65 protein-coding genes (2 of these 65 only partly in view) are annotated in these 56,755 nt (G+C 42.0%); 31 read left to right on the forward strand and 34 right to left on the reverse strand.

The window, feature by feature from the left end; genetic code table 11:
• From NF543_RS18855 to NF543_RS18870, 4 genes are all read left to right on the forward strand, one after another.
• On the forward strand, positions 1–63 hold the end of the coding sequence (locus NF543_RS18855; protein ID WP_257669741.1) for a winged helix-turn-helix transcriptional regulator. Its footprint begins 279 nt before the window's first position; only the last 63 of its 342 coding nucleotides appear in the window; its start codon lies off the left edge, out of view; it ends in the stop codon at positions 61–63.
• A 94-nt stretch (positions 64–157) separates the two neighbouring features.
• Positions 158–1,060, forward strand: coding sequence for an arginase family protein (locus tag NF543_RS18860; protein WP_257669742.1), 903 nt, complete (start codon positions 158–160; stop codon positions 1,058–1,060).
• Between the two features lie 548 nt (positions 1,061–1,608).
• Positions 1,609–1,881, forward strand: coding sequence for a hypothetical protein (locus NF543_RS18865; RefSeq protein WP_257669743.1), 273 nt, complete (start codon positions 1,609–1,611; stop codon positions 1,879–1,881).
• A 52-nt stretch (positions 1,882–1,933) separates the two neighbouring features.
• Positions 1,934–2,764: a nuclear transport factor 2 family protein gene (locus tag NF543_RS18870; RefSeq protein WP_257957531.1), complete on the forward strand. Its 831-nt coding sequence runs from the start codon at positions 1,934–1,936 to the stop codon at positions 2,762–2,764.
• Positions 2,765–2,772: 8 nt separating this feature from the next.
• Here NF543_RS18870 and NF543_RS18875 read toward each other — a convergent pair whose 3' ends face one another.
• Positions 2,773–3,006, reverse strand: a complete 234-nt coding sequence (locus tag NF543_RS18875) for a LysR family transcriptional regulator (RefSeq protein ID WP_257669745.1) — start codon at positions 3,004–3,006, stop codon at positions 2,773–2,775.
• Between the two features lie 102 nt (positions 3,007–3,108).
• Positions 3,109–3,282, reverse strand: a complete 174-nt coding sequence (locus NF543_RS18880; protein WP_257669746.1) for a hypothetical protein — start codon at positions 3,280–3,282, stop codon at positions 3,109–3,111.
• An 81-nt stretch (positions 3,283–3,363) separates the two neighbouring features.
• On the opposite strand from NF543_RS18880, the gene NF543_RS18885 reads away from it, so the two are divergent.
• From NF543_RS18885 to bla, 19 genes are all read left to right on the forward strand, one after another.
• Entirely contained in the window at positions 3,364–3,504 is a 141-nt protein-coding gene (locus tag NF543_RS18885; RefSeq protein WP_257669747.1) for a hypothetical protein, read from the forward strand.
• 223 nt (positions 3,505–3,727) lie between these two features.
• Positions 3,728–4,486 carry an IS1595 family transposase gene (locus NF543_RS18890; protein WP_257669748.1) on the forward strand — a complete coding sequence of 253 codons (759 nt, stop codon included), beginning with the start codon at positions 3,728–3,730 and terminating at the stop codon, positions 4,484–4,486.
• A gap of 52 nt (positions 4,487–4,538) precedes the next feature.
• Positions 4,539–4,967 carry an EthD family reductase gene (locus NF543_RS18895; protein ID WP_257669749.1) on the forward strand — a complete coding sequence of 143 codons (429 nt, stop codon included), beginning with the start codon at positions 4,539–4,541 and terminating at the stop codon, positions 4,965–4,967.
• Positions 4,968–5,218: 251 nt separating this feature from the next.
• Positions 5,219–5,800 (forward strand): LOG family protein, encoded by a 582-nt coding sequence (locus NF543_RS18900; RefSeq protein WP_257669750.1) that lies wholly within the window; start codon positions 5,219–5,221, stop codon positions 5,798–5,800.
• A gap of 96 nt (positions 5,801–5,896) precedes the next feature.
• The gene (locus NF543_RS18905) at positions 5,897–6,211 is read left to right on the forward strand and encodes a hypothetical protein (protein ID WP_257669751.1); all 315 of its coding nucleotides are present in this window, start codon (positions 5,897–5,899) and stop codon (positions 6,209–6,211) included.
• 73 nt (positions 6,212–6,284) lie between these two features.
• On the forward strand, positions 6,285–7,028 hold the full coding sequence (locus NF543_RS18910) for a helix-turn-helix domain-containing protein (RefSeq protein WP_257669752.1): 744 nt from the start codon (positions 6,285–6,287) through the stop codon (positions 7,026–7,028).
• A gap of 29 nt (positions 7,029–7,057) precedes the next feature.
• Positions 7,058–7,480, forward strand: a complete 423-nt coding sequence (locus NF543_RS18915; RefSeq protein WP_257669753.1) for a VOC family protein — start codon at positions 7,058–7,060, stop codon at positions 7,478–7,480.
• Between the two features lie 454 nt (positions 7,481–7,934).
• Positions 7,935–8,699: a helix-turn-helix domain-containing protein gene (locus NF543_RS18920; RefSeq protein ID WP_257669754.1), complete on the forward strand. Its 765-nt coding sequence runs from the start codon at positions 7,935–7,937 to the stop codon at positions 8,697–8,699.
• Between the two features lie 71 nt (positions 8,700–8,770).
• Positions 8,771–9,262: a DUF1398 domain-containing protein gene (locus tag NF543_RS18925; RefSeq protein ID WP_257669755.1), complete on the forward strand. Its 492-nt coding sequence runs from the start codon at positions 8,771–8,773 to the stop codon at positions 9,260–9,262.
• A 328-nt stretch (positions 9,263–9,590) separates the two neighbouring features.
• On the forward strand, positions 9,591–10,604 hold the full coding sequence (locus tag NF543_RS18930) for a helix-turn-helix transcriptional regulator (RefSeq protein ID WP_257669756.1): 1,014 nt from the start codon (positions 9,591–9,593) through the stop codon (positions 10,602–10,604).
• 195 nt (positions 10,605–10,799) lie between these two features.
• Positions 10,800–11,333: a hypothetical protein gene (locus tag NF543_RS18935; protein WP_257669757.1), complete on the forward strand. Its 534-nt coding sequence runs from the start codon at positions 10,800–10,802 to the stop codon at positions 11,331–11,333.
• An 11-nt stretch (positions 11,334–11,344) separates the two neighbouring features.
• Complete coding sequence (locus NF543_RS18940; protein ID WP_257669758.1) at positions 11,345–11,965, forward strand: hypothetical protein; 621 nt, start codon at positions 11,345–11,347, stop codon at positions 11,963–11,965.
• Between the two features lie 384 nt (positions 11,966–12,349).
• Positions 12,350–12,676, forward strand: a complete 327-nt coding sequence (locus NF543_RS18945; RefSeq protein ID WP_257669759.1) for an ArsR/SmtB family transcription factor — start codon at positions 12,350–12,352, stop codon at positions 12,674–12,676.
• A gap of 4 nt (positions 12,677–12,680) precedes the next feature.
• The gene (locus NF543_RS18950; RefSeq protein WP_257669760.1) at positions 12,681–13,157 is read left to right on the forward strand and encodes an SRPBCC domain-containing protein; all 477 of its coding nucleotides are present in this window, start codon (positions 12,681–12,683) and stop codon (positions 13,155–13,157) included.
• Positions 13,158–13,198: 41 nt separating this feature from the next.
• Positions 13,199–13,573 (forward strand): DoxX family protein, encoded by a 375-nt coding sequence (locus NF543_RS18955; protein ID WP_257669761.1) that lies wholly within the window; start codon positions 13,199–13,201, stop codon positions 13,571–13,573.
• A 92-nt stretch (positions 13,574–13,665) separates the two neighbouring features.
• The gene (locus NF543_RS18960) at positions 13,666–14,241 is read left to right on the forward strand and encodes a dihydrofolate reductase family protein (protein WP_257669762.1); all 576 of its coding nucleotides are present in this window, start codon (positions 13,666–13,668) and stop codon (positions 14,239–14,241) included.
• 276 nt (positions 14,242–14,517) lie between these two features.
• Positions 14,518–14,886: a nuclear transport factor 2 family protein gene (locus NF543_RS18965; protein WP_257669763.1), complete on the forward strand. Its 369-nt coding sequence runs from the start codon at positions 14,518–14,520 to the stop codon at positions 14,884–14,886.
• A gap of 27 nt (positions 14,887–14,913) precedes the next feature.
• Positions 14,914–15,201 (forward strand): RNA polymerase alpha subunit C-terminal domain-containing protein, encoded by a 288-nt coding sequence (locus tag NF543_RS18970; RefSeq protein WP_257669764.1) that lies wholly within the window; start codon positions 14,914–14,916, stop codon positions 15,199–15,201.
• 114 nt (positions 15,202–15,315) lie between these two features.
• On the forward strand, positions 15,316–16,074 hold the full coding sequence (bla, locus tag NF543_RS18975) for a subclass B1 metallo-beta-lactamase (RefSeq protein ID WP_257669765.1): 759 nt from the start codon (positions 15,316–15,318) through the stop codon (positions 16,072–16,074).
• A gap of 159 nt (positions 16,075–16,233) precedes the next feature.
• Here the strand turns inward: bla and tnpC are convergent, their stop codons facing one another.
• The 3 genes from tnpC to tnpA are packed head-to-tail and all read right to left on the reverse strand — an operon-like array spanning position 16,234 to position 18,415.
• The gene (gene tnpC / locus NF543_RS18980; RefSeq protein ID WP_257669766.1) at positions 16,234–17,739 is read right to left on the reverse strand and encodes an IS66 family transposase; all 1,506 of its coding nucleotides are present in this window, start codon (positions 17,737–17,739) and stop codon (positions 16,234–16,236) included.
• Between the two features lie 50 nt (positions 17,740–17,789).
• A complete protein-coding gene (gene tnpB, locus NF543_RS18985) occupies positions 17,790–18,128 on the reverse strand; it encodes an IS66 family insertion sequence element accessory protein TnpB (RefSeq protein ID WP_257669767.1) in 339 nt (112 codons plus the stop codon).
• Between the two features lie 2 nt (positions 18,129–18,130).
• Positions 18,131–18,415, reverse strand: a complete 285-nt coding sequence (gene tnpA / locus NF543_RS18990; protein WP_257669768.1) for an IS66 family insertion sequence element accessory protein TnpA — start codon at positions 18,413–18,415, stop codon at positions 18,131–18,133.
• 37 nt (positions 18,416–18,452) lie between these two features.
• On the opposite strand from tnpA, the gene estT reads away from it, so the two are divergent.
• Positions 18,453–19,298, forward strand: coding sequence for a macrolide hydrolase EstT (gene estT, locus NF543_RS18995; RefSeq protein ID WP_257669769.1), 846 nt, complete (start codon positions 18,453–18,455; stop codon positions 19,296–19,298).
• A gap of 58 nt (positions 19,299–19,356) precedes the next feature.
• On the opposite strand, the gene NF543_RS19000 is transcribed toward estT, so the two are convergent.
• A complete protein-coding gene (locus tag NF543_RS19000; protein ID WP_257669832.1) occupies positions 19,357–19,554 on the reverse strand; it encodes a type II toxin-antitoxin system RelE/ParE family toxin in 198 nt (65 codons plus the stop codon).
• A gap of 112 nt (positions 19,555–19,666) precedes the next feature.
• A complete protein-coding gene (locus tag NF543_RS19005; protein WP_257669770.1) occupies positions 19,667–19,879 on the reverse strand; it encodes a hypothetical protein in 213 nt (70 codons plus the stop codon).
• 216 nt (positions 19,880–20,095) lie between these two features.
• Between NF543_RS19005 and NF543_RS19010 the strand changes: the two genes are divergently transcribed.
• The gene (locus NF543_RS19010; protein WP_257669771.1) at positions 20,096–22,363 is read left to right on the forward strand and encodes an alpha/beta hydrolase family protein; all 2,268 of its coding nucleotides are present in this window, start codon (positions 20,096–20,098) and stop codon (positions 22,361–22,363) included.
• 174 nt (positions 22,364–22,537) lie between these two features.
• The gene (locus NF543_RS19015; protein WP_257669772.1) at positions 22,538–23,014 is read left to right on the forward strand and encodes a hypothetical protein; all 477 of its coding nucleotides are present in this window, start codon (positions 22,538–22,540) and stop codon (positions 23,012–23,014) included.
• A 103-nt stretch (positions 23,015–23,117) separates the two neighbouring features.
• On the opposite strand, the gene NF543_RS19020 is transcribed toward NF543_RS19015, so the two are convergent.
• Genes NF543_RS19020 through NF543_RS19040 form a run of 5 tightly spaced genes read right to left on the reverse strand, consistent with a single transcriptional unit; the run spans position 23,118 to position 31,723 of the window.
• Entirely contained in the window at positions 23,118–25,187 is a 2,070-nt protein-coding gene (locus NF543_RS19020; RefSeq protein WP_257669773.1) for a hypothetical protein, read from the reverse strand.
• Positions 25,188–25,245: 58 nt separating this feature from the next.
• Positions 25,246–26,874, reverse strand: a complete 1,629-nt coding sequence (locus NF543_RS19025) for a RagB/SusD family nutrient uptake outer membrane protein (protein ID WP_257669774.1) — start codon at positions 26,872–26,874, stop codon at positions 25,246–25,248.
• 10 nt (positions 26,875–26,884) lie between these two features.
• Positions 26,885–30,034, reverse strand: a complete 3,150-nt coding sequence (locus tag NF543_RS19030) for a SusC/RagA family TonB-linked outer membrane protein (protein WP_257669775.1) — start codon at positions 30,032–30,034, stop codon at positions 26,885–26,887.
• A gap of 34 nt (positions 30,035–30,068) precedes the next feature.
• Positions 30,069–30,908 carry an IolE/MocC family protein gene (locus NF543_RS19035; protein ID WP_257669776.1) on the reverse strand — a complete coding sequence of 280 codons (840 nt, stop codon included), beginning with the start codon at positions 30,906–30,908 and terminating at the stop codon, positions 30,069–30,071.
• A complete protein-coding gene (locus NF543_RS19040) occupies positions 30,905–31,723 on the reverse strand; it encodes a phytanoyl-CoA dioxygenase family protein (RefSeq protein WP_257669777.1) in 819 nt (272 codons plus the stop codon). Before NF543_RS19040 ends, NF543_RS19035 begins: the two co-directional genes overlap by 4 nt.
• A 138-nt stretch (positions 31,724–31,861) precedes the next feature.
• Here NF543_RS19040 and NF543_RS19045 point away from each other — a divergent pair, with 138 nt between their 5' ends.
• The gene (locus tag NF543_RS19045; protein WP_257669778.1) at positions 31,862–32,737 is read left to right on the forward strand and encodes a helix-turn-helix domain-containing protein; all 876 of its coding nucleotides are present in this window, start codon (positions 31,862–31,864) and stop codon (positions 32,735–32,737) included.
• Between the two features lies 1 nt (position 32,738).
• On the opposite strand, the gene NF543_RS19050 is transcribed toward NF543_RS19045, so the two are convergent.
• From NF543_RS19050 to NF543_RS19065, 4 genes are all read right to left on the reverse strand, one after another.
• Positions 32,739–33,191, reverse strand: coding sequence for a GreA/GreB family elongation factor (locus NF543_RS19050; protein WP_257957532.1), 453 nt, complete (start codon positions 33,189–33,191; stop codon positions 32,739–32,741).
• Between the two features lie 74 nt (positions 33,192–33,265).
• On the reverse strand, positions 33,266–33,754 hold the full coding sequence (locus tag NF543_RS19055) for an ecotin family protein (RefSeq protein WP_257669780.1): 489 nt from the start codon (positions 33,752–33,754) through the stop codon (positions 33,266–33,268).
• A 66-nt stretch (positions 33,755–33,820) separates the two neighbouring features.
• On the reverse strand, positions 33,821–35,596 hold the full coding sequence (locus tag NF543_RS19060; protein WP_257669781.1) for an ABC transporter ATP-binding protein: 1,776 nt from the start codon (positions 35,594–35,596) through the stop codon (positions 33,821–33,823).
• Positions 35,597–35,940: 344 nt separating this feature from the next.
• Complete coding sequence (locus tag NF543_RS19065) at positions 35,941–37,968, reverse strand: copper-translocating P-type ATPase (RefSeq protein ID WP_257669782.1); 2,028 nt, start codon at positions 37,966–37,968, stop codon at positions 35,941–35,943.
• A 344-nt stretch (positions 37,969–38,312) separates the two neighbouring features.
• Between NF543_RS19065 and murQ the strand changes: the two genes are divergently transcribed.
• The 4 genes from murQ (at position 38,313) to NF543_RS19085 (ending at position 43,521) form a co-directional block, all read left to right on the forward strand.
• The gene (gene murQ / locus NF543_RS19070) at positions 38,313–39,128 is read left to right on the forward strand and encodes an N-acetylmuramic acid 6-phosphate etherase (RefSeq protein ID WP_257669783.1); all 816 of its coding nucleotides are present in this window, start codon (positions 38,313–38,315) and stop codon (positions 39,126–39,128) included.
• Between the two features lie 66 nt (positions 39,129–39,194).
• Positions 39,195–39,860, forward strand: coding sequence for an RNA polymerase sigma-70 factor (locus tag NF543_RS19075; RefSeq protein ID WP_257669784.1), 666 nt, complete (start codon positions 39,195–39,197; stop codon positions 39,858–39,860).
• A 3-nt stretch (positions 39,861–39,863) separates the two neighbouring features.
• A complete protein-coding gene (locus tag NF543_RS19080; protein WP_257669785.1) occupies positions 39,864–40,877 on the forward strand; it encodes a FecR family protein in 1,014 nt (337 codons plus the stop codon).
• 4 nt (positions 40,878–40,881) lie between these two features.
• Positions 40,882–43,521 (forward strand): outer membrane beta-barrel protein, encoded by a 2,640-nt coding sequence (locus tag NF543_RS19085; RefSeq protein WP_257669786.1) that lies wholly within the window; start codon positions 40,882–40,884, stop codon positions 43,519–43,521.
• Between the two features lie 30 nt (positions 43,522–43,551).
• On the opposite strand, the gene NF543_RS19090 is transcribed toward NF543_RS19085, so the two are convergent.
• The 18 genes from NF543_RS19090 to NF543_RS19175 form a co-directional block, all read right to left on the reverse strand.
• Positions 43,552–44,871 carry a serine hydrolase domain-containing protein gene (locus NF543_RS19090; RefSeq protein WP_257669787.1) on the reverse strand — a complete coding sequence of 440 codons (1,320 nt, stop codon included), beginning with the start codon at positions 44,869–44,871 and terminating at the stop codon, positions 43,552–43,554.
• A gap of 60 nt (positions 44,872–44,931) precedes the next feature.
• A complete protein-coding gene (locus NF543_RS19095; RefSeq protein WP_257669788.1) occupies positions 44,932–45,798 on the reverse strand; it encodes an alpha/beta hydrolase in 867 nt (288 codons plus the stop codon).
• A 466-nt stretch (positions 45,799–46,264) separates the two neighbouring features.
• The gene (locus NF543_RS19100; RefSeq protein WP_257669789.1) at positions 46,265–46,738 is read right to left on the reverse strand and encodes a DUF6265 family protein; all 474 of its coding nucleotides are present in this window, start codon (positions 46,736–46,738) and stop codon (positions 46,265–46,267) included.
• 74 nt (positions 46,739–46,812) lie between these two features.
• The gene (locus NF543_RS19105) at positions 46,813–47,649 is read right to left on the reverse strand and encodes a DUF6597 domain-containing transcriptional factor (RefSeq protein WP_308379193.1); all 837 of its coding nucleotides are present in this window, start codon (positions 47,647–47,649) and stop codon (positions 46,813–46,815) included.
• A gap of 110 nt (positions 47,650–47,759) precedes the next feature.
• Entirely contained in the window at positions 47,760–48,224 is a 465-nt protein-coding gene (locus NF543_RS19110) for a carboxymuconolactone decarboxylase family protein (protein ID WP_257669791.1), read from the reverse strand.
• A complete protein-coding gene (locus tag NF543_RS19115; protein WP_257669792.1) occupies positions 48,221–48,670 on the reverse strand; it encodes a DoxX family protein in 450 nt (149 codons plus the stop codon). The genes NF543_RS19110 and NF543_RS19115 overlap by 4 nt, the downstream gene beginning before the upstream one ends.
• Positions 48,671–48,746: 76 nt before the next feature.
• Positions 48,747–49,313: a Crp/Fnr family transcriptional regulator gene (locus tag NF543_RS19120; protein ID WP_257669793.1), complete on the reverse strand. Its 567-nt coding sequence runs from the start codon at positions 49,311–49,313 to the stop codon at positions 48,747–48,749.
• Between the two features lie 231 nt (positions 49,314–49,544).
• Positions 49,545–50,135 (reverse strand): hypothetical protein, encoded by a 591-nt coding sequence (locus NF543_RS19125; RefSeq protein WP_257669794.1) that lies wholly within the window; start codon positions 50,133–50,135, stop codon positions 49,545–49,547.
• Between the two features lie 427 nt (positions 50,136–50,562).
• Positions 50,563–51,129 carry a Crp/Fnr family transcriptional regulator gene (locus NF543_RS19130; RefSeq protein WP_257669795.1) on the reverse strand — a complete coding sequence of 189 codons (567 nt, stop codon included), beginning with the start codon at positions 51,127–51,129 and terminating at the stop codon, positions 50,563–50,565.
• Between the two features lie 54 nt (positions 51,130–51,183).
• Positions 51,184–51,750, reverse strand: coding sequence for a DUF4256 domain-containing protein (locus NF543_RS19135; RefSeq protein WP_257669796.1), 567 nt, complete (start codon positions 51,748–51,750; stop codon positions 51,184–51,186).
• Positions 51,751–51,789: 39 nt separating this feature from the next.
• Complete coding sequence (locus tag NF543_RS19140; protein ID WP_257669797.1) at positions 51,790–52,374, reverse strand: YdeI/OmpD-associated family protein; 585 nt, start codon at positions 52,372–52,374, stop codon at positions 51,790–51,792.
• A 133-nt stretch (positions 52,375–52,507) separates the two neighbouring features.
• On the reverse strand, positions 52,508–52,891 hold the full coding sequence (locus tag NF543_RS19145; protein WP_257669798.1) for a DoxX family protein: 384 nt from the start codon (positions 52,889–52,891) through the stop codon (positions 52,508–52,510).
• A gap of 158 nt (positions 52,892–53,049) precedes the next feature.
• On the reverse strand, positions 53,050–53,517 hold the full coding sequence (locus NF543_RS19150) for an SRPBCC family protein (RefSeq protein WP_257669799.1): 468 nt from the start codon (positions 53,515–53,517) through the stop codon (positions 53,050–53,052).
• 6 nt (positions 53,518–53,523) lie between these two features.
• Positions 53,524–53,847, reverse strand: coding sequence for an ArsR/SmtB family transcription factor (locus NF543_RS19155; protein ID WP_257669800.1), 324 nt, complete (start codon positions 53,845–53,847; stop codon positions 53,524–53,526).
• Positions 53,848–53,977: 130 nt separating this feature from the next.
• Positions 53,978–54,523 carry a hypothetical protein gene (locus NF543_RS19160; protein ID WP_257669801.1) on the reverse strand — a complete coding sequence of 182 codons (546 nt, stop codon included), beginning with the start codon at positions 54,521–54,523 and terminating at the stop codon, positions 53,978–53,980.
• 3 nt (positions 54,524–54,526) lie between these two features.
• Complete coding sequence (locus tag NF543_RS19165; RefSeq protein ID WP_257669802.1) at positions 54,527–54,997, reverse strand: RNA polymerase sigma factor; 471 nt, start codon at positions 54,995–54,997, stop codon at positions 54,527–54,529.
• A 2-nt stretch (positions 54,998–54,999) separates the two neighbouring features.
• On the reverse strand, positions 55,000–56,337 hold the full coding sequence (locus NF543_RS19170) for a serine hydrolase domain-containing protein (protein WP_257669803.1): 1,338 nt from the start codon (positions 56,335–56,337) through the stop codon (positions 55,000–55,002).
• A gap of 146 nt (positions 56,338–56,483) precedes the next feature.
• Positions 56,484–56,755: the 3' portion of a GDYXXLXY domain-containing protein gene (locus tag NF543_RS19175; RefSeq protein WP_257669804.1), read on the reverse strand. 220 nt of this gene lie beyond the right edge of the window; 272 of the gene's 492 nt are visible here — the last part of the coding sequence; the start codon falls outside the window, past its right edge — the gene reads right to left on this strand; it ends in the stop codon at positions 56,484–56,486.

Below are 56,755 nucleotides of genomic sequence, written 5' to 3' on the forward strand. Positions count from 1 at the left end.
CCAATCATTGAACTCATGGTTTATTGGGGTAAAGACCATAGAAAAGTAATTGCAGGAAAGTAATTTTTGTCAAGCTAACAAAGAAATTGGAAAATGTACATAGATAAATAACCGAAAAAACAAGCAACGACCCGCTAACATCGTATTGGCAATTACCATGAAGCAGAAAATTCAAATTATTTCAGCACCATCCATATTGGGATTAAAACCGACCGGGGTTGAACAATTAGCTAACGTCTTACTTAATACTGGTCGCCTGCACAAACTGAAGTATGTTGAGCCCCTGATTGAAGTTCCTACATTAAATGCTGGTTATAATAAACATAGAGACCATAAAACAAAATGCCTTAATCCGACAGCAATACACGATTTCTCGAGGATATTAATGAGCTACATTGCAGAACAGATTGATAAATCTAATTTTCCGCTTGTCTTAGGTGGTGACTGTAGTATCCTCATCGGAATCATGCCCGGTTTAAGATCAAAAGGGAACTTTGGTTTGATTTTCCTGGATGCACATGCAGACTTCTATGAACCCGCCAAATCAACCACAGGCGAGCTTGCAGACATGGATTTAGCAATTGTTACTGGTCGTGGTCCTGATATTTTAACTGACATTGATAATTTGAAGCCTTACGTTGAAGACAAAAATGTTATTCAGATTGGGCAAAGAGATGCGGAACAAACAAAGGAATACGGTTCGCAGGATATTAGAAAGACAGGCATAAATGTTTTTGACTTTGCCACTATAAAATCAGCAGGGTTAGACAAAGTGATTGACGATGTTATTAAATACATGGACGAGTTGAATCTTGATGGTTTTTGGATTCATTTTGATACCGATGTAATTAGTGACGATGAAAACCCTGCGGTAGACTATCGTCTTCCCGGTGGATTAACTTTTAAAGAGGCTGAACATTTACTGAACCAATTAGTGCAGACGGGAAAAATAACAGGCATAAGCGTGACAATTTTCAATCCCAATTTAGACAAGAGTGGCGAAATAGCAATAAAAATATCAGACTGCTTAGTTTTTGGTTTAAGTAAAAATAGCTGCTAACATAGGCTTGGCGCAAGCGGGGCTGACGAACAGGGGCTGAACATTTGTATTTCAATTTGGCTTCAGTGCAAAGGTTGGGCTGACATTCCCTGATTTCCCCGCCTGCGCCAAGCCCGGAACGTTAGCGGTAATTGTAAAACAGAAGGAGTAACACAAAACGAAATGAAACCATCATGATTTTTCAGATCACACAGTGGGATGAATAAACCGAGCTTGCGAGCTCTTGAACACCCATTTAGTAAACAGTTGTGAAAAATCTGATAGCTTCATCGCCTTTTAAAAACAAATTATATACAGATGAAAAAAATAGATAAGAATAATTTTAAAAGACTTATTGGAGCTTGGAAAACTCGAGGTGATATAAAGTCTGGTCAGGACAACCTGAAATTAATTGGTANATAGATAAGAATAATTTTAAAAGACTTATTGGAGCTTGGAAAACTCGAGGTGATATAAAGTCTGGTCAGGACAACCTGAAATTAATTGGTATTGACAGTTACGAATTGATACTTGACGGAAACTATATATTGCATAAGGCAGACGTTCAGATGGGTAATGAAAGAAGTGAAACTTTAGAAATTATTCAATTGGATAACTCAATTGACAAAGCAAAAATGCAATACTTCAACACAAAAGGTGAAGATGGCATAATGAAAAGTTCTATAATCAACAATGAATTCAAGATTGAAGGAAAAGGTTTAACGTTTAATGGAACAATCAATGATGAAAACACAAAGATTATAGGTAAATGGTACATTCAGACAGAAAATGATAAATGGACTGACTTTATTGACCTAACCCTTGAAAAACAAAAAAGTTAATGCTATCAAAAGCAGTTCTAGGGACAAATCATATATAAACGAGATCAACCTAATGAAAAACGAAAGTACTCAAACAGAAATTGAAGCCCATATTCGAAAATTAATTGACCAACAAATCAGGGCAGTTTGTGATAAGAATATTGATCAGGCTTTGAACAATTATGATAAGGATGTCCTATCATTCGATGTAGTAGACCCGTTACAATTTATAGGAATAGATGCAATAAGAAAAAGATTAGAAGAGTGGTTCTCAACGTTTCAAGGCCCTATCGAAAATGAGATTAACGATCTCAAAATAGAATTATCTGGAAATGTAGCTTTCTGTTCCAGGCTAAACCATGTGAACGCAGTCAAGGTTGATGGTGGGAAATTAGACATGTGGTGGCGTGAAACAACTTGTTTTAAGAAAATGGATGGTCGTTGGATGATTACGCATGTGCATAGCTCAGTACCATTTAATACTCAAAATGGTAAAGCTTCTACTGCTCTCAAGCCGTCTACTACATTGGAAGATATCTCCATCACAAACAGGGAAGAAAAAAAAGTATCACTGCTTATTAAAAAGTATTTTGCTGCTTATGAGTCAAATGACAGGAAGGCAATTGGCGAACTATTGAGTGAGGATTTTAGGTTTAGCAGCCCTGACGACCCTGATATTGATAAGGCAACCTATTTCAAGAAGTGCTGGCCATTTAGTGAAAAGGCTAAATTTTACAAAATCGAAAGACTTATTGAGGAAGATGATGAAGCTTTTGTTCAATATGAATGTGAAACGATTAGAGGAAATAAGTTTAAGAACACGGAACTCTTTAAAATAAAAGCAAGCAAAATAAAAAAAGTAGAGGTTTACTATGGTTCTCTGCCAAATGGAATTTCAGAATAGAAAAGGCTTCAGTATAGATGAAAACTTAATCTACATGAGAAGAAACAACGAACCGCTAACAACACCTCTGTGAGGAGTATTCGTTTGCCAATTCGGTTAAACAATGGCACATCTAATTCATTTTCAAGCTGCTTAATTTGCTGCGATAGTGTACTCTGGCTGACATTCAAAATCTTCGCAGCTTCGGTAAAATTTAATAATTCCTTTGCCTTAAGGAAGTATTTAATCTGTCTCAGCTCCATATTTCTAAATCGGTTTTATCGATTGTTTTCATCGAAAAATAACGTTTTGCAAATATAGAATTTGTCGCGACATTTGTGGTATAAGACTTTTAACTGAAAATTTTATCCGGATATACGGATGCTGTCCTGCAAAGCCACGGGTACATTCACCGGCAGGTATTCCGAAGCGGTGATACCGAGTGCCATCGGGAACATCATGATACTACGCGTTGAAACGTATATATACCCAATGGGGTCGCTTTCTGGATTTGTTACCACGTTTCTGAATTGTGCCATGGAATGCGATCTATCCTTTACTACCTTAGACCCGTTGTACAACAAAAACAAGTTTTATTTACGTATTAAAATCAGAAAATCATGAATTTAGAACATTTGAATGTAGCGGAGCTCAGCTCCGAGGAATTGGTTGAAACAACTGGCGGCCGTTACATCATGCCTTTCACTGACAAAGATGTTTGGGACGAAGTCTTTGTGGTGAGAAATCCGGATTTTTACTAACGTTTTAGCACAATGATTCAGGTGCGGGTATTGCCCGCACCTTTTTTTTGAAATGCTTTTCTTTACGCGTTGCTTTGTCAGGCCATGCACTCACGCGCTGTGAGTTCCTGTACATCCAATTTTTGTAAATCCATTGTTTAAAAATTTAAAGATTAAAAATGATTTTATTCTCCGTAAACGCACCTAATATTTTTAGTATATTAGCGAGGTAAAAGAAGAGACGATGAATATATTCAGTTTTAGAGCCCATTTCGGCACGGAGGACGATTGCCGGCTTCATTTCAAGGAGCAGCGGGACAAGGAGGGCGTCACCTGCAAGAAATGCGGGGGCAGCTCTCATTATTGGCTACAGAAGAAATGGAGCTACGAATGCAAGTCGTGTCATTTCCGCACCTCGCTGCGCAGCGGGACGATCATGGAGAGTTCCAAGCTACCTTTTTTGGTGTGGTACAAGACGATGTTCCTGATGAGCTGCACGAAGAAGGGTTTTTCAACCAACGAGTTGCAGAAACAGCTGGGTATGAAGCGTTACGAACCGGTATGGGCGATGGTTCACAAACTCCGCAAGGCGATGGGCAACCGGGACGCGAAGTATACCCTGGAGGGGATGGTGGAGCTGGACGAGGGTTATTTTTCAGTAGCCAGCAAAGAAATAGAACGGGGCAAGGGGACACGCGGCCGGGGAGCCGAGGGCAAGCAGAATGTGGCCGTGATGGCTGAAAGCACCTCCTACGTTGATATCTCCCATCTGGTGGAGTTACACGTTACCGAGAAATCGGACGCCAAAACCACCAAAGAAACCCTGAAGTGGGTGCATATCGCCATCAGCAATGCCAAAAGGACGTTATTGGGCAATTACCATAAAATCAAAAGGAAATACCTCCAGCTGTACCTCAACGAGTTCATTTACAAACTGAACAGAAGGTATTTCGGGGACAAACTATTTGATAGGCTGGTCATTGCGAATATAACAGGTGCGTAAACGGATAATCAGAAATTTTATTACTTAAATTCCATTACTAAAAAAATCAATCATGAAAATTAAACTCATTCTATCGGTTTTACTTCTGATTACATGTCTGGCAGGATTTAGTCAAGAAAAGCAATCTGGCAAAACTAAAAAGAACAGTTCGGTAGTGTTAGAAAAAGGATTAATTAAAGTGTCCATCATGTACCCGTTTGCAGAAGGCAAGACCTTTGATATGGAGTATTATGAAACCAAGCACATGCCTATGGTAGCAGGGTTTTTAGGATCAAATTTGGTAAAATACACCATTGAAAAAGGCTTTGCCAGCGGTATTCCTAACACGCCATTGCCATTTATGGCTATTGGCTCCTTCTATGTAAAAGACCTGGGCGACTATCAGGCAGCTATCGGACCAAATAGAGATGCCATAAGATCAGATTTCCCTAATTACACTAATATTAGTCCTGTCATCTTTGTTAGTGAGATTATTAGGTGACGCTACAACTCATGATTACTTTTATCCCTTTACTATCTGGCAAAAAAAATATTTGCTGTAACCGGCCGGCTGCCAACACAATGCATAAGCAATGGCGGGTTTTGGTTTAAGGTCAACGTGTTATCTTTCAAAATACGTTTTTGTAACGGGGACAGTGGCACACATCTTGCACCCGCCACTGCTCATGCACCAACGTTAGCGGTCATTGTAGAGCGACTGTAAAACAGTAAAAACGTTAAGACAAGAAAAATATGAAAAGAGTGACAGTGTTTTGTGGTTCAAGTTTTGGGACAGATGACATTTATAAATCACAAGCGACTTTACTTGGACAAACATTAGCTAAACAAAACATTGAATTAGTTTATGGAGGTGCAAACGTAGGACTTATGGGTGCAGTTGCAGACGGAGTTTTGAGCGAAAGTGGAAAAGTTATTGGCGTATTGCCTAACTTTTTAAAATCAAAAGAAATTGCCCACGAACAATTAACCGAATTAATCTTGGTTGACAGTATGCACGAAAGAAAAACCAAAATGAATGAACTCTGTGACGGAGTAATTGCACTGCCAGGTAGTTTTGGGACATTAGAAGAATTTTTTGAAATGCTAACTTGGGCTCAACTTGGACTTCATAAGAAGCCAATTGCAATTTTAAACATTGACGGTTTTTATGACTCTTTAAATGACTTGATACAGACAATGGTTAATAAAGGGTTTTTAAAGGAAGTAAATCAGCAAATGCTTTTAGTCAGTGATAATATTGATGAACTTCTTGACAAAATGAAAAATTATGTAGCACCGACAGTTGGAAAATGGATTACCAAAGAAACAGTTTGACGGAAAAACAACGAACCACTAATGCAGATACTTGGTTACATATTGTTGACAATACATTTTCTTTTGTTCTTTTGGGCAGTAGGGGGTTTCATAGAAATGATTTTTGATAATGTGCCTTGGAAGCCTTTTACCAATCCCGAATTTCCGTTTTGGGTATTGGTTATTCATTGGGGTTCTGTGCTGTTTGCTTCTGTAAGTTTCATTTACGGATATTTAGCACATTGGAATAAAACACCACAAATTATGACTATTGCTTACGGACTTATGGCATTGGTCTGTATCATTGAAACCTTTGGCTATATGACAAGCAAAACGAAATATATAGCAATGGGAGCAGAGTTTATGGCTTATATTATCATTCTGTTTCTCTTGTTTAAGAGCAGTTACTTTATTAATCACTTTGGAAATTGAATAGTTCCTGCTTCTAAATCGCCACCTTCGCCAATCCCTAAACCATTGTATGCCATTTTAGAACGACACTGCAATGAAATACAGAGAGATTAAACCGAATGGATTTTTGAACAACTTTGTGCAGTGTTTTTGGTATTACGAAACAACTGACACCGAAGTTCAGCACACTATTTTGCCAGACGGTTATTTTGACATAATTGCAGAATTTGAAAACGAGAAATTGACAACTGTTAAGCTCACAGGAATTTGGACGAAACCGAAAGACATAAAAATCCCGAAAAACACAACATTCCTTGCTATAAGGTTCAAACTTTTAGCGATTGAATACCTGTTCAAAAAAGAGATTAAATCCATTTTAGACACTACCGTAAACTTGCATTTTACATTTTGGAACCTTGACACATATAAATGTGATGAGTTTGAAAAGTTTGTTACTGACACTTCTAATGAATTGGACGCTTCAATAAAACATTTAAGTGAAATAGACAGCAGGAAATTAAATCTTTTTGAAATCGTTTATCAGCAAAAAACAAAAACTGTGTCGGAGCTTTCAAACCAAATTTTTTGGAGCAGTAGACAAATTAACAGATACTTTAATTCGCAGTTTGGTATTACACTAAAAGAGTTTCTGAAAATTGTTCGTTGCAACGCTACTTATGAAGAAATTTCAAACGGCAACCTAAGTCCTCAATCCGATTTTTTTGACCAAGCACATTTCATCAAAGAAATAAAGAAATACACAGGAGTAACACCAAAAGAATTAAACAAAAATAAAAACGACCGATTTTTACAATTATCAAAGTTGGAAGAAAGGTAATTTTGAGTCATAATTTAAATTTCATCAAAATGAAGATAAGCAAACTTTCGCCCAATTTTGAAGTAAGCGACATACGGAAAACTGTTGCCTTTTATACCGAACACTTCGGTTTTAAGCTAATTATGGCTGTTTCTGAAAGTCAATACGGTATTGACCAAACTTTTGCAGAAAATAAAGAATACGTTTACGCAATGATGCAGAAAGACAATGTTGAATTTATGTTTCAACGAACCGATACTTTTAAGAACGATGTTGTTTTTTCAAAAGATTTATCTATTGGAGCAACAGTTTCATTCTATATGGACATAGAAGGGATAAAAGAATTTCACCAAAAACTGAAAAACAAAAACCTTCAAATTACTGAATTGAAAACAACTTGGTATGGTATGCAAGAGTTTTATGCAAAAGACCTTAATGGCTACATACTTGGATTTGCCGAAAAAGCTGAATAATAATGAATATCGAAGAATAAGAAAACTTTGCTGTCTGATACGCGTGCCGCCACCTTCTCCAGCAATATGTGGTGTCTCATCGTATCGAAGTAAGACAATCAACCGGAAAAACAATTTGGCCTTGACTGATTTTATTTGATTGATTTTGTCGCGGTCGTATTCAAATGCTATCCAGATTATGGCTGCACCGCGGTGTTCTCCCATGGATAACCTGAACCCATTCCAGACATTGTTGCTTTCACTTCGTATTCCGAATAATTATTTTCAAAACAAATATAAAAAGTTATTCAAAATACGAAATAAAAAAGCGGCTTTGTTGTGAGCTTTTTGTGCTGATTTATAATGATATAAGCTGTTCTCACTAGAATGCTTTAAATTCATGTCGATACTGGAATGTTTCATATATTTGGGAGTTGTAAGCAATTTCACGAAACCGCACAGACAAAACGATAAAATGAAATTTGACAAGCATTTTCCGACAAAAAGACTAAAACCCTACATCAAATATTTTGTAGTGTCGGAGAATGAATCGGAAAACGAATACAAAGTTTATCCGTCTTCGAGATTAGTTATAGGATTTCAGTATAAAGGACAACTTACTACAATTAAAAACAACACCTTCAACAAGCTAACATCCGCAGGTATTACAGGGATTTCTGACAGCTACAAAATCTTCAAAAGTTCAGAAAATATTGGTACTGTTTTGGTTTACTTTACCGAAATTGGATTTACACATTTTACTTCACATCCTGCCAATGAATTGTTTAATCTAAGTCTATCGCTTGAGAATATTTTTGAAAAGAATGCAGTACGCGAAGTGGAAGAAAAATTAGCTTATGCCACTTCTGACAAACAACGTATAAAAATTGTTGAGCATTTTTTTCTATCTCAACTAAAAGACATTCAAGCTGACAAACTGATTGTTGAAGCCATTAAAATCATTTACCAAAGCAAAGGAACTGTCCGCATAAAAGAACTGAACGAAAAATTGTTTATCAGCCAAAGCCCGTTGGAAAAACGCTTTCGAAAAGTGGTTGGAACAACACCTAAAAAATTTGCTTCAATTGTCCGTTTCAACACTGTTCTTGACAACCTAAACGAAACAAAATCGCTTACTGAAATCTGCTACGAAAACAACTTCTTCGACCAAGCTCATTTCATTAAAGACTTTAAACAGTTTACTGGAAACACTCCCGAAAACTTTAAACGCTTCTTGTAGAAAAACGATTTTTTACAATTACAGGTTTTTTTGTCATCGCACCTTTGCATTGTAATCTTAATGCAAAGGCAATGAAAAAATCAATTCTAAAATCAGTAATCATTTTGATAGCTTGTAGCATTATGGTTGCATGTCATTCAACCAATTGTTTAACAATAAAAAATCAAGAACAAATGTTTACAGATGAACAAATCAAAGAAGCTCACATTAAAGTGAAATCAGGTGCGGACTTTCCTACTTACATTCAAGACCTTAAAAAATTAGGTGTTACTTATTACGAAACTTTTGTGGCAGATGGTCATACCGACTATTATGGAGCTAATGACTACAAAACTACATCGCCTGCAAAGTATGAAGCCTTAGCAATTGCGGAAACTTCCGATGAAGAGCAATTTAAAGCAGACTTGAAAGCTCATCAAGGCGGCAAGACTGACTATCCGACTTTTTGCAATGACGCTGCAAAATCAGGTGTCAAAAAGTGGGCTGTTTGTATGGACGAGATGACTTGTACGTACTTCGATAAATCGGGAAGCAAAATTTTGGTTGAAGAAATACCACAATAAAACTGCTTACAATATCGGTTTTGCGAAATAGTCCTCAACCAATAATATTTTTGCCTTTTGAAATTTTAATGGAATGGTTAGCCTAATAACCAAAAAAAAGCTACCTGATTTCATTCAAGTAGCTTTCATGTTAACACCAATAAAAAATCAATTAACCATAGTAGCAAATTCTTGTTTTGATATCCTCACTTTTTTGAGTGTAGCAAGATAGTCGTTTTCTTCATCACGATATCCTAACGCAAGTAGGACAACCACCTGTCCTTGCATCAAACGAAATAAAACCTTATTTTAGCGCTGCCCGATTCCGGGCACCTACATCTATCGTACAATGAACGAATATTTCACCACAGACCACTACCGCCTCGTATATCCGAACACGATGCCTCCGCATTACGACTACGTAGACAATCCGCCTGATGTTTTCCTCCCGATGAGCGATCCCCTACCCGTACGCGGTGTGCGTGGGCCGGAGGGTGATGCGGTGCTCCAATACCTGGAAGATGAGCAGGTGTTTTTTGGCTATTTCCAAACCCTTTGCAAGAAGCCTTACAAGCTCCTGTTCGATAGCTTTGATGATTGCTGCCTGCTGGTGTTCTGCATACAGGGCACCATCCAGTGGGAGGTGGGGTACCAGGATGAATTGCTGTCTACACCACAAGGCTACACGCTGGGCTTCCCGATTACCCAAGGACTCAGTAGGATCCATTTCGATAAGGGTTTCCACCGTTGTTACTTCATAGGGCTGAAAGGCGATTTCGCCAAGTTGGCCTCGTATCAGTATTATATGATCGGATCTATGCACGACCATATGAGTTGGGCAAGTTCTGCATACGCCGCACTGCCTCCCGGCAAATTGTCGAAGGCTTCACTTGACCTGCTCGCCGAACAAATCGCTTCCCCGAATAAGAAACAACTGGGGGCTATATTGGAATTGAAAAGCCGGGTATATACCCTGCTCGGTGCGTATCACGACCAGGTACTGGCCTATTACAAAGGCGGGGGTATGCCCATCAATGAACGCATCCGGTTGCAAGCCAAGCGGTATATCGAGCAACACTATACCAATCCGGACCTCACTGCTGATGAAATAGCCGCACAACTCTTCGTCTCCCGTAGCCTGCTGTTCAAGGCTTTTGCCGAAACCCGTGAGAAAGTGCTCGACCTCATCAAAATCTACCGCATGCACAAAGCAAGTGAGTTGCTGCGCGCTTCGCGCCTGCCCATAGCGGATATCGGGGCCCTGACCGGCTATTTTACAACCACCACCTTCAACCGGGTATTCAAGGAGACCTTTTTCATGACACCCACCGAATTCCGGCAGGAAAAGCGGAAAAAACGATAGTATTTTCGAAAAACAAAGCCTACCTAATCAAACACAAACAACTCAACATCAATATGTTGAACAACATCGCTATGCAAATAGTCCACAGAAACCGCTGAAAACCACCGAAAAGTTTCCACTATCCGACTAACGGCAGTGCATTTTCCGCCCCACCTTTGTACCCGTACAAACAAGGATAATAGGAACATGGAAAACATGGAAACACGAAAGGGATTGTATTATCGGGAATCGGTGGTTTACAAGGGGAATCGCGGAAAGACCTATCCCCGTTCGGGAAAAAGAGATACTTTCTTGGCAAAAACCAATTGGTTTCCGCAAATATACGATCAGTTCCCGAGGGTTTACGATGAATTCCTACCGGTTTATAATCGGTTTTTCCGCACCACCATTTCGCTTTCACTAGAAATGAATTGGTTTTTGCTGCAGACCGACGCCCTATTTACATTTTCCAATCCTTTTTTGCGAATAGCTAATTATTCTTCTATTATAGTTAATCCACTTTTACCCCTTACCAACTGGGAATACCTTACGGAAAAATGGAAATCCATCGGCGCCAATCGGAAATCCATGGAAACCAAAAGATATTTCCCAAACATCAATCCTCTCCGGGTAGAAGTGGATCGGTTTCCCCCGAAAACCGATCGGTTTTTTCGGAAAACCAAACCTGAACCGGACGGTTACCGTCCTCAACCCAAACCTAGTGATTATAATTTAGTATTAACCTTCTAATTTTTTTAAAAATGGCAAAAACAAAAATTGATTTCTCAAAATTCAGCAATGTAGAGCTGGATCAACAGGCGGAAAGCATCTTCGAAAAGATGACTGACCGGGCTGACCTTTTTACAGACCCGGCCCCGGCCCTCAGTGTCATCCAAACCGGATTGGCCGACTTCCGTAACGCGATGGTCAACGCTCGATATTACGATCGGCAGAGCATCGTGCGGCGCGACCAACTGCGTGCCGAACTGGAGTCAAACCTTCGCAGGCTGGCACTGTATGTGGATCAGGTTGCCGATGGTGACCCGCATACCATCCTCGCTGCGGGTTATGGCCACAAGCAGACCGGCGCTACCAGTGGCGTTGCCGCGCCCAATCCGAAACCCCTCAACCTGCTTGCACAAGCAGTAGGCGTGGGCACCGGCAGGGTAAAACTGTCCGTATTACCTATCAAGACGGCCAAAATGTACCGTTTTGAATACCGTGAAGCGGGGGCGGAACAGTGGATCGACATCAGTGTAACTCGCTCAAAGGTGGAGCTTACCGGACTCGAAAGCCTCAAGCTTTACGAATACCGTGCGGCTTACCTCGGCACCAACCCAACCGTCACCTACAGTGATGTGGTCAATGGGTATGCGTTGTAGGACACTGTAAGCGGTTCCATACCAACACCAAAGCCCGCGGCGAACTGCCGCGGGCTTTGGTGTTAATTCATGAAGTGTGGTACAGGGTAGTATATAATTATTTTCATCACAAATATAAAAAGTTATTCAAAATATGAAATAAAAAAGTGGCTTTATCGTGAGCTTTTTGTGCTAATTTATAATGATATAAGCTGTTTTCACTAGAATACTTTAAATTCATGTCGATATTGTAATGTTTCATATATTTGGGAGTTAGCGATCATTGTAGAGCGACCATAAACAGACAAAAAACCTTCTGACTTTTAACTTTTCAAAATAAAAATGAGAAAAAAATTTGCGCAGCTAAATAACTGCACTATATTTGCAGTCGAGTAACTGCATAAAATGGAAGCACGTAGAGATATATTTCAAGCAATCGCTGACCCGACACGTAGAGCGATATTAGGTTTATTGGCATTTCAAGCAATGACCCCAGGGGCAATTGCGGAAAACTTTGATTCTTCAAGGCAAACAATTTCAAAGCATATTCAAATTTTGACAGAATGCCAACTTGTAAGGCAAGAGCAAAAAGGACGTGAAATATACTATCACTTTAATCCTCAAAAAATGAAAGAAGTGTCAGACTGGGTAGACCAATACCGAAAATTTTGGGACAACAAACTTGACTCATTGGAAAGTTATTTGGCAAAAATTCAAAAAAAGAAGAAATAGAAAGATGGAAGAATACAATACATTCAAACAAGAAGACAACATTCTTACACATACAAGAATTCTTGATGCTCCAAGAGATTTAGTTTGGGAAGTATGGACAACTCCTGAACATATAAAAGAATGGTGGGGACCAAACGGTTTTTCGCTAACTACTAAAGCAATGACTGTAGAAACAGGTGAACTTTGGGATTTTATTATGCACGGTATGGGGCGGGATTGGGATAACAAAATTGAGTATGTAGAAGTGAAAAAGCCTTCCTTTTTGTCCTATAAACATACTGGTGCAGAAAGCGAAGATTACAATTTTACAGTTTCAGTTTTCTTTGAAGAAGTTGAAGGAAAAACATTATTGACAATGAAGTCAGTATTTAAGTCAAAAGCAATTATTGATGAATTAAATAGTAAGGTAAATGCCATTGAAGGTGGCAAGCAGACTTTAAATCGACTTGAAAACTATCTTAAAACATTAGTTAAGAAATAAGAACATTAATAAAATAATCTCGCAATGAAAATTTCACAACAATGAAAAAGGATAAAATTATATTTTGGACAATAACAGGCTTATTTTCCTTATTTATGGCTTTAGGTGCTATTCCTGACATTTTAATGATTGACGACGCAAAGGAAGTCGCTAAACATTTAGGCTACCCTATGTATCTATTACCTTTTCTTGGCGTTGCAAAAACATTTGGTGCAATTACAATCTTGATTCCGAGATTTAATAAATTAAAAGAATGGGCTTATGCAGGTCTAAGTATAAATTTAATAGGGGCAACCTATTCAATTATTCAAGTAGATGGTTTTTCAAATATCCTAATTCCTTTATTTGGCATTCTCTTACTTACAGTTTCTTACATTTTTTGGGGTAAGATTAAAGCAAATAATGATAAAGTGTGACGAAAAAAGCTAGCTGTAATGAAGGTTACGAGTTAGTGATTAATTTAAAAAGACAGTGACAAAATATAGTCAACAATAAAAAAAAGAAAAATATGAGAAAAGTAATTTCATTTATGCACATATCGCTTGACGGTTTTGTAGCAGGACCGAACGGAGAAATGAACTGGATTAAAGCTGAACAAGAAATTTTTGATTATGTTGAAAAGCGAATAAGCGAAGGCGACACAGCATTATACGGACGAGTAACTTATCAAATGATGGAGAATTACTGGCCAAAAGCAGGCGAACAACCAAACGCTACAAAACACGCCATGGAACACTCAAGATGGTATAACAATGTTCACAAAGTTGTTTTATCAAAAACAATTGAAAACACGGGCTTAACTAACACAACAATTATCAACGACAACCTTGCGGGCAGAATAAACGAAATAAAACAGCAGGCGGGTGAAGACATCTTGCTTTTTGGCAGCCCGACAGCAACCCATTCACTTATTCAACAAAACCTAATTGACGGTTACTGGCTTTTTGTTAACCCAATTATTCTTGGACAAGGCATTCCATTGTTTGTGGGCATCAAAGACAAAATAAAACTAAAACTATTGCCTTCTACTCGACAATTTACTTGCGGGGTAACTGAACTGAATTACACAGTGGACAGACAATAACAACGAACCGCTAACAGCACCTACACGTAAGCAGGGGTTTTGTGCTTCGTATGACAGTTTTTCGTAAATTTGAAGTGCATTTCTTCGTAGGAAGTTCAGTGGTAATAATCCCTGCCTGCGTGTAGCTGCAAACCGTTGGCGGTCATTGTAGAAAGCGGAACAAGAGAAAGATGAAGTGGCGTAATTACCCATTAAAATTGTCGTTTTTAGCCTCCAAGATATTAAAGCTGACTTAGTAAATTTGTTTCATAAGAACACGAAGTATAAACTATTAAAATGGAAGAAAGACTATTAAAAAAAATCGAACTTGATTGGAATAAATCAATTGAAGCAAATGATGTTGTTTCAATGGCGAAGTATATGTCTGACGAATGGGTGATTTTTTCCGGTAATGGTAATGTCACCACTAAGCAAATGTTTTTGCAATTAGTAAAAAGTGGAGATTTGATTCACACACAAATGGATTTTGAGGTTTTGAATGTTAAGGTATATGGCGATACAGGAATTGTAATGCAAAAAGGCACAAGTTCCGGAAATTGGAAAGGACAAACTTTTAGTAACTATGAAATTGCATCTACAGTTTTTATTAGACAAAATGACCAATGGCTTGCAGTTCAAACAATGATTGCTCCAGCCACTAAATAGTAAAAATCAGACACTGTTGCAATTAATATGGCGACACAGAAGATAAAAAAAACTTGCAAATTTGGACACACATTCTATAAAAGTAGCGACTGTCCAACCTGTCCGACTTGTGAAAAATTGAAGGAACCCGCCTCAGGTTTTTTAGCACTATTGAGTAATCCTGCAAGAAATGCTTTGCTTCATCACGGAATGGACACCATCCAAAAATTATCAACCTTTACAGAGAATGAAATAATGAAGATTCACGGGATAGGAAAAGCATCATTACCGACTTTTAGAAAATCTCTTGAAGAGCAAGGGTTGACTTTTATATGATTTTGGAGAAAGGTTGCATAAACTTAGTGCAGTCGGACAGGTAATCGCCTTGGAATCCGCTACTGCTCATACACGCAAAACGTTAGCAGAAATTCTAAAAAATAGAAAAACAAAATGAAAGTTATTATAAAAACTCTATTGATAATCGTAATCTTTATAACAAATTTAAATTGTAGTTCTCAAAAACGAGACGCATTCAAACCCAAAGAGGTTTACAAATCTGAAGATTTAATTATAACTCAGATTTCCGAAAATTCATATGAACATACTTCATTTTCACAAACTCAAGATTTTGGAAATGTTCCTTGTAACGGTCTAATTGTGAGTAATAATAAAGAAACAATTGTTTTTGACACGCCAACCAATGACAAAAGCTCAGAAGAGTTAATCAAATGGATAAACGGAACACTTCATTCAAAGATTAATGCTATAATTCCAACTCATTTTCATAATGATTGCTTAGGTGGATTACAAGCGTTTCATAACAATAATATTCCTTCTTATTCATATTCTAAAACCATTGAACTCGCTAAAGAAAATAATTTTGTTATCCCAAAAAACAGTTTCAATGATTCTCTTATTTTGAAAGTAGGCAATGAAAAAATTATTGCAAAATTTTTCGGAGAAGGTCATACGAAAGATAATGTTGTAGGTTATTTTCCAAGCGAAAATATACTGTTTGGAGGTTGCTTAATAAAAGAAGTCGATGCAAGTAAAGGTTATTTAGGCGATTCTAATGTTGCAGACTGGTCAAGTACCGTTGAAATAGTTAAAAAGGAATATCCAAATGTAAAAATTGTTGTTCCGGGTCACGGAGAATTTGGAAACAAAGAATTACTAGACTATACAATCAACATGTTTAAAACTAAATAAAATACAAGAAGAAATAAAGTACTCTCCAAATAGTCATTTAAAAAGTGAAAAGAAAACTACTTTGGACATTAATTATAGGGCTGTCAATTAGCAGTTGTAAACAGAATAATACAGAAATGAAAGAGAAAATAATTAAGACGAACGTATCCAGCCTATGAACTACATGTTTGATTGTTGAACCATATTGTTATAGTTCTGGGGATATAGGTCTTTTATATTTTTGTGGTTGATGGTCATGATATTTTCCAGGGTATATTTCAGCCACTGAAAAGGATTTACCTCATGTTTTTTGCAGATAGCAAAGAACGAGTAGATCATCGCTGCACGCTGTGCAGCCTCATGGCTTCCTGCAAAGAGGTAGTTCTTCCTCCCCAGGCTAACTGGTCTTATAGCATTCTCCACGAGATTATTGTCGATCTGTAGATTTCCATCATATAAATAAGCTGATAGCGCATCCCATCGTGCGTAAGCATAGGCCATCGCTTTTCCGATCTGGCTTTTAGGGAGTGTGTTCTTTATTTCTTCAAAGATCCATTTCCCCAATTCGTTGATCACCGGTAGCGATTCCGCAAGTCGTAGTTCCTTGATCTGTTCAGGAGAAAGGTTTTCCTGTTTAGCTTGCCGTTCTACGGCATAAAGCTTCTGTATCATCAGCAAAGCCTTTTCGGCTCTTTGCTTATCGCTATCCAGTGCTTTTTCGAACTCACGCCTTGCATGCGCCCAGCAGGCTAAGTGGGTAACCTCTTTCTTTTTGCCGTACTTTTCGTAAACCGCATAGCCGTCCGTTTGGAGATAGCCTTTGAAGTTTCCAAGCATGGGCACAGCGGCAATGCCACCACGGGTGGGACTATAATCGAACAGCACGGTGTTATCCAATGGGGCATGGTATACCCAATAGTATCCTTGATGGGTAGCGCCTTTCCTATCGCTATCCAGTACTTTTATCGGCGTCTCGTCCACTTGAAGGTATCCTTTTGCTTTGGTGTCGAAGACCAATCGTTCATAAAGGGGCTGGAGTTTGATGAGTGCTTCTTTTGTCCAGCCTTCCATTGTTGAGGAGGGGATCTGTATGTTTTCCCTGGCGAAGATATGCTTCTGGCGGTATAGTGGGAGATGGTCGGCATACTTGCCGGTTAATATCATCGCCAGTAGGCCTGCTCCCGGAATACCTTTGTCAATCACCCGTTCAGGCAGATCGGCGATGCGTACACCTTCACCGTTTTTGGCAGCGTACTTATAGCGGATGTAGCGTTTGATATAGAACTTTGCAGGCTCGCACTCGAGTTCTTCGGTGATTTCCTTACCGATGCACACCATTTCGGACAGATCGCCCTCCGGGTGGATCCCGATCTCTTCGACGGGAAGGTGCCGGGGAAGTTTCGCACGCCCTTTATGGTTAGGGCGCTTGCGTACGTATTCGATCTTTTCCCTGGTTTCTTCCTGCTGCTGCTCCGCTTCATCAGGTCCGGCTCCAAACGGCAGGAAGGTCTGGTTGGGGTCCCCTTCGAAGCGTTCACGCTTCTGGCCGAACTGCATCCGCTGGTACATCTCGACCTGGGACTTCAGGTAGTCGCGCTCCTGCCTCAGGTGATCGATTTTCTCATCACGGATGGAAATAACCTTTAAAAGGTCTTCTTTCGATAGGTTTTCCAGTGCCGTTTGCATGCTTTAAAAATACGCAAAAATGGGCACCCACACAAGGAGAAAGTGATTTTTTATAACAGTGAATAACGTTTTTTCCGGATGCTCTCCACCACGTGGATCCCTTCGACCATCAGCACCAGATCACTCCATGGCAGTTCACCATCCCCGGATCCGGCAGGTGAAAATGTGCCTGACTCCAACCGCTTGTAGTATAGCACGAAGCCGCCTTTTTCCCAATGCAATAGCTTCATGTGGGTGCCCCTACGGTTCAGAAAGACGAACACTTCGCCGCTGGTGGGCTGGCGCTGCATCAGCGAACCCACCACACCGCATAACCCGTCAAATGACTTACGCATGTCGCAATGGCCGGCATACAGGTAAAAACGGTGCGATGACCCCAGTGAAAACATACTTAATACAGATGGATGAGCCTGGAGACCAACGCCAGGTCGGTACCCGCATTGACCTTCACACCGTTGGGATAGATCACTTCAATCTTTTGGATGGGGTTATTTTTTGGGAAAACTTCCACAAAACCGGAAGGTCCGTGATCTTCTTTACTGATGCGCACCCAATAGGCCAGCGTGCCTGGCCTGATACCCTGGAATTGGCAGAACGCTTTTTGGGTTTGACCGCTGGTGCGCCACTGTTCAACCAAAGACAGCATGTGCGCACGCTTACTTGCTAATGTACTCATGAAAGCAAAAGTACAGCGCGTGAAAGCCTAATCAAATATGTACTTGGTGGGGCGGATACAGACGAACGACATTGAGCTTTATACAGAAAGTTTTGGAAATGAAAATAACCACCCAATTTTATTAGTGGCAGGAGCAACAGTTTCAATGCTTTATTGGGACGCAGAATTCTGTCAAAAATTGGCAGACAAGGGATTTTTCGTGATTCGATACGACAATAGAGATGTGGGAAAATCAACTTTCTACGAGCCCGGAACAACACCTTACGACATTGTTGATTTGACAAATGATGCCATTTCAATTTTAGACGGTTACAAAATTGACAATGCACATTTTGTAGGTATGTCATTAGGTGGACTGATTTCTCAAATAGCTTCAATAAAATATCCTGACAGAGTTAAGTCATTGACACTTTTATCAACAGGTCCTTGGGGCGATTCAGACCCAACCATTCCTGAAATGGATACAAGAATTATAGATTTTCACGCTAAGTCGGGCAATGTTGATTGGACAAATGAAGACAGCGTTGTAAACTATATGGTAGAGGGTTTTGCCTTAATGTCAGGTAGAAAACAGTTTGATAAAAAAAGGAGTGAAAAATATATTAGAGAAGAGTTCAATAGCGCTAATAATTATATAAGTATGTTTAACCACGCTGCTCTACAAGGTGGCGAAGAATATTGGAATAGATTAAACGAAATCAAACAACCGACTTTAATTATACACGGAACTGATGACAAAATATGGCACTTCAAAAATGCAAGTGTTTTACTTGAAAAGATAAAAGGCTCAAAATTAATTACGCTTGAAGGTACAGGACACGAGTTGCATTTTGAGGATTGGAATTTGATAATTGACGGAATCGACAAACGTCAAGAAATTTGAAAACAAATAATTCAGTGTTTAAAATGATACCGCAATGCAGGTCAGGTGCTGAATCCGCTTATTCAAGTGCGTCAAGTAATGTGCTTAATTCTCCATCTGTGATATTATCCTTTTCGCTTTTATCAAATATCGTAAGAAGAAAAACAGACTCTTGTGTCAGTTTTACGCAAGTGATTATCCTGGAACCTCCAGATTTTCCTTTCCCTTTACTTTTAATTGCCATTCTGATTTTATAACATGAACGGCCTAATGAAATGCCTTGGTCGGGATGATTTTTTAATCATTGTATTAAAGTGGTTAACTCGGATCTTAAGGAAGGGTATCTTTTTGCGAGATTTTTGAAATCTTTTTCAAAAACAGGAATGGTCTTAACTTTGTAGCTCATTTAAGAAATCGTCTGCATCACGAGCTTCTAATTTACCCGCCGAAACTAAATTCATTTCTTTTACCGCTTGCTTCATACTATCGATAATAGCCGATTTATTCGAAGATAACGGTTCCGCCTTAACAAACTTAAAATTTTTCAACACCTCCAAGAAAAAAGGCACTTTATCATCCTTTATATCTAAAATCAACTTCATACCTACTTTATTACGTTATCGCAAATGTACGAATATTCTTAAATCAACACCACTTCGGATAAAATAAATATATTCAATTATCTCTAAATCAGGCTGCAATGCACCTTTTAAATTGGGGTCTGTCCCCAAAAGAGAATTTTTAATAAACTCCCCTGGCTAACTGTAACATCAACCACCGCATGGTGTCCAATATCAAAAAACATCAAAAATTACAGCATGAGAACCACATCTATTGCTACGATATTGCTATTTTGCGCGATGACCATTTCAAAAGCGCAAATAACCGGCGACTGGAAAGGAATGTTATCCATCCAGGGCACAAGCCTCAATTTGATTTTCCATATCAGTGAAAAAGACGGTGCGCTTAGCGCCACCATGGACAGCCCCGATCAGGGAGCCAGTGGAATACCATTATCGGAAGTCGACTTCCAAGACAATACCCTTACACTTGGTCTATCACAGGCAGGTATGGCATATACCGGTACACTGTCCGGCAACACCATCAGTGGCACCTTTAAGCAAGGGGGGATGGAGTTTCCACTCAGCTTGGAAAAAACGACCATCACCAAACCGGGAGATACTGCACTGGTATCCTCCCCCGAGGAAATCAATGCATTGATCGAACTGGACAAGGGCGCGTTTAAGTATAACGTTGCGGATTACTTCCAGCGACCCAAATCATCCAGCTTCCAGCTATCGCCCAATGGCAAATACTTGTCATACATGGAAAAGGATGATAAAAATAAGCGCCATGTATTCGTCAAGGAAATAGCCACGGGCAACGTAACCATGGCTGTGGAGGAAAAGGAAGAACTTATCCGCGGATATGGCTGGATAAACGATAGCCGCTTGGCTTATCTGATGGATCAGGGAGGAAATGAAAACTACCATGTGTATGCCGCCGATGTCGATGGGTCGAACAACAAGGACCTCACACCCCATGAGGGCGTACAGGCGTCCATCCTGAACATGCTCAAAGAGCAGAAAGACCAGATCATCGTGAGCATGAATAAGGACAATCCCCAGATCTTCGAACCCTATCTGATCAATGTCGTCACCGGAGCTTCTGAAAAGCTATTTGTCAACGATGACCCGGCCAACCCAGTAGCGGGATATGACTTTGATAAGGACGGCAACCTGAAGGGGTATACCAAAATGCTTAACGGTATCGATGTCCAGTATTTCTACAAACCGGCGGGTGTCGATACGTTTGAGTTACATGGCACGGCTTCCTGGTACGATACTTTCAATGTACTGGCATTCAACTATGCCACGGAAAACCCGGATGATGCTTATGTGCTGACCAATCTGGATTCGGACAAAGCCCGAATCGTGCTGTATGACTTCAAAGCAAAACAAATCCTTAAGGAAGTTTATTCCAATCCGGATTTCGATGCTTCCATTATCGGCCTTTCACGCAAACGGAACTGGGAAATCGACTACCTGGGCTATGAAGGGGAAAAGGTAACTATTGAGCCCGTCAGCAAAACGTTCAAGGCCATCCATGACAACCTGGAGCAGCAGTTCAAGGGATACGAATATACCATTGCCGGCAAATCAGACGATGAAAACCAATATTTGGTGGTGGTGCAGAGCGACAGGCTGTACGGCACCTATTATAGTTACGACAGCAAAACCGGCAAGGCAACCCTACTTTATGACCTGATGCCGCAACTGCGAGAAGAAGACATGGCCGAAATGCGTCCCATCACGTTCAAAAGCCGTGATGGCCAGACCATCCATGGTTACATCACCTTGCCCAAAGCCGCTTTGGAAGGTCAAAAGGTTCCCTTGGTCGTCAATCCGCACGGCGGGCCGCAGGGTATACGCGACAGTTGGGGATTCAATCCTGAAGCGCAACTTTTCGCAAGCCGAGGCTACGCCACGCTGCAGGTCAACTTCCGCATTTCGGGTGGATATGGCAAGGAGTTCCTGAAAGCCGGTTTCAAGCAAATCGGACGCAAATTGATGGACGATGTGGAAGATGGCGTGCAGTATGTGATTGAGCAAGGTTGGGCAGACCCCGACAAGATGGCCATCTACGGCGGCAGCCATGGTGGTTATGCCACCTTGATGGGGTTGGTGAAAACCCCCGAGCTTTACCAATGTGGCGTGGACTACGTGGGGGTATCCAATATATTCACCTTCTTTGAGTCTTTTCCCGAATACTGGAAACCTTACAAGGAGATGGTGAAAGAGATCTGGTATGATTTGGACAAACCTGAAGAAGCGGCCATTGCAAAAGCGGTTTCACCGGTTTTCCAACTGGATAAGATCAAACGCCCGTTATTTGTGGTGCAGGGAGCCAATGATCCAAGGGTAAAGATAGCCGAATCGGATCAAATCGTGAAAGCCCTGCGCGACAAAGGCTTTGATGTGCCTTATATGGTGAAGTATGACGAAGGGCACGGATTCGCCAAAGAGGAAAACCGGATTGAATTCTATCGGGCCATGATGGGCTTTTTGAGCAAATACCTGCACTAGCCTATAGTCTGCCGAGCCATTTAATCCAAGCAACCTAGTTGCTGTTTGGACTCAGAGACTGTATTCTGGATCCGATAGGATCGCATCTCCAACAGCGCATCAAACTCAGAATTGCCATCTTTCGTTTGTTCGTGACACTCAATAATCTGGATTTTGCACCAGGTTATTATTGATTTGCAATTCCCGAAAAGGAATAGCATAGATCAATCTATTTTCGTAATGTCGAATGTGCTGGGCAACAACCAGCCATATAACGCTTTCAAACGTTCATCTTTTGCCCTAATGGCGTCAATCAAATCCATATTGGCCTCCATAGCGATTCAGACACCATTGATGCTCATTTTGGAACGTCATTCGAGTAAACCATATCTACGCAGCGCATACTGCCCGGACTGCGAGCCGCTAGACGGTATGGAAAGTGTTCCATCATCCCCACATCGCTTCGTAGTAGCCGGTTTCGTGATTGTAGGTGCCGCGTATCTCGTCGCCGGGCACATCATGCCAGCGCGACAACACCCGCCCATCGTCGAGCATGGCAAGGTCGCGCTCCTGGTCGAGCGTAGCCGAAAGGTTATCCGTATAGCTTTTATCGTTCAGTGCCAGTCCGATTTGGGCAAAAAATGGTTCGTGCAGGCACTTCCAATGCCGTGACCAGCAGCCAGGCCATAGACAGCCATCGAAGCCTGTTAAACGGTGAGCGGTATCGTTTCATCATGTTCCAATTGGTTTATTGAATACACTAATTTTTAACCATTCAAAGGGCAGGTTTTAATGCTTCCCACTTCACTTTCCACGAACCATCATCGGGGAATCCAGGCGCATTTGCATCGGGAGCCCCTTCCCATCCCGCAGCCATCATAGCGACTGCATATAATAGCCCGCCATTGCCCGGAAAATAAGGAAATGGTGCCCGGCCGCCCCCCACCAGTCCATGCTCATCAAACATAAACGCCGGATACTCCAAGAGGTAATCGATTGCCTGTTCCGGCTGCCCCAACCTTGCTGCCGACATGGCCAGCATCGGAAAATCCCATCCCCACGTTTCATGGAGCTTCCATTCCTGATGCACTTTTTCAAGGGTTCTGTTCATCGTTGGAATATCTACGCCATCGCCAGGCAGCATACCAAATGCCCCGATAAGGGCAGGGTGCTCCCAATTGTGCCTGGTCCACATCTCATCGATTCCCTCGTGGGTAACATACACACCATCTTCAACCGGCAGTGGTGAAAGTTTGTCCAGCACGTCGTCCCATTTCTCTTCCCGCGGCATATTCATCCGTTCTCTCCAGGTTTGCGCGGTGCGTAAGCCGAATCCCCAATATGCCAATTCGAATGTCGGATTGATCGTGGTACGAGGATCCGTATTCTCCGAAACGATGTAGACTGGCGGTCCGAGCACATAACGATCTTTGGCAGCATCGTAATGCGCGAAGTCGGCCATGAACTCCGCGGATTCGAACACAACTTCTTTCCATTTATCGAGTGTGGTTTGCGTAGGATGCAAGCGATAGTCCAATTCGGCGAAAAAAATCGGGTGCGGCTGTTGCCAAATCAATGTTGCATGGATAGGATGGGGCCAATCCCTATCCAAATCCGCTGTGCATTTTGGCCATCTCGCCCCCTTATATCCCTGCTTTTCAGCGCGTGCCATTGATGTGGGCAAAAAATCAGGGTAGACATGCAGACTCCTGTCAAATAGCGACCACCGGTCCCAAAGCGCAAAATGGGCGCCGTGCCACCAAATCATCTCGAAATGGAAACGGCCATACCAGCCATTATTGACCAGGCCACTCTCCTGCGGCGGCCAGCTCCCGGCCTCGTTTACCTTCATTACATACTGCGACAAGACCACCCGGCGTTCCAACTCTTTCCAGCGGGGGTCGGTACTTGCTGACAGGTCCATGGCTGCGCCAGACATCCAATAATCTTTCCATGATATTGCAGAAGATTGCTGGCATTCCGAAAAGCTTAACTGGATTTCCACAATGGGGTCGTCATTAAACGCACAAACAAACTCGAGCGTATTCCCAGATTCCGGCACCAACTGAAAATCATGCTTGCCCAACTCTTGGAAACCGGCATCCGTGGTCCAGTTTACACGCACACCGTAATCGGTATCATCTAGGATACGCTGGAGATGGGCAAATCTTCCTTCCGTTGCAACCAGCTTCGTGGCATGCGCACCGGGTTGATCGAATGTACTGTTCACCTGTTGGCTTTTGTCGGGATATGGAAAAGAGAACGCAACGGAAATCTGCCCATTTTCTATCAATTCGGAAGTAATCTGCACGCCGACGGCGTCTTTTTCGCCGTGACACAGTGTCTTTACCAATACAGGTGTCCCTTCCAATTCGAACGAACTGATGATGGTCCCTGTCCACAGATCGGTTTCCTGCTTCGTATGCTGCAGGTCTTCCAACGCTGCGACCGTACCATCCGATTTTTTTAACACCAATCCGATCCGTCCGAGATTGAACGAATGCGGATTGCCCGCCAACCAGGCAGATAGTTCTGGCTGGTTGTCATTCCAATCGTCATAGTGGACCAGCCGACCATACGTATCCCACATTTTCCCCTTGAAATCTTCGATATTAAGGCCTTCGGGAAGCGGAAAGCTGTGCCAGCCCCAGTGCGACATCGTCGCATGCGTAGCGAATGTCTGGAGGCCGGTGATATCCACGCCGAAAGCAAACTCCCCGTTGCCAACCTGTGCCGGGCTTTCCGGATTGTCCTTTTCAGTAATTATCCGATGACGGCTCACCACCGCCTCGCGATCGATTTTTCCGCCGCTGCAACTGAATAACAACGCTAGAAGGCCTGACAATAAAAAAAAGCTTTGTGTCCAAGCTAGGAGACATTGATAACACTTATTCATAACCATGCTAGTATCCCTCGTTTTGTTCCAGCGAATTTAGGCTTTTTTCAACTTCTGCACGGGGTATTGGAAGACGGTAATGTTTCTCCTGAAAATTACGTTCATCAGAGAGCACCCCTACGGCATAGGTCTTACTGCCATCCGGTCGCTTCCGTATCGTGATTTTAAGCAAGTCTTGGTTTTCCGTCCGCTCTGCAATCATCCAACGCCGTATGTCAAAAAAGCGATGTTCTTCGTACGCTAATTCCACCATACGTTCATTTTGGATCCGGGCCCTCAACTGCTCTCCGGTATCCGTTACCGGCGGCATCTGCACGCTTGCCCGAGCCCTTACCAGATTCAGGTATTCGCGCGCGGTTGCTTCGTCGCCCAATTCGAATGCCGCTTCAGCATAATTCAATAATATTTCCGCATACCTGAAATAAATCCAAGGATTCATTGGTTGTTCCGTATTTCCCGTAGGCGGAATATTTTCATTCAAAAACTTTTTAAGGGCATAGCCGGTAAGCGAGGCATTCCAAGGTTGCACACTGCTTTCGGGAGAATCCAGTCCCCCCATAAATGTCTCGGTCTCACGTTCCATCCACATCGCACCGTCATGGAGAATGGTTGCATAAAACCGTGGATCTCGACCTACATAAGGGTTGTTGGGATCGTACCCCGATTGCTGATTAACTGTTAATCCCCCGTTGGCTTGCGCTATATAAGGACGCAATCCCGTAGTCTTCATCTCATACGCGTTGACCAGATTTTGTGTAGGACCCTGATAATTGCCCCCTTCATCTCCATTCCTTCCATTCTTCCAATTATAATCCGTAGCGTTCCCTTGTGTGAAAGACCTTGCCCAGATAATCTCATCATTGTCTTTCAGAAATAACTCCCGATAATCGGGGTACAATACATAGGACCCCAACAGCTCGCTGGCTGCGGCGGCAGCCATTTGCCATTTTGTACGGTCATTCGAAGGATTGTTTAATTTACTCGCCGCATACAGCAGCACGCGGGACTTGAGTGCCTTACAGGCGTCTCCAGATGCCCTGCCTAATTGGTTTGCGGGTTGTTTTGCCGGCAAAAGTTGAATCGCTTCATCCAATTCGCTAACAATGAAATCAACGCAGGCGTCATAAGGATCACGCGACAAGGTATAGTCCTCATTCAATTCGTAGACCTTCGTAATGATAGGCACCCCACCATATCGCCATATTAAATTCGCATACGCACAGGCCCTTAGGAACATCATTTCGCCTTTCATCAACGCTTTCACGTTATCATCAATAGGCGCACCATCGATTTTGTCGAAAAATACATTCATATTTCTGATCTGACTGAAACCAAGCTGCCAATAATTGACCCTACCGGAAAGCTGGGTAATGTTATCTGACGTAACTTCGCCCCTTTGCAAAACAAACATATTCCCGTGATTATGCAAATCGTAGGACTCATCACTAGCCGCGGCGAACACATCATCTACGTAACCATGCAAGACCGTGTTATAACTTGCATTCACATATAATTGAATCAATGCCGCGTCCGCCCAAGTATCGTTTTCCGACAGCTTATCCAATGGCTTCAAATCCAATACATTGCATGAAGACATGGTGAAAAGAACCAATAGTATATAGCTAAACTTTTTCATTTCTCTAGGATTAAAAAGTCAAATTAACTCCAAAATTAAATACACGTTGCAGCGGATAGTACCAGAAATCATGTGTTTCCGGATCAAAACCCATATCTTTCATGTGGTCATATACCATGAAAAGGTTACTTCCGCTAACGGATACGCGAAGGCCCTGCGCTCCGAATGATTTACAGATAGCTGATGGTAGGTTATAACCGAGCTCCATATTTTTTAGCCGCAAAAATCCGGCATTTTTCATCCAGTGTGTAGAGGCATACGAACTGTTTGTACTGGTTGTCCACAATGCCGTACTCCCCCTAGGCATGGTCGCGTCCACATTGTCCACCGCCCAACTATCCCTTGCACGCCAATCGAGGAAATTACCGAATGTATGGCTCATCACGGGGAACCAACCGCCAAAATATTGCTGCGCGTTCTCCTGCCCTTGGAAAAACAAGGCCAAATCAAACCCCTTGTAGGCCAAATTAGCAGTAAACCCGAAGACAATTTCAGGAACATTTGTTTGATTTATTCTGATCCTATCTCTTGAATCAATTTCGCCGTCACCATTTACATCCTCATAAATCAGGTCGCCAGCTTTGGTTCCCGGTAAATGGGGCGTGGCGTCGACTTGTGTTTGATCCCGGTACACGCCGGTAGCTTTGTACAACAATGCCGCCCCATATGGCCTGCCTGTGGCATACTGATAGGGCTCCGCTGCGGGTTGCTCATCTGCAAACACAACTTTATTGCGCGCGAAAGACACATTGCCGGACAATCTGTAGGAAACCTCGTTTACCTTGTTGGTATGAGAAAGTACTAATTCAAACCCTCGGTTATCCACAATCCCGATATTTTCATCCGGCAACGTCAATCCCGTATAGTCAGGTACGGTCGCACTACGTTTGGTCAGGATATCCGATCGCCGGGACTTGAAATAATCGAATTCAACATTCACTAGTCCATTCCATAGACCGGCCTCGACACCGACATTCCATGTTTCCGCGGTCTCCCAGGTAATAAACGGATTGGGCACATTGGTTTGCACAAGACCTGCTACATCGTTGTTGCCGATTACATAATTGTTGTTGAAGCCGTAGGTCATCATGTATTGAAATGCAGGAACGGCATCGTTGCCCATCTTCCCATAAGACCCCCTTAGTTTAAGGTTACCGATGAAATCCAAGTTTTCCATAAAAGATTCCTCGGAAATTCTCCAACCCAATGAAGCTCCTGGAAAAAAACCATACCGTTTCTCCTTGGGGAATTTCGATGAACCATCAGCCCGTAATGTCACTTCAGCCAAGTATTTTCCGGCGTAGTCATAATTGATCCGTCCGAACACGTTCTGCCGTGCATCCTGACCGGAGAAGCCAGAATTTGATTGCTTAGCCTTATCACTGCTCCCCATATTTAATTCCGGCAAACTAATGGACAGGAAATCACTCCTTCCAGCTTGTAGTGTCGCGCTTTTGATCTGAGTTTGCTCATAACCAGCCATCAGCGCTATACTATGCATATCGAACTGCCTTGCATAATTAACTTTGGAGGTAAAATACATTTGCGTTACTGCATAGTTAATCTGGTTCAGATTTGCCAAAGATGGGCTCATTCCGGACAATCCTTTCACATACTCCTTCGTTTGTGCGTCCTCACGATACACATAGCTTGGCGTCTCAAACCTTTTGGTATAAACCCCCGAAAAATCATAACTCCCGCTACCGTCTATCGATAAACCCTTTATCCAAGGCAACTCCCATTTAAAAAAGAGGTTGCTTTGTGCCGCCCTTGTATCTTCCTGCTGATGGCCAGCATTATCTGTCACCCAATTGTGGACATTCTCACTCCCTCTCAGTGGCTGCATGTAATCTGTACCCGGCCAGTAAGGCTGCCAATTGGGTTGATAAAGGTAGATATGGCTATTTAGCTCGTTATTACTCCAAAATGGATAGTGTCTGTCATCCACCCTTCCGGAAATATTGAGTCCTACCGTCAAATTATCGGTTACCTGAACATCTACATTTGAACGTACGTTGTATGATCTGAATTCGGTTGAACCATTTGTATATTGCCCCGATTGTGCTAAATCACCCATAGAGAAATAATATTTAGTTCGTTCGCCACCGCCAGATACAGATACGTTGCCACGATGTTGGGGCGCTAATGGCCTCACAATATAGTCGTACCAATCCACATTGGGGTAATTGGGATCGCTGCCTTCCTTGTATTTCTGAAGTTCCACATCCGAAAAGATTGCCTCCCGCCCTTCATCGATTTCGATGTTATTTGATATCTTACCGAATGTATAGGAATCAGCCATCCTCGGATTTCTTGTCGGCTGGCTATACCCTTGGTTAAAAGAAAGATTGATAGACGGCTTTCCAACAGACCCGCGCTTTGTGGTAACCAATATAACGCCGTTCGCGGCACGCGAACCATAAATGGCAGCCGACGCATCTTTTAGTACCGTGATCGTTTCGATATCATTCGGGTTTAACTGCCCTAACCCGCCACGTTCCACACCATCAATAATAACCAACGCATTAGTGGCACCCGTTGTGCCACGGCCCCTGATCATGATTGATGGGTCGTCCCTTCCGGGTTCTCCGCTTCGGCTGTTAATAATCACACCGGGTAAACGCCCAGCGAGCGACTGAGAAACATTCGCTGAAGGGCTTTTAACAATATCAGCCCCCTTCGCAGTAACAACAGATCCCGTTAGCGAAGCTTTCTTCTGCGTACCGTAACCAACCACCACCACTTCTTCCAACGCTAAAAGATCTTCAGTCATCATTATAGTGAAAACACGTTGTTCTCCCACTTCAATTTCCTGCGAAATGTAGCCGGTATACGATATCTGGACAACGGCGTTTTCCTCGACCTTCAACGTGAATTGCCCATTATCATCTGTCATTGTCGGGTTGGTTGTTCCCTTTTCCAAGATGCTGGCGCCGACGATTGGGTTTCCCGCTTCGTCTGATACCGTGCCCGTAATAACATGGTTTACTTGATAAGAAATAATAGTACGCTCCCCATTTGGGAAATACGTGCTTTTTGTAGCCGACGCAGTGGGCGAATAGATTACTAGGATAGGGACTATCGCGGTCAAGCATCGTAATTTGACTTTCCAGCAAGTAGTTTCATTTGCTCGGAAAAACAAGCGATTTTTCTGTCTCATAATTTAATAGATTAGTTGTTAGATATGGTTGGATTCAATGGTTTACTTGGTATCTTACCTCAAGCAGTTGCTTCATCCAAAGATTCACTTCATATTGGTCGGCCAGGAGTCGCGTCGTATTGGGTACGTATGCCATATATGGATGCGGACCAAACTCGGGGGTGATGGTAGCCATATGGCTGCCAGCTGCAGTCAAGTGATCGATCCACCGATCCCACCACGCCAGGTGGTTGTCCAATGCTACTTGGTTTTCCGGACTCCGCGGGTCAGTGACCTGCGGGCCTTGGGGATGTCCGACACGGGCATGAATGTGTTTGGTATGTCGTATGGCTAGATCAACAGCATCCTCTTGGTCTTCAAGATAGCTTTCCGATACGCAAACCCAATGGGAAAGATCCAGTGCCAACTCCAACGACGGGAATGCTTTCAGGTAGTCGTGAACAATGTGCGCTGCATAGGACCATTTGTTGCGATGGGTCTCGTGGATAATGGGGATGGACGACTCCCTTGAAATCCGGTCGCACAGTGCAAAGCAAGCTTCCATCTGGTCCTTGTTGTAATATTCGCGACCGGTCTGCGAAACGATAAATCGGGGTTTTGCCGAACGGCTTTTGTAAGACAGCAATGCGTACAAATTGCGCTCCAAGGCATCCAGATATCGGTTGAAGTCCTTGCCTTCGATCAACTCGGCATGGAGCAGGATGTACGAAAGCCCGTTGTCGCTGAGCGTAGCGACCATGTCTTCGTTCTTCGCCATGTCATCCAGCGGGAATACCTCTACGCCAGCGTAACCATCGCTTTTGATCCGTTGGCCAAATGTTGGCCAAGGGATGTTTTCCGAACCCCAACGCGGGCAAAAGAAGTCGATATTCATCGCAATTTATAGATCAGTGGCATTTGTTCGTCGTTGTCCAACACATCTCCGATTTGGAGTGTCTTTACATATTCATCCGGCAGGATATTGGGGGTACCATTATAGGTATTTCCATCGGGCATATAGGCGCAGGTCATTGCACGCCGGAACCCAGGTGTCATGTTGGCGTGTGCACCATGGATAGTCAATCCGTTATGGAAGGAGCAACTACCTGCTTTCATCACCGCTGCATGAGACTTCGTTTGCTTGAATTCGGGATAAACTTCAAAGATACCACCCATGTTTTTACCAATACCTGTATTCTCGAATGTGGTTCGCTTGTGTGAGCCTGAAATGAAAAACAAACATCCGTTTTCCAACGTCGCATCATCCAATGCCACCCAGATGGACAATGCCCGTCGGTCTGAAAAAGACCAAAAAGGGGTGTCAAGATGCCAAGAAGTCGGGTTTGCCCAAGGCCGTTTTACCAATGCCTGATCGTGCCAGATGCGGATGCCGGCTACACCGGCCAATTCCGCAGCCATCTTGCCGATACGTTCATCCACCATGAGTTGCTTGACCTCCTCGTTGGTCTGCCAAAGATTCAACAGTTGATCAAACACGTTGTTGAAATATTTCGCGTCTTCGTTGATGCCATCATCTTCGCCTAGGCGTATTTCCTTTCCCGGTATCTTCAACCCATTCCGTTCCTTAATGGCTTGGGTGACCACCTGCCGCCAATGTTCCAATTCAGCTTCATTCAAGAAATCTTCAATGACGATGTATCCGCTGGTTCGATAAAAATTGATTTGCTCGCTACTTAGTGTGGTATTCATAAATGCGCTCTAATTGGTTAAATACTCCTGCAAATGTAATCCCTCAAGACTGGTAATAAAATGACAAAAACACTTCATTATTTGCACTTTTTGATATTTTTAGCCTATGTTTGAAACGACCAATTAGCGATAAACCTTATGGATAACTATCACAAATACCTACATGTAAGCGACTTAGACAAAGATTGGCAATTCTATGTTAATACGGTTGGCTATTGCAAAACCAACAAAAACATGCACTACCCAGACATGAGTAAGCATCCGAAAGACCACGTGTTCTCATGGAACAAAGGAAGGATCCTAGATGGGTACTATATCGTATTTATAACCAATGGCAGTGGGACGTTCGAATCGGCAAAAACGGCACCCCAACAAGTTGAGGCGGGTACATGTTTCATACTGTTTCCAGGCATATGGCATCGTTATAAGCCCAATCCACTCGTCGGTTGGGAGGAATATTGGGTTGGGTTCAATGGCGCATACCCACAGCATATCATGGAAAAGTTCTTCAACCGAAAAAATCCGTTTATAAAGACAGGATTGAATAAAGACTTATTGGCTGCATTCACCCTTTTGCTGGGTACGGTTTCGCAGGCTCAGATCGGGTACCCACAACTGATTTCTGGCATAGCGTTACAAGTTTTGGGTCTCCTGAATAACATAAGGCTTGCGGATAACATCAATAACGATCCCGAATCGATATGGGTATCACAAGCTGTATTCATGCTGCAGAATCAGCTTAGCAACAGTGTTAATATGGAAGAGTTGGTTGAACAGTTTCCCATTAGCTACTCGAAGTTCAGGAAGTCGTTCAAACGGTTGACCGGAAAATCCCCAAACCAATATCACCTCGACTTACGCCTTGACAAAGCCGAAGAACTACTGAAAAACACGAATCTAAGCGTCAAGGAAATCGGTTATCACACGGGTTTTGACTCTCCTTATTATTTCTCCAGAGCATTCAAGGGGAAATTTGGAGTTTCACCTAAGATCTTTCGCACAAAACCTGCCTGAACTACGACACGCTAACAAGCTGGTATTCGATTTGGTTAAGCGTAAATTGCTCGCCCACCTCCTTACCCAGCATCAGGCTACCGACAGGAGAGGCTATGGAAACTGCGAAATAGGTCTTTCCGTCCACGAGTAGCTGACCGGCGCTGACCGAAAGGAAGAAAGCACCATGGTTGGTCTCCACCAAGCTGCCCAACATAGCTTGCTTCGCGTGTATATTGATGTCGATATTTCGCAAGACCTGTTCCATTTGCCGGGCCTGGGCAAGTAATTGCTGAAGGCGGTTGATTTCCTGCTGCATCATTTCCCGGGTGGTCTCAAATTTATCCCCTGCGCTGCTTTTCGTGTCATCGGTAGCTGCGTCGCTCGCCACCGCTATGGCTTGATCGGCATTGGTTATTCGATCTTGCACATACTGTTTACAGGCCGATAAAAGTGCTCCCTTCAATGATTCCATTTCCATTGTTTCCGCTTGATGTTGATCTACTCACCTACCAAGCAGCAAATCATATGCCTTTTTTCCGCTTAGTCCTACTTAATTTCCATGCCCCTATAGGTTTCAGCATCGGAGCGCCAGATTTCAAACTTTACGTCATACCCTTCGGGTACGTAGATGACAATGGGCAATCGACCATTATAATTGGTGAATTCACTATTCGATCGCACGAACTGGGTAATTTTCTGGTCGTCCGGACAGGCCATTTTTGTCCCTGCGATATGCCCTTCCGTATGAAACACATAGTAGTCGTACCCCCAGCCTTGGAGATCCTTCTTCTCAAAAGACCCCATGAGCGAATGGTGGTTGCAGGCATCCGTTTCAGTATCTTTACCCACGTAAAACGCTATTTTCTTGTTATGGTCATTGTCTGATAGGGGCACTTCTATGATGATCTGTTTTTGCCCTTCGGCTGGTTTAGGGAACATCTCCAGGCTCGCTTTGACATGATCCTGCGCCATCGCCTGACTGCCGGCCATCATGCCGATACCGAACAAGAGAACTGTTAAAATTGATTTTGCCATTTTATCATGATGTTAATTTATTACCTGCATAACGGCCGGAATGGATAATTCGCTACAAAGGGGGGGTTAAACATCAGCATGCATTTCCTTACGTTCCCCTATCTGCTGCCGCCACATCGCATAATATAACCCTTTTTGCTCAAGCAATGTCGCATGGTTACCCGTTTCTATAATCCTGCCCTTTTCCAATACAAAGATCTTATCGGCATACATAATGGTCGATAAGCGGTGGGCAATCATCACGGTGATATGCTGGCGTTCAGCCGTGATGCGGCGTATGGTATTCGAAATCTCTTCTTCCGTAATGGAATCAAGGGCAGAGGTAGCCTCGTCAAAAATCATGAGGTGGGGCTGCCGCAACAGGGAGCGCGCAATGGATAATCGCTGGCGTTCGCCGCCTGATAATTTCAGCCCACCCTCGCCAATCACCGTATCCAACCCTTTGTCTGCCCGAGCAAGGATATTTTGCCCTGCGGCCTTCTCCAATACGTCTTCGATCATGGCATCGGTAGCTCCCGGGTTAACAAACAACAGGTTTTCCTTTATGGTTCCAGAAAACAATTGGGTATCCTGCGTGACGAACCCAATCTGATGGCGCAATTCTTCAAAGTCAATACGGTCATCGCTGTAATCGTTATAAAAAATACGCCCTTCGCTCGGATGATAAAGCCCGACAAGTAATTTTACCAATGTTGTCTTGCCCGAGCCCGAGGGCCCTACAAAGGCAATGGTTTCCCCTCGTTTTACTCCGAAAGATATTCCCTCCAATGCAGGCCTTGTAGCGGATTGGTGCTGAAAACGCACATCGTCGAACTGAAGGCTGGTTATGTCATTGATTTTTTCCGGATGTGCGGGTTGAAATTCCACTTTCCGGCTTAAAAGGTCTTGAAGGTTGTTTAAGGAAGCTTCGGCCTCCCGGTATGACAAAATAATATTGCCCAATTCCTGCAAGGGGCCAAAAATAAAGAAGGAGTAAAATTGCATCATCATCATTTGGCCTACGGTAACCTCATCCCTGAACACAAAAAATAGTAGGGCAAACATGATACATTGTTGCAAAAAGTTGACAAAAGTTCCTTGTACAAAACTAACGGAACGGATACTCTTGACTTTCCGCAATTCCAGTTTTAGAATCTTCATGGTCGTGGTGTTCAACCTACGTATCTCCTGCTGCGTGAGGCCGAGGCTTTTCACCAGTTCAATATTGCGCAACGATTCTGTAGTGGATCCGGCAAGGGCATTTGTGTCTTTGACAATATTTTTCTGGATGAATTTAATTTTGCGACTCAGGACGCTGGTCAGGAAGGCGAGCGTTACTGCACCCACAAGATAAATAGCCGGCAAAGCGGGGCTTAGCTGAAAGGCAATGATGGTCACAAAAACAATGCCTACCAATGTTGCAAACAAGACATTCACAAAGTTGGTAATGAACTTTTCACAATCGGCACGAACCTTCTGCAGGACAGAGAGTGTTTCCCCGCTCCTTTGGTCCTCAAAATCTTGAAAAGGAAGGCGAAGTGCATGACGAAGCCCGTCTGTATAGAGTTTTGCGCCGAATTTTTGTATGACCACATTGACCACGTAATCCTGAAAAGCTTTGGCAATGCGCGACACCATGGCAGCACCTATAATCAATAATAGGCCAATGGTGATTCCCTTAAAGAAGGCATCCTCCGCGCCTTTTTCCCTATATTCAGCAGCCTTGTTGGCATAAGGATCGATGATTAAATTACCCAGGATGTATGGATTAAGTAAAGAAAATACCTGGTTAATGGCAGCAAGAATAAGCGCAAGGAAAATAAGGCCCTTGTAATTACTCAAATATCTTAATAATAGCTTCATATCTTTTAGTCGTCATTCAAAAAGCAAAAATTTGATTCCTTGTATATCATCAGCGTCAATTGTTTAGGTACTGAGCCCACTAGTGGATACCAGCGGCATAGGGAAGGCCCCACAATTTTACTTCTTTTTTCTCAAAAATTCATTTTTTAATTTAATTCGGGTGCAAGACAGTTAACAGGTTTCACGCAACTGCCTGTAGTTTCGTTTACAGGACAAAAGTATGCCCTGCTTATGACAACCCTATGTCAGGGGACATTTTGGATGGTTAAGTTATGATCGCAATTAGTCGTGAAAGTCATTTTGTGTCCAAAACTGGAACCGAAGCAGGATGAATGGCCTACGTGCTAAACCAAATGTCGCTTTAGCATCTGCGCATTTATGGCAACTACAATCGTACTTAAACTCATCAGCACCGCTCCAGCTGCCGGGCTAAGCATAATCCCAAATTGGTATAAAATGCCGGCAGCCAAGGGAATGGCAATAATATTGTATCCTGCAGCCCACCATAAGTTTTGTATCATTTTGTTGTAGGTAGCTTTTCCAAACAGTATCAGGTTGGCAATATCTTTTGGGTCGGAATTCACCAAAATAATATCCGCTGTTTCTGCCGCCACGTCCGTTCCCGAACCTACAGCAATCCCTACATCGGCTTGTGCAAGGGCGGGCGCATCGTTTACCCCATCGCCCGTCATGGCAACAAATTCACCGTCTGCCTGCAATTCTTTTACTTTCTCTAATTTATCATGGGGTAAAACATTCGCTAAAAAGCCATCCATATTTAGTTCTTCACTTACTTTTTTAGCTACTTTTTCGTTATCACCGGTGAGTAATAAATTCTTAATTCCCGCTGCTTTTAACTGTTGAATGGCTTCAAAAGAACTTTCCCGTATTTGGTCTGAGAAGAGGAATTGTCCTGCCACTTCGTTGTCAATGATAATATAAACAATTGTCCCTGTAGCATCTTCGCTTGATTGCGTGACGTCCATATGCTGTTCTTTCAGGTAATTTGGCCCAACTACCTTAATGTTTTTACCTTCTACGATGCCTTCCAGCCCTTTACCCGGCATATAATTGAATTTTTCGGATTTCGGAGTCGCTATGTCCAGTTCCTTTATTTTTCGCATTAAACCTGTTGCGATGTAGTGTTCCGAATGTTGTTCAATGCCCGCCGCGAGACGGAGCAATTCATTTTCATCATAATGTTCATCCGACACAACAACATGTTGTAACTGGTGGCTTCCTTTTGTGAGTGTTCCAGTTTTATCAAAAATGATCGTAGTGATTAGGCGGGCATTTTCAAAAGCGGTTCTGTTACGTATGAGCAATCCTTTCTGCGCTGAGATGGATGTAGAAATAGCCACCACCAGCGGAACAGCCAGTCCCAGAGCATGGGGACAAGATATCACCATTACGGTAACCATTCTTTCCAGGGCAAACACAAAAGGAAAATCTAACAACAACCACACAACGAGTGTAATGAAACCACCACCCAATGCCACAAACGTTAAAACCTTAGCGGCACGGTCGGCAAAGTTTTGTGTTTTGGATTTTATCTTTTGTGCATCTTCCACCAGTTTTATCACTTTATTGAGGTAGCTATCTTTCCCAGTGCTCGATACCTTGATGGTCAGCGAACCGTTTCCATTTACGGCGCCTCCTATTACTTTGCTGTCTTTTTCCTTTTTTATGGGTTTGCTTTCACCGGTAAGCATACTTTCGTCTAAGTAACTTTCGCCTGCTATCACTACGCCATCCACCGGAACTTTTTCCCCTGGTTTTACCAATACCATGTCACCTATTTTCAATTCGCTAACTGGCATTTCGTGCACCTTATCATCGACAAGATGATGCGCCGTGGAAGGCATCATCTTTACCAGTAGTTCCAATGAGCGGGAAGCGCCCATCACCGATTTCATTTCAAAATAATGTCCAATAAGCATGATATCGATCAGCGTTGCCATTTCCCAATAAAAATCCATTCCCTGCAAACCGAACGTAATGGCTACGCTATATGCCCAAGCCACGGTGATGGCTACGCCAATCAACGTCATCATGCCGATGGCTTTATCCTTCACCTCATCATAAAGCCCTTTTAGGAAAGGATATCCCCCATAAATAAAAATAAAGGTGGAAAGTGTTGCCAACACGTATTTATCCCCTTGAAAAGTCAACTCAAACCCTAACCATTGCTGTATCATATGTGATAAAGCCAGTGCGGGGATTGTGATTAGGGTACATACTATAAAACGCCTCCAAAAATCCGCTACGTTGTGTCCGGCATGTTTGTCGTGCCCATCTGCGTGCATGTGTTCATGGGCGTGTTCGTGGCCATCATGATGCTTGTGGTTTGTATGCGAAGTGTGATTTTCCATTACTACGGATGTTTTTGTCCTAATTTAGTTATTATGCCGTCATTGCTTGGGCACCGTTAGACGAATTTAGCATAAATGTCTGATAGAAATACAAAGTTCTATGGCACTTGTTTTAATCTGCCCCTAATTAGCGTCTGTCTATCAAGTCAGTGGCTAAAGCTAGCATAAACTAAAAATAGAACGCAGACCGTGTCCGACATACAACTATCACGGTTAAATTCAAAAAGCTCGTTATATCTAAAAAATATTTTTCATTTTGGCATGAGTAATTTCTTCGGTATGATAGTCTTTTAATATAGTGAGGCAACGATAAGCCTAGGCACCCAGTAATATACGTTGAATAAATGGAAAAATTAACCGAGAAAGAGTCAATATACCATGATTTAGAATACATGGATGTAGCAGCAATATTGCAAAATATAAACCAAGAAGATCGGCAGGTAGCCGATGCCGTCCATAAATCCCTTTCGCAAATAGAAGCATTTGTAAAAGCGGTAGTTACCCGGATGAATGAAGGTGGTCGTTTAATCTATATTGGAGCAGGTACTAGCGGTCGTTTAGGAATTTTGGATGCCTCTGAATGCCCACCCACTTTTGGGGTATCTGCCGATAGGATTATCGGATTAATCGCGGGAGGAGATCAAGCCATCAGAACGGCCATAGAATTTGCAGAAGACGATACCGTGCAAGCATGGGAAGATCTAAAAAATATTCATATCAACGAACAGGATATAGTTTTAGGGATCTCGGCTTCCGGTTCCACGCCCTATGTTTTGGCGGCAATTGAGCAAGCCAACAAAAAGGGAATACTTACTGGATGTTTAGTCTGCAATTTAGCCAGTCCTATCGCCAGCGAAGCTAATTATCCTATAGAAACCATAACGGGGCCTGAATTTATTACGGGATCCACACGGATGAAGGCTGGTACAGCGCAAAAAATGGTTCTCAATATGATCAGTACCTCCGTGATGATTAAGTTAGGAAGAATAAAAGGAAATAAAATGGTCGACATGAAAGTTTCCAATAATAAGTTAAAAAATAGAGGGATCATGATGTTGATGCAAGAGACAGGCCTCAACTATACGGAAGCGGAGAAACTGATTGATAAATACGGCAATATCCGAAAAGCAATTGAATTGGTGAATACATTGGACGATTAACGAACATGCTGAATATAAAAAAGGCAATAAATCAGAAAAATTTAATACAATAACTCACCAGTATTCATGGCCTATAAAGGATTAACGATTAAAGAATTGTTCACGGAAATAGAAGCCGGCCAAAAGAAAGCTTTTGATCAGGTATACCTGCTGCATTTCGATAATCTTAAGCAATTTGCGATTCAATATATTAAAAATGAGGAATCAGCCGAGGAGATCGTCTCCGAAATATTTGTGAAGCTTTGGGTTCGAAGAGCAGATTTATCAAACATTCACGAACCGATTTTTTATCTGTATAAATCCGTTAAAAATGCATGTTTTACGTATTTAAAACGTGAAGAAAAATACCTGAAAGTAGCGCTAGATGAAATTACGTTAAATGAATCACAATATACAATGATAGCGGATCCCGAAAAAATACTGGAATATAAAGAGTTACTTTCATATCTCGATGAAGTGGTGGATAGCTTGCCGGACCAGCGTAAGGCGATTTTTAAAATGGTAAAAGAGGATAGACTGAAATGCAAAGAAGTAGCAGAACTTCTTGACATATCTGTCCGCACGGTAGAAAATCAAGTCTATAACGCTATAAAAGTATTGAACGAAAAAGTAGAAAAGTATCTTAATGAAGGTAATCTACCGAATGGATCGCCAAGAAGGACATTTTTTATGGTTTGGTTGATCAATATAACACAGGTTATGCTTCCATATTTCCTTTTATTACTACTATAAATGATGAACAAAGAAGATTTCTTGCTATTGTTAACGCGCAGGCTAACAGATGGTCTATCAGCCGTTGAAGAAGAAGAATTTAAGGAAGTTTTGAAATCAAATGATGCATACAGACGTCAAGCCGAACTATTAACGCATTACTTCCATACTCCATCCCGATCCAACGGAACCGATCGAATAAAATTGGCCAACGTATGGCGTGCTATTGATGAAGTAGATCGTTCCGAAAAATTGGGGAAACGAGCGCATGATCGTCCAATTTCAAAATCAAAGCGGCATACTTGGTTGAAGGTAGCGGCAGCTATTGTATTATGCATGAGTATAGGAGTTGTGATTTACAAAAATGCCTATAAAGCAGAACACGCACCCTTGACAGAAATCAAAACAGAAGCTGAAAAGAGGTTTGTTACCTTAAATGATGGTACTAGAATCCTATTAAATAAAGAATCCGTTATCCAATACAATCCTGATTTTGGTTTAAAAGCTAGAAATATCACGTTGCAGGGCGAAGCGTATTTTGAAGTAGCGAAAAATGAAAAAGTTCCCTTATTTGTGTATGCAGGCGGTCTAATTGTCGAAGTGAAGGGCACCATGTTTAACGTGAATGCTTATGAAAACTCATCAACTGTATCGGTTTCGCTAATTGAAGGATCGATAGAAGTAACCGCTAAAGGAGATTCCATGCAGAAAACATTGCTTAAACCCAATCAAAAATTAGTGGCTGAATCCAACCAGCTCCTCAAATTAATTTCCTTACCAAAAGAATCTTTATTAGCTGAAATCAACTGGTTACAAAACCACGATTCCTTAGTTTTTAAGAAGGAGAAATTGAAAGACCTGGCTGTGAGAATGGAGGAAAAATACGCGGTAAGAATTGAAATAAGAAATGAGGAACTAAAGGACAAACGATTCAGCGGCACATTTAACCAAGTAAATTTAAAGCAAGCGCTGGATGCATTACGCACGTCTTATCCCTTTAATTATAGGATTGAAGGTAAATTGGTCGTCATAGAATAAAGCCATGGCATTAAGAATAGTAATCTTATTGCTTCTTTCCTTCCAATTCTTTCCATCCATCGCACAAGAAGGAAGTGTCAAGATAAAATCAGGTAAGCAATCGCTTATTTCTGTTTTAAATCATATAGAACGGAAATCAATGTATAATATCGTTTTTAGTGATGAATTTGTGGCCGAAGATATGATGGTTTATTTGGCCTCCGGAGAATATCCGATATCAACGTTATTAAATAAAATCTTATCAGGATACGATTTATTCTATAAAGAACTCTCCGGAAACCTGATTGTAATCGGCAATAAAAGTTCACAGTATACGCTGGAACAAGAGCAAGCAAAGATCCGGTTATCTGGCAATATCCGAAATGCAGACCAACAAGCTATCTCCTATGCTTCCGTAAGCTTATTTTCAGGTAATCAGTTTTTAACAGGCACGACTACAGATACGTATGGGCGGTTTCATCTCCGCTATGCATTCAAAGAAGGAGAAGCGTATTCATTGAAGCTATCTTCCATCGGATATAAGGCTACTGAAACGTCGTTTAGCTACCCGGATACGGCCTTGTTTGCCAGTCTCCAATTGGAGCGAGAAAGTCGCCTCTTGGATGAGGTGCAAGTGAATGCGCAGAAACCAGCAATTGAGCGCAGGGCGGATCGGTTTATCGTTAATGTAGAAGGCAGCGTATTGGAAAATGGAAGCAACGGCCTAGAAATTCTGCAAAAGTCGCCCGGCTTATGGGTGAATCCGAACGGTGCGATAAGCCTTCGGGGCCAGTCGGTACTTGTTATGATCAATGACGTGGTGCAACGGATGTCGTCAACCGATTTGGCGGAATATCTGCGTACGCTCCGGTCCGAAGATATTTCGAAAATCGAAATTTTACCGAATCCACCCGCTGAGTTTGAAGCCGAGAGTTCGGGGGGAATTGTACATATCATCTTGAAAAAGGGCCGTGAGGAGGGTTTTGTCGGCTCGGTAAACACACAGTATAGGCAGCAGGTGGAGCGACCACGATATGGAGTAGCCGCCACGTTGAATTATAAAATCAAAGATTTCTATGCCTTCGGGTCGACGGGCTATGAAAAAGATCAAAGCGAATACATCGCCACTAACGATATCCACTATCCGGATCAAAGCGTCTATAATAGCTTCACCGATCGGTACAACAACAATGACCGCGCTATGCTACGCTTAGGGGCAGTATATGATTTCAGCGCAAACCAATCCATCGGATTGCAGACCAACTTGAACAGGGGTAAGTTGCTCCAGTATTTTGATACGGAAATTGAACTGACGGGTCAAGAGCAGGCGCTTGACGGATTGGCTAATTCAGAATGGACAAGGAAACCTGAGTTTAGCAGCACTACCCTGAACTATTCGCTGAAGACCGACAGCCTAGGTTCCAGATTGAAATTCATTGCGGACTATGTACATAGCGAAAACCCCAACATCAATCATTTTCAATCCCGGTATTCGGATCCGCAACAGGATGCCACCTTCCGTAATTCGACGCCAAGTATAACACGGCTGTTTAGCGCCCAGACGGATTTCACCCAGTTATTCAAAAACAAGATGCAATTTAAAGTGGGGGCCAAATATACTTCAACCAACCGCGACAATGAGGTAGTCCATGAAAACTTCATCGTAGATAGTTGGATATTAGACCCAGGGCGCAGCAACCGATTCATCTATAAAGAGCAGCTGATGATGGGATATGCATCTCTGGAGCATAAACTCAAGCGAACCAGCGTACAATTAGGCCTCAGGGCTGAGCAAACCATCATGGATGGAAATTCATTTACTGCAGGGATACAGTTTCACCGCTCTTACCTGAATTTCTTTCCTTCTGTGTTCATTATGCATGAATTGGATAGTGCCAAAAAGACTTCTTTACTGCTCAACTATACCCGCAGGTTGAGCCGACCGTCATTTGCGTCGCTCAATCCTTACCGCCTGCAGTTTTATGATTATTTGGCCCAGATCGGCAATCCAGACTTGTTGCCGGAATATGTGAACAGGGTAGAGACTGGCGTCACCTTTGGCAGCGGCATTTCGTTCGATGTATACTTTTCGTCCACAGACAACATGATGGCCCAATATGCGCAGTCCATCGATAAGGTGATTGAGTACCAAATCAGGAATTTCAACCATAGTTACCGTTACGGTGTGAGTTTGTTTGCCCCGATAAAAGTGAAAAAGTGGTGGTCCATGACGAACAACATGCACCTATCCACACTGCGTTATCGTATTCAGGATGTCGATTACAACAATACCTCCTTTAATGTCAGCACGTTTCAGGTCTTCAACATCAAGAAAATAGGTGATGCCGATGTCTTTAGCTATTACCGGTCTCCTTATCTTTCCGCAAACTCGGACATGGCATACCAATTTGCCATGGACCTCGGGTATACCAAGCGCTTATTTGGAGATAGGGGCCGCCTGAGGCTCACTATCACCGATGTGTTTAATACCGCCCGGGAAAAAGATATCACCGAGGACAATGGGACGACCATCTACTTTTATCAGAAAAGGCCTACACGTACAGTTGGTCTATCATTCAGCTACACGTTTATGTCCGGCAAAAAATTCAGTAACAAGAAAATCGAAGAGAGTGCTGAAGATGAGCGGAAGAGAATTGGTAATTAAATTAAGATGTCCAATCATCGACATACCGTTCTATTCTTTCGTAAATGTAAATTCGCCCCCACCTTGCTTCAGTATCATGGTTTTTTCCGTGGGGTCAAACTCAAGCACTACTCCAGCTTGGTCAAAATGGAATTTGTCTTTTTCAGTTGCCTCTAGCGGAAATGAAGGTTGCCCGGTTGCTTGGGCTATTAACGTATTTTCATTTTTGGTAATCGTTATTTTCAGCGGCATTTGCATGGATGAATAAACTCCCAAGTATTGATCTAGGTCTGCTGAAGTAACCTCAAATGCACTAAATTCCGGGATATCATAGGGTTTGTCGTAAATCGCACTCAATATGGCAAGGGCAACATCATTGGTGTTAAAATTACTTCCGTTAGACATGAGGGCAAAAGAAATCCCTTCTTCAGGAAAATAGCCCCATGTCGACTTGAATCCATCTATCCCCCCGTTATGCCCAAATGCTTTCTTCTCCTGAAAAGAATTTTGGAATAGCCCCATTCCGTATCCGTCTTTGGATGTTTTCATCCGTTCAACACTTGCAATTGAAATAACCTTTCCCGAGAAAAGAGCCTCTCCAAACCTGATGATGTCTGTAGGAGTCGAAACGATAGCGCCGGCACCCAAAGGGATGGAGCTGTCTGTCTCCTGTTCCTTTATCCATTGCCCCTTAAATGTATAAGAGTTCGCTTCATTACTGTTTGGGTCAATTTTTCCTCCGAAATACGTATTCGTTAAACCTACAGGTTTCGTAATGTATTGTTCCAGCAGGTCGGCATACGGTTTTTCAAACGCCTTCTCAAGGATATACGTCAGCAATACATAGTTTGAATTGCTATAGTTTGCTGTGGAATCCGGCTCAAAATCACTGCCCGATTTTGAAATGATTTCCACGATTTCTTTTTCCGTTTTCGGTTGTGTGTTCCACTCCGGATAATCCTTGTTGGATGTGATGTTATGGATTCCACTTCGGTGGTTAAGCAAATTGCTTATGGTGATTTTTTCGGCATTTTTAATGCTTGGGAAGAATGTTTCAATGGTTTGGTTTAGGCTTAATTTCTTTTCTTCTACCGCCTTTAATACCAAAGTGGCTGTAAATGTTTTTGAAATCGATCCGATTCTGTATTTCGTATTTTTGTTGGCCTTTTGGCTATTCGCTACATCAAGATATCCAACTGATCTGGTGTAAATTAATGTTCCGTTGTGAGAAATGGCCACGCTTCCCATAAACTTATCGTTTTTTTCAAGCGCATCAAAATAATTGTCTAATTTGGTTTTGTCTAGGTCTTGAGTAAACCCAATCTGGCTTATTAACGCAACAAATAGTGCCGCAATTAAATTTCTTGTCATGCATTTTTGACGCGTTCATTTAGCGTTTGTTACGGTCGTGGTATGGTCGAGAGTGGCAAATCAACGGTTTTCAGCTATCATGTATCGGGGTTGCGAGAAATTTTGCAACCCTTTAATAAAACTGAGCTGGCCAGTATCCATGTGGTCAAGAAAATTGAACATGACCGTATTCAAATACAATTGGGCGGAGTTTTGCTTTTTGAAAGAAGTGGTTAGTCTATATATCGGATTTAAGGTCCACTCCGTGTTTTCAAGATCTCCAGCTGTCATAAAGATATTAATTGGATTTTCCCGACTAGCCGTATGTAGTGTATCTGGAAGCCGGTTGAGGTAAAAATCATGGTACCACAGTGTAGGACTTGCTGCCACAATATTCGAAAACACCGATCGCCCTTCGCTTGCCTGCTGCAACAGGGCATACAACGCAAAGTAACCACCAAAAGAATGCCCCAAAAGTGACCGCTGCAATGTATCCACCCGCAACTTAGACTCTAAATTCGGCAGCAACTCACGACTCAAAAATTGATAAAAATCCTTACCACCCCCTGGAGCGGTCATCTCATCGGTTTCCAAAGACTCCGGGTAGAGGAAATCCCTCACCCGTAGTGAATCCATCTTATGGAAGCTACCGTAGCCTATCCCTACCAAAATCATTGGAGGGAGCAAGCCCGTCATCTCATATTGGCGCATTACTGGTGCCATCGTTGGGAAATAGAAGTCGCCATCCAATAATACCACGATGGGATAGCGCGTGTCCGGACTGGTATTATATTCTTTTGGAAGCTGTATGCTTACCGTAAACGTGTCTTTGACCGCTGATGAATAAAATGCTATTGTTTCAGCATCCACATAATTAGTCGACTGGCCTAGCTGTGCTATACCAGCAAATGGAAGAAGAGAAAAAAATAAAGCTGACGTATAATTCATGGCTCTTTGTTATGGTTACGTTTTCCGGTAATGGTTATCTTGTCCATCATGATGTGGCGAATGGTATCCCTTTGTTGTGCCAGCAAATAGGACGGCGCCATAGCTAGCAGCAGGCAACAGCCAAAGATCGATACAGGCTTGTTTATTCTTTGTATGATTAGGTAGGTATCTCCCATTGCTACAGACAATATGGGATCAAAAATAGTCTGATAACAAACAGGTAGTTAATGTTTTAACGTTTTTAACAGTTTTTACATTTTTTAACGAATACATTCATGAAATGTCGTCAATGAATGTAGGAATTAGTTGCGCTTTATAACGGGCGTTTCAATGAAAGCATATAATCTGCGTGAAGTCCTTCATGATAGAGCAGGTAGCCGAACTGCTTAAGTTTAACCTTATTATAAGCATAACTAACCAAGAAGACAAAACCAAGGAAACAAATTATTTGTGATGAGGTCGCTTTTTAATGTTGTTTTTTCATCCGGAAAGTCTGCTTATGTTCTTTACCGTTTTTCGTTCCCGAAATTTCAGCAATCAATGAATCTGCATTGATTTTTGTGTACGATATGACTTGAGGGAAATCGTGTTTTGGATTTTCAAACACCAATACAGTGTCCGAAACTGTTTTCAACGCAAAACGGACAGGCACATTATTGTTCTGATTTTTTACCGTTGGAATATAAAAAAGGCTGTCTTGCTTTTGAATTAGTTTTATTGTTTCAAAAACAAGGGTGTCCTTTTCTTGTATCATATAACTTTTACCAAACAATACACTCTCGTTTACTTTAACCCAAGTTTCGTAAATACAACCTTTTGGGGTATTGTTTTCCCAAGTTCCGATGAGCCACTCCGCTTTCTTGATTTGTTTTTCCGTTTCAGTTTTCCAACCGCAAAAAACAAGTATTCCAACCAGGGTAAATAGTATATATAATTTCATTTTCATTGTTTTTAAGGTTACAAGTGCAAAGTAGCAAACAATTATAAGAGTGAAATTGTAAAAACACGACAATCCTACCCTGCACCATAAAAGAGGGAAGACATTTTCAGGTTTTCGCCATAAAATTCCTTTGGGGTAAATCCTGTAAATTCCTTAAAGTCTTTAATAAAATGGGCTTGGTCGTAATACTCGCCTTCGTATGCCAAAGCTGTAAAACTTGTAAATTGCTTGTTCACCAATAACTTAAGCGTAGCTTGTAACCTGATGGTTTTAGAAAGTTGCTTTGGACTTAAACCAATGGTTGAAGAAAATTTGCGCTCCAATTGTCTTCGGTTAATGACAATGCGCTTGGAGAGTTCATTAATAGAAAGTTGCCCGTTGGCGGTCAATATCATATCGACCGTTGATTTTATGATGCGATCAATAGTTTTTGAATCTGCCAATCGGCCTATTAAAAACGCTTCAGTGAGGTTTATTCGTTCAGAAGCTGTCTTTGCATTCAAAACGTTTTGCGCTATTTCCTGTCCGCCTTTTCCAAATAATTTTTCCAATGCCACAGCGCTGTTTTCCATTTCTTTTATGGATATAGTTGCAAATGGTATAAAGCCATCGGGGTGAAAACGAACGGAGAATATTCCTGTTTCACCCATTGGCTCTATTTCAAGGGGTTGTGTTAGCTGCCCGATGACAAAGCATCTTGGCTGGACAATGCTGTTCTCCTTTCCTAGATATTGTTTGTATAAATCGCCATAATGAAAAATCATTTCCATACACCCATCAGGGACTATTGTTTGCCGTTGAGCATGTTCTTCCCCTCCTGCCTGGCGGGTAGGTTTCGGGCTTTCCAATGTCCAATAGCATTTTACAAATGCACTAAGGTCCTTATTGGGCTCAAACGTTTGGTAGTTCATCTGTTGATTATTTATTAATCCATCATAAAGTGCCTTAATGCATGCTGTTCTAAAATTGTCTATCCCCTTAGCGATGCTCAGACGATTACCAAATTAGGTAAATCTTTCTTTTAATCAAGTGCTTGCTGTGGAATTCCTTCTCCATGAAACATATGTGTCGATATTGCAATGCGATTCCAAATGTTAGCTGTCCCGATTTGCATAATAATTTGAGCTATTTCATTTTCGTTGAAATATACCCTTGCAGTTTGAAAAGTGATATCCGTCAATCCTTTGTCAGCTATCAAGCTTACTTCGTCTGTGATTGCCAATAAAGATTTTTCCTTTTCAGTAAAGAATGGCGATTCCCACCATGCAGTCAGGGCAAATATTCTTTTCTGATGTTCCTCATCACTTAAGGCTTCAGCGCTATGTTTTTCTATACAATAAGCACAACCATTTATTTGAGCTGCTCTTATATTAATCAAGTTCCTCAACGTTTTATCCAAACCTGTCGTATTAAGATATTTTTCCAGTCCAAACATTGCTTTGTATGCGTTTGGTTCTAAATCTTTGATGCTAATTCGTTGTTTCATGTTTTTCTATTTTGTAGGTAGTTGTCCAAACTATAACGATATGTATTCATCATACTCAATAAAAAACATGCGCTGGCACCTATCCATACCGAATAATTAAAAGTGGATTTAATGCCGAATGCCATGGTCATGGCCACTGCAAAAAGCGTCAATAAAATACCGGATAATACGCTGGTAATTTTGGTTTTATATCCAATCAATAATAAAAGGGCAAAAACAACTTCCAAGGCCGTGGCTGTAATCGCCAATAACTCGCCAATTTGCTGAGACACGAAAAAATTGAGTTTGTTTGAATAAATTAAAAAACTCTCCCAGTCTCCCCAAGAGGCGTTTGGGCTTCCTGGTTCACCCCAATAACCTAAACGGTCTGCCACCGCCGATAAAAAAGCAGTTGCCACTGCTACCCGCACAAATAGTTGAATATACTGCTGGTTGTAAGCGCTCATTCCTTGACATTTTATATAGGCAAATTTAGCCGTCCCATGTGAATTAGAAGTTAAACCAGTTTAAGAAATGGGGTTTTCAGGTTTTTTTCCTTATCTCACTAAGATACTCTGGTGTAAATCCTAAATAGGAAGCCAACATGTATTGAGGAACCCGTTGTACAAATTCTGGGAAATGAGATGAAAAATGACGGTACAATTCTTCTCTGGAGTAATCGTAGAGAAATTTAATTCGAAACTGTGACGCGGCATAAGCATGTTGCCTTACCAACCTGAAATATCGCTCCAGTACCGGTACATCTTCAAATAATCGCTCAGCGGAAGATGCATTTAATCGTATTATTTTGGCGTTTTCAATGGTCTGTAAGTAGAAGGGGGAAGCTTTCTGAGTCATTAAGCTCATATAATCCGACATCCACCAGTTTTCGATAGCAAACTGGGTGATTTGCTCTGTGCCATTTTCTTTGATAAAATACATGCGTAAACAGCCTTGGCTCACAAAATAATCGGATTGGCAAATCCCACCTTCCTGTAACAGGAATTCTTTCTTTTTTATTGAGATTACCTGGGTTTCTTCATAGAGTCGTTTAATATCCGAATCTGTCAGATGAACATAATTTTGGATATGTCTAACTAGATTTTTCATAAATATTGAATTTACTTTATGTTCTTTATGGCATCTTGAGCATACCTTTCCATTTTACATTGTTCTCTGTAGCTTAATATTTAAAGATAGTACTTTTTCGCCTTCTTCATTGTCTGATTTTCTTAGAGCGTCATATCGATTATAAATTATAAAAAAATGCGCTAATATAAAAACGAAAAGGCCGACACTATCCGTGCCGGCCCCTTCAACGCTAACAAACTACCGCTATCCCTATTGAAGAACCCAAACTTTCAGTTCCACCGTGGTAAGGTTTTGAGCAAGGCTGGTAACCCGGAAAATCCCCTTAACACCATCTGCGGTTTCAAAAACATAGGCAGCGCCTTCCGGAAAGTCCTTTACCGAGGCCTCGGCACCACTGCCATCAGCAAACATTTTGTTAATGAAAGCTTCGTTGATGGATTCGGGGTCAGATTGTGCTTGCTTTGCAAATACGTCAAAGGTCATGGGCAGATCCTTAAAAATGGTTGTACTCTTGTGTGCCCAACTCTCCTGCCCGTATTGATGAGGATACGCGGTAGGCGAATACAAGCCCCAGTTAATATCATTGAGATTATACCCGAAAGCAATATTCTTCTGTAAAGCTGCCTTTGAAGAAATTTCTTCCATAGCATGTACCGACTGATCGGATATGGAAAACCATACTACTGCCTTCTCAGGGTCCTTTTCCGTATTATGGTTTTTCAGGGTAACAGTTCCGGTCTTAACCGTTTTCACCGGTTCAGGAACAACGCCCTTATCCTTTTTGCAGGATCCCAGGGCCAGGATGATTAGTGCCAGTATGGCGGTAAACTTTGTTTTCATGTTGTTAAAATTTAATCTTGTCAATAAATTATTTTGTTACTTCTTTAATTATGGCCCAAAAGTATGGCTGCAGCGTTTATGCTTTACATGCCGATTAACCGTTAAGGCCTGCTGTTTTATGATTGGCGGTTTTGAATTGACAACCTATACAGGATTGGCCTGCTCATCCGCTCCCGACAAACGACACTAATCCATTTAAGTTAACTTGCTTTTTGCCATATGGCAAATGATTTCATGTTGAAAGTCCGGACCTTCAACATGAAAACCGTATTAATTACAGGTGCAAACAGAAGTATTGGATTAGAAACCGTAGTCTTGATAAAGGCCTGAACGTTGAGAAGCGATTCGAGGAAGAAGGTTTGGACAAATATGAACGTCCATGGTAAATAAAAGCAGCACTATTGGCTCCAGTGATGAATCATTGAGTTTAAATATTTCTTCTAATCCTACTCAATGAGGATTGGGTAATCCCTAAATATGAAGCTAAATATGAAAGCGGGATTCGGTTTGCCAAAGTGGGGAATTTTTCTAAAAAATTAAGATAACGGGTTGATGCATCTTCTGTTAACATTGGGCTTAGTTTGTTTAATTTTTCAATTAATGCTTTTTCCGTTATCTTACTTATCATGCTATCCCAAACGATTATGGTCGTGGATAATTCTTTAAATGCTTCTGCAGAAAATATTAAAAGCGTACAGTCGGTAACAGCTTGTACATATTCAGAGGACGGGATTTTCTGATTAAAGCTGTTGATATCTACTGCGAAATTATTTTCATCAACAAAATATTTAGTAATCTCATCACCTTTGCTATTATAGTAGCACACGCGTAAAATTCCTTTGTTAATAAAAGCAACTTGCTTGGGTATCTTTCCTGCTTCCGAAAAATAGTCGTCCTTTTTCAAATCCACGACTTCAACTTTTCTTTTCACTAAGTCAATTTGCTGTTGGTTTAGTTGTCCGAATTGCAACAAATAGTTAATTAAATTGTCCATAGCCACAAAGATCGTCATTGTGAAATCTTCAGAATTTGTCAAATGGCAAAAAATCTAGACCCTTAGCGCGCCACGGAATCCCCTGGCGCCATAGTAAGATTCCGCACCGTTGTGGTACACGAAGACATGGCCGAAACGGCGATCACAAAAGAGGGCGCCACCGCGAGCTCTGATATCAGCAGGTGTTATTATCCAGCTCGACGTTTTCAAATCGAATTCCCCCAATTGCTGCAACTCCCGATATTGCTCTTCCGTCAAAAGCTCAATTCCCATGTCAGCAGCCATACCCATAGCACTATCTTTGGGTTTATGTTCTTTCCTAGACTCCAGCGCTTCATGGTCATAACAAATACTTCTGCGGCCTTTAGGACTTTCCGCTGAACAGTCATAAAAAATGTATTCGCCCGTCTTTTTATCATAACCAACAACATCTGGTTCACCGCCCGTTATTTCCATATCATCGAGCGACCATAGTTTTTCAGGGTTTGCTTCCAACTTGGCTTGCACGTTAGCCCATTCAATACCTTTATGGCGGTTCATGTTTTTCTCAAAACGGGTTTTTAATGCGCTGAGTAGTTCTTCACGTTGCTCTGGTGATAACTCCTTTTTATTGCTATTCATCTTGTTTATACTTTTATATTATCGCTGTTGAAAATACTACTAATCATTTAATCCCTTTCCGTTGAGTATTTGCGGCATGTAATTTTCAACCCTTGACTCTCGGGTTTTGGATTGTTTGGGTTGTGCAAAATAAAAAAGATAAGCCCTTTGTCGTCCGGGTGTCAATGCCTCAAAGGCAGTTTTCAGTGCAGGGATCTCATCTAATTTATGTTGAAATTCTTCCGGAATAGGGAATTCCGTAGTCTTTTTCAAAGGCACTTTCAAACCGGCTTTTTCCACTTCAATGGCTTCATAAATATAGGCTTTCAGTCTTGCTGATACATCGGGATCAACTATTTCCCGAATATTGGTGAACCGAATCTGCCGCGCCGCCTGCACATTCTCCGTTTGTTGGATTAGCATACCATTAGTATCCTGTAACAAGGCGCCTTTAAAAAACAACAGTGCACAGTATTCTTTGAACACATGTATCAGCACAATGTTGCTTTTCTGAAACGTGTAGCAGGGACAGCCCCACTTCAATTCTTCCATCAGACCACAGTCAAGAACGATCGTTCTCAATTGCGCTATTTCCTTCTGCCATTTTTGGGCTTTATCAAAGTACCAATCAACCTTGGGATTCATTCGTATATTTTTTAGTGTTTTTAATGGTCGAATGGAACCGCCATTGCTATTTACATCCTTTTTTGTGGAGTAGCTTCACATGCCGGTTCCATTTTATTCCTTTATAGATATACTGCAATAAAGTTATGAATGGTTATTGATTCACCAAAATCATTTTTCTATCCGCAGGTCTGAAATACCAGGATATCGCAGTCAGGAGAAGTAATAATGCGGGTCCAAAAAGTTCTTTGGCACCATCTCCAACGGCCAGGTGCGAAAAAATTGCACCCAACATGGCAAAAAAGAAACCTGCATAAGCCCATTCTTTGAGCAAAGCAAATTTAGGTATAAGCACGGCTACAACGCCCAAAATTTTCCAAATACCCAGTATCGTTAGCAAGTAAAGCGGATAGCCCAAATGGGTCATCATAGCTACCTCTTCCTCCATTTTAATTAATTGTACGATCCCGGTTGATAGCATGCCTAATGCTAACCAGACAGTGGCAATCCAATAGATAATTTTATTCCTCTTAGTCATAATATATTATTTTAATTTCCTCTATAAAAGTTGTCTCTCAACGGCAGAGGAGAGATCGATAAAGTTGCTTTTTCTCACAGTTGTTTTTTTTCAGAGGCGTTCGAGCTTCCACCAATTAGCGGAGGTTTATTCCACGCGATTATAGTATTAAAGCAACTTTATCTAAGTTTGTTTACAACTTCTTGCAGACGGTCATGCGCCATGTTGATGCCGTAAGCAAAGGGGAGTTTCAGCTGCTGATCCCGAAGCACCGCAGACCGGTATATTACGTGCATGGTGAGCTTGCTTCGATCGTCGGTAAGCGGTTCAAATTCCAGAAACTCCAATTGAACGTCAAAAGGCACATTTTCCATTTCAAATGTGCGAGTAATTTTCCGATCCGTGACAAACTCATGGATGGCCCCATTGGCCTGAAGGACAACATTTCCCTGTGCATCGGATGTTTCAAATTGATAACCGCCATGTTTTTTGTTTTCCAGTTTCAACACTTTTGTTCCCATCCATTGCTCCACAATGTCGGGCACCGTATAGGCTTTAAACAATAATTCCAAAGGCAAATCAAATTCCCTTGTAATCACTAAATCTTGTTTGCCTTCTTCGGTATGTATTTTTGTTTTTTGTTCCATATTATGCTATTTATTTGATTGGTAGTTTTTCATTACGGTTTCCAGTTTATTAAATCGGTCATCCCACATTTTGCGGAATGGCTCAATAAAGTCGGCTACTTCTTTCATTTTCTTTGCATTGAAGTGATAGTAAATTTCCCTGCCGTTTTGCTCTTGTTCCAGCAATTCGCACTCGATGAGTATTTGCAAGTGTTTTGAAACCGTCGGTCTTGCTGTGTCAAAGTTTGAGGCTATTGCACCTGCTGTCATGGATTGCGAGGCCACCAACATGAGTATGGCCCTTCTTGTCGGGTCTGCTATGGCTTGAAATACGTCTCGTCTTAAGTTCATTGCGTAGCTATTTGACTACAAATATATATGTAGTTATTTGACTACGCAAGTTTTTCTGTATTTTTTTTGTGGATGTTTTTCCGGGTCGTTAGTTGTAGGTTCGAATTAAGGCAGCTATTTTCAAGGAAGATTACAGGCCAAAACTGCCTATAGCTTCTTTCATCCGCTTTATCCTCCTTACCCATATCTTTGATAAGACGGTTATCTGCACAACGACTACCAATACTACTACAGCTAGCATCCAATACCGATCTGCATTAAACTTAATTACAGAAAGAAAGAAGAACCATAAACAGACAGCTGCCAGCATACGGGTGGCGATGGACACCATTGCGTACGTTTTCATTTTGGAAAAACGGTCTTCCAGCGATTGTTTAATATTGTTGCCTTTGACACCGCGTTTGGTGAGCACATACCCAATGATATTATGTACAATTACGAAGAGCATGGCACTTACCAATAGTACATTCGCATAAAACGGTTTGCGATCACCATCGAAGAAGTCATAATACACCAAAAGAAAAACAGTGAATCCAACAATTTCTATCATCAACTGCATGCGAATACCCTTCAGTACCGGATGTGCGCTTTCCTGCATGATCGACTTTAATTCCGTGTTGCTTTTCTGCGGGGTATCCATGCCCTGCCAAGCTGACTTTAACGCATCATTTTCCATTACTTAATCTTTTAAAAGTTGCTGAATTTTGTTTTTGATCCTGTTCAGTTTTACCCCGACGTTATTTTCGGTGATACCTGAAACCTCCGCAATCTCCTGATAAGTCAGGTCTTCCAAATAGAGCGTAATCAGCGCTTTGTCAACATCATTTAACTTCTTAAGCGCTTCAAACAAACGTTCCCGTTGTTCGCTCTGTTCTGGTTGCTCACCCTGTTCGTCGGGCAATGACGCCGTATACCTGATATCCGGTCTCTTTTTTCGGAAAGCAGCGATGGCCGTACTGAGCGCTATCCTGTACATCCAAGTACTGAATTTAGCCTTACCTTTAAAAGAGGGAAGGGATTTCCATAGCTGAAACACGATCTCCTGAAACAAGTCTTCGCGGTCCTCTTTTGAGTCCCGATAAAGCCTACATATTTTATGAATAATTCCCTGATGCTCATTGATCAAGCGTAAGAACAGCGTTTCATCCATGGCTATTTTTTTGTGAAATGATGTTTCTGCCCCTTTACATCCGCTTCCAGGCCTGTTATACCGTCTTCTTCATCTGACTTAAAAGTAAGGCGTACATCAACTTTTTTACCAAAGAAACTCAATTTGCTTTCGGGATAAACCTCGAAAGCAGGATTAGCCCCCAATTTAGCATACAGCTGATCATTGACAAGCACGATATCTAGTTCCTGTTGCCCCTGCATATACCGTCCCGTGAATTTCTGCAATTCAGCCGTGCCCATGCGCATGGTTGGCCTGATCATGGGCAGTTCAAAGGGTTCACCGAAAACAATTTTTTCAATATCACTCCACAGTTCGTCTACCGGCAATACGGAAACATTACTTAAAATAATGATACTCATCTGCTCATCGGGATACCACGCCGAGAGGGCCGAACAGCCAAAGGTCCCGCCGCCATGATAGTAGGCAAGCCTTCCCTGTGGGCGGATGAACCATCCGTAGCCATAATTCGGTGTGTTATGGGTATGAGCTGTGAACAATAATTTTTTCAGGCTTTCGCTCCACATGCCACCGGTGGAAAAACTGCTGTTCCATTTGGCGAGATCTTCTGCGCTGGCGTACAAATCACCTGACCCCTTCATCAATGAAAAATCCCGATATGGTGCCACCATCAAGCTATCGCCCAGCATATGATACGCCGATACCATCCCCGGAATCAGTTTACTGCTATGGGATACACCAGCATAGTGCATCTCTAGGGGCCTTAATATTTTCTCCTCAAGAATTTTAGCATAAGGCTGCCTATATATGGTTTCAAGGATGCAAGCGAGCAGCAGATAACCCGGGCTAGAATAGTGCATTTCCGTTCCCGGTTCAAACAGCAGCTCCATGGCAAATATTTCCGCCAGCGCCTGCTCTTTAGAAAGCGGCAGGCGCGATTTTAATATCCAATAATCAGCGATGCCTTCATTATGTGGGATGCCGGAAGTGTGAGACAGCAATTGGTGTAAGCTTATTTTTCGCCATTGGGTATTCTTCAGCTCGGGAAAGAATGTACCGAGGGAATCATCCAACCTCAGCCTTCCCTCCTCGGTTGCAAGCGCAACGAGCGTGGCGGTAAATTGTTTGCTGATGGATGCTATCCTGAACACAGCCCCAGTATTGATCGGCACATTTAGCTCTTGAGAAGCTTTTCCGACATTTATCTGGTAAAGTGTTTGATTGTTCTTTGCAACCAGTACAACACCATTAAAATTTATCCTTTGTTGTTGAATATCCAGGTATTTATTCAATACGTCCGACTGCCCTGAACATACCAAAGACCATATGGCCATCAAAAAGCTTATTGTTATTTTGTACATACTTTGCTGTTTACGGAGTTAGTTGCAAAGGTTGACGAGAACTTACAGGCGCAAGTGCATTTCTATTTGGTATGGTTTTAATGGCAACCGGTTTTGGTCTCTGAATTGCCCCCATTGATTACAAAATAGCCATTAGGTAGGTTTTTTTATTCAATTTTTCTTCGCTGTTCATCGTAAAGTCCGATTAACAGGCTATTTCCACTTTTGTCTACTTTTACTCCTCCGTATTTTGCCATTTCATATTTTTCTGCTCGCCCTTCCTGAAAAAAGAATGATTCCGCTCCTATATTGACATTCCAGCTATTGGGAGATGTATATTCGATAAGATATTCACCCGCATTCAATGGAGTTAGGTCTTTTTGAAACCTGACTTTGTTAGCTACGTTATTACTGTCAAGTCTTACAACACAATACCCAC

Origin of the sequence: Parapedobacter tibetensis (genome assembly GCF_024704835.1) — a bacterium.
Lineage (GTDB): Bacteria > Bacteroidota > Bacteroidia > Sphingobacteriales > Sphingobacteriaceae > Parapedobacter > Parapedobacter tibetensis.

Bases quoted from the DNA above. Each gene is read 5' to 3' on its own strand.
- NF543_RS18860 (WP_257669742.1), top strand. From the start codon at position 158: ATGAAGCAGAAAATTCAAATTATTTCAGCACCATCCATATTGGGATTA.
- NF543_RS18865 (WP_257669743.1), top strand. From the start codon at position 1,609: ATGGGTAATGAAAGAAGTGAAACTTTAGAAATTATTCAATTGGATAAC.
- NF543_RS18870 (WP_257957531.1), top strand. From the start codon at position 1,934: ATGAAAAACGAAAGTACTCAAACAGAAATTGAAGCCCATATTCGAAAA.
- NF543_RS18875 (WP_257669745.1), bottom strand. From the start codon at position 3,006: ATGGAGCTGAGACAGATTAAATACTTCCTTAAGGCAAAGGAATTATTA.
- NF543_RS18880 (WP_257669746.1), bottom strand. From the start codon at position 3,282: ATGGCACAATTCAGAAACGTGGTAACAAATCCAGAAAGCGACCCCATT.
- NF543_RS18885 (WP_257669747.1), top strand. From the start codon at position 3,364: ATGAATTTAGAACATTTGAATGTAGCGGAGCTCAGCTCCGAGGAATTG.
- NF543_RS18890 (WP_257669748.1), top strand. From the start codon at position 3,728: ATGAATATATTCAGTTTTAGAGCCCATTTCGGCACGGAGGACGATTGC.
- NF543_RS18895 (WP_257669749.1), top strand. From the start codon at position 4,539: ATGAAAATTAAACTCATTCTATCGGTTTTACTTCTGATTACATGTCTG.
- NF543_RS18900 (WP_257669750.1), top strand. From the start codon at position 5,219: ATGAAAAGAGTGACAGTGTTTTGTGGTTCAAGTTTTGGGACAGATGAC.
- NF543_RS18905 (WP_257669751.1), top strand. From the start codon at position 5,897: ATGATTTTTGATAATGTGCCTTGGAAGCCTTTTACCAATCCCGAATTT.
- NF543_RS18910 (WP_257669752.1), top strand. From the start codon at position 6,285: ATGAAATACAGAGAGATTAAACCGAATGGATTTTTGAACAACTTTGTG.
- NF543_RS18915 (WP_257669753.1), top strand. From the start codon at position 7,058: ATGAAGATAAGCAAACTTTCGCCCAATTTTGAAGTAAGCGACATACGG.
- NF543_RS18920 (WP_257669754.1), top strand. From the start codon at position 7,935: ATGAAATTTGACAAGCATTTTCCGACAAAAAGACTAAAACCCTACATC.
- NF543_RS18925 (WP_257669755.1), top strand. From the start codon at position 8,771: ATGAAAAAATCAATTCTAAAATCAGTAATCATTTTGATAGCTTGTAGC.
- NF543_RS18930 (WP_257669756.1), top strand. From the start codon at position 9,591: ATGAACGAATATTTCACCACAGACCACTACCGCCTCGTATATCCGAAC.
- NF543_RS18935 (WP_257669757.1), top strand. From the start codon at position 10,800: ATGGAAACACGAAAGGGATTGTATTATCGGGAATCGGTGGTTTACAAG.
- NF543_RS18940 (WP_257669758.1), top strand. From the start codon at position 11,345: ATGGCAAAAACAAAAATTGATTTCTCAAAATTCAGCAATGTAGAGCTG.
- NF543_RS18945 (WP_257669759.1), top strand. From the start codon at position 12,350: ATGGAAGCACGTAGAGATATATTTCAAGCAATCGCTGACCCGACACGT.
- NF543_RS18950 (WP_257669760.1), top strand. From the start codon at position 12,681: ATGGAAGAATACAATACATTCAAACAAGAAGACAACATTCTTACACAT.
- NF543_RS18955 (WP_257669761.1), top strand. From the start codon at position 13,199: ATGAAAAAGGATAAAATTATATTTTGGACAATAACAGGCTTATTTTCC.
- NF543_RS18960 (WP_257669762.1), top strand. From the start codon at position 13,666: ATGAGAAAAGTAATTTCATTTATGCACATATCGCTTGACGGTTTTGTA.
- NF543_RS18965 (WP_257669763.1), top strand. From the start codon at position 14,518: ATGGAAGAAAGACTATTAAAAAAAATCGAACTTGATTGGAATAAATCA.
- NF543_RS18970 (WP_257669764.1), top strand. From the start codon at position 14,914: ATGGCGACACAGAAGATAAAAAAAACTTGCAAATTTGGACACACATTC.
- bla (WP_257669765.1), top strand. From the start codon at position 15,316: ATGAAAGTTATTATAAAAACTCTATTGATAATCGTAATCTTTATAACA.
- tnpC (WP_257669766.1), bottom strand. From the start codon at position 17,739: ATGCAAACGGCACTGGAAAACCTATCGAAAGAAGACCTTTTAAAGGTT.
- tnpB (WP_257669767.1), bottom strand. From the start codon at position 18,128: ATGTTTTCACTGGGGTCATCGCACCGTTTTTACCTGTATGCCGGCCAT.
- tnpA (WP_257669768.1), bottom strand. From the start codon at position 18,415: ATGAGTACATTAGCAAGTAAGCGTGCGCACATGCTGTCTTTGGTTGAA.
- estT (WP_257669769.1), top strand. From the start codon at position 18,453: ATGTACTTGGTGGGGCGGATACAGACGAACGACATTGAGCTTTATACA.
- NF543_RS19005 (WP_257669770.1), bottom strand. From the start codon at position 19,879: ATGAAGTTGATTTTAGATATAAAGGATGATAAAGTGCCTTTTTTCTTG.
- NF543_RS19010 (WP_257669771.1), top strand. From the start codon at position 20,096: ATGAGAACCACATCTATTGCTACGATATTGCTATTTTGCGCGATGACC.
- NF543_RS19025 (WP_257669774.1), bottom strand. From the start codon at position 26,874: ATGAAAAAGTTTAGCTATATACTATTGGTTCTTTTCACCATGTCTTCA.
- NF543_RS19030 (WP_257669775.1), bottom strand. From the start codon at position 30,034: ATGAGACAGAAAAATCGCTTGTTTTTCCGAGCAAATGAAACTACTTGC.
- NF543_RS19035 (WP_257669776.1), bottom strand. From the start codon at position 30,908: ATGAATATCGACTTCTTTTGCCCGCGTTGGGGTTCGGAAAACATCCCT.
- NF543_RS19040 (WP_257669777.1), bottom strand. From the start codon at position 31,723: ATGAATACCACACTAAGTAGCGAGCAAATCAATTTTTATCGAACCAGC.
- NF543_RS19045 (WP_257669778.1), top strand. From the start codon at position 31,862: ATGGATAACTATCACAAATACCTACATGTAAGCGACTTAGACAAAGAT.
- NF543_RS19050 (WP_257957532.1), bottom strand. From the start codon at position 33,191: ATGGAATCATTGAAGGGAGCACTTTTATCGGCCTGTAAACAGTATGTG.
- NF543_RS19055 (WP_257669780.1), bottom strand. From the start codon at position 33,754: ATGGCAAAATCAATTTTAACAGTTCTCTTGTTCGGTATCGGCATGATG.
- NF543_RS19060 (WP_257669781.1), bottom strand. From the start codon at position 35,596: ATGAAGCTATTATTAAGATATTTGAGTAATTACAAGGGCCTTATTTTC.
- NF543_RS19065 (WP_257669782.1), bottom strand. From the start codon at position 37,968: ATGGAAAATCACACTTCGCATACAAACCACAAGCATCATGATGGCCAC.
- murQ (WP_257669783.1), top strand. From the start codon at position 38,313: ATGGAAAAATTAACCGAGAAAGAGTCAATATACCATGATTTAGAATAC.
- NF543_RS19075 (WP_257669784.1), top strand. From the start codon at position 39,195: ATGGCCTATAAAGGATTAACGATTAAAGAATTGTTCACGGAAATAGAA.
- NF543_RS19080 (WP_257669785.1), top strand. From the start codon at position 39,864: ATGAACAAAGAAGATTTCTTGCTATTGTTAACGCGCAGGCTAACAGAT.
- NF543_RS19085 (WP_257669786.1), top strand. From the start codon at position 40,882: ATGGCATTAAGAATAGTAATCTTATTGCTTCTTTCCTTCCAATTCTTT.
- NF543_RS19090 (WP_257669787.1), bottom strand. From the start codon at position 44,871: ATGACAAGAAATTTAATTGCGGCACTATTTGTTGCGTTAATAAGCCAG.
- NF543_RS19095 (WP_257669788.1), bottom strand. From the start codon at position 45,798: ATGAATTATACGTCAGCTTTATTTTTTTCTCTTCTTCCATTTGCTGGT.
- NF543_RS19100 (WP_257669789.1), bottom strand. From the start codon at position 46,738: ATGAAATTATATATACTATTTACCCTGGTTGGAATACTTGTTTTTTGC.
- NF543_RS19105 (WP_308379193.1), bottom strand. From the start codon at position 47,649: ATGAACTACCAAACGTTTGAGCCCAATAAGGACCTTAGTGCATTTGTA.
- NF543_RS19110 (WP_257669791.1), bottom strand. From the start codon at position 48,224: ATGAAACAACGAATTAGCATCAAAGATTTAGAACCAAACGCATACAAA.
- NF543_RS19115 (WP_257669792.1), bottom strand. From the start codon at position 48,670: ATGAGCGCTTACAACCAGCAGTATATTCAACTATTTGTGCGGGTAGCA.
- NF543_RS19120 (WP_257669793.1), bottom strand. From the start codon at position 49,313: ATGAAAAATCTAGTTAGACATATCCAAAATTATGTTCATCTGACAGAT.
- NF543_RS19125 (WP_257669794.1), bottom strand. From the start codon at position 50,135: ATGAAAACAAAGTTTACCGCCATACTGGCACTAATCATCCTGGCCCTG.
- NF543_RS19130 (WP_257669795.1), bottom strand. From the start codon at position 51,129: ATGGACAATTTAATTAACTATTTGTTGCAATTCGGACAACTAAACCAA.
- NF543_RS19135 (WP_257669796.1), bottom strand. From the start codon at position 51,750: ATGAATAGCAATAAAAAGGAGTTATCACCAGAGCAACGTGAAGAACTA.
- NF543_RS19140 (WP_257669797.1), bottom strand. From the start codon at position 52,374: ATGAATCCCAAGGTTGATTGGTACTTTGATAAAGCCCAAAAATGGCAG.
- NF543_RS19145 (WP_257669798.1), bottom strand. From the start codon at position 52,891: ATGACTAAGAGGAATAAAATTATCTATTGGATTGCCACTGTCTGGTTA.
- NF543_RS19150 (WP_257669799.1), bottom strand. From the start codon at position 53,517: ATGGAACAAAAAACAAAAATACATACCGAAGAAGGCAAACAAGATTTA.
- NF543_RS19155 (WP_257669800.1), bottom strand. From the start codon at position 53,847: ATGAACTTAAGACGAGACGTATTTCAAGCCATAGCAGACCCGACAAGA.
- NF543_RS19160 (WP_257669801.1), bottom strand. From the start codon at position 54,523: ATGGAAAATGATGCGTTAAAGTCAGCTTGGCAGGGCATGGATACCCCG.
- NF543_RS19165 (WP_257669802.1), bottom strand. From the start codon at position 54,997: ATGGATGAAACGCTGTTCTTACGCTTGATCAATGAGCATCAGGGAATT.
- NF543_RS19170 (WP_257669803.1), bottom strand. From the start codon at position 56,337: ATGTACAAAATAACAATAAGCTTTTTGATGGCCATATGGTCTTTGGTA.